We start from the raw sequence: 56,123 nt of genomic DNA, 5'->3' as shown, positions 1-56,123 counted from the left end.
CGCCCTCGCCCCCGAGCTGACCAGGCTCAACCAGGGCGCCGGGCAGCACGGCGTCCCGCAGACCCTGGAGCGCGCCGAGCGGGTCGCCCGGGAAGCCGATGCGATCCGCGCGCAGGCCGAGCGGCTGCCGGAGCGGGCCGCCGAGATCGACCACCGGCTGGTGTCCCTGCGCACCCGCGCCGAGGCTCTGACCACCCGGTCCGAGCAGGTCGAGCCGATCCTCAGCGAGCTGCGGCGGCGGTTCACGCTGGCCTGCTGGGAGGACCTCCAGCCGGTGCCGGAGCAGGCCGCCGAAAGCGTCCGGCAGGCCGAGGCCAAGCTGCACGAGGCCCGGGCCGCGCGCGACGCCCAGCGCTGGGCGGACGCCACCGCGCTGCTGTCGACGGCGCGGGCGCTGCTGAACGCCACCGACGAGGCCGTATCCGCCGTCGGCGACCGGCTGCGCCGGCTGAACGCCGTGCAGCAGGATCCGCAGGCGGAGATCGACCGCACCCGGTTCGCCGTCCGGGACGCCCAGCGGCTCGCCATGGCAGGCCGCAACACCCCCGACCCCCGCCACGCCCGCCCCCTGGACGACTCCGTGGCCCGCCTGGACCGCGCCATCGCCACCCTGGAGGGCCACCACCCGGACTACTGGCACTTCCTCACGGAGACGGAGGCGGTGCGGCGGACGGTGGCGCGGGTGGTCACGCTGATCCGCGAGGAGCGCGGGGCCGGACCCGGCCACTGAGCCTGTCGTGGTGGCGCGTGATCCCGGACAGGCGGATATTGGTGAACGAAAGGGACGAATGAGCCGCCCGCACGCCTGAGGGAGGCGGATATGGCCACACACGCGGCGCACAGGGGATCGCGGCGCCGGATCAGCTTCGACGACCACCTGCCCGTCGACCACCGGCTGAACAGGGTGTACCGGATCGGCGCGGGCCTGATGGGCCTGGTGCTGGTCGCGTTCGGCATCCTCGGCCTGATCGGCAAGGTGGGCTTCTTCGACACACGCGGGGACGAGGTCGCCGGCCTGAACACCAACGGCGCGCTGAGCGTTCTGTCGATCTGCGTGGGGCTGCTGCTCTTCGTCGGCATGGTGATCGGCGGCAACTTCGCCTCGACGCTCAACATGATCGTCGGCGTGGCCTTCGTCCTCAGCGGCTTCCTCAACCTGGGGCTGCTCGGCACCGAGTACAACTTCCTCGCGTTCCGCATCCAGAACGTGCTGTTCAGCTTCGTCTTCGGCGTGGTGCTGATGACCTTCGGGATGTACGGGCGGGTCGGCTCGGCCCTGCCCCAGGACAATCCGTACTTCCGCGCCCGCCATCCCGAGCTGGCCACGGACACCGACGAGGACCGCGTCCAGCGCGCCGAACTGCGCCCCAAGGCGCTGCGCCCGCCGGAGGCCGAACGTTAACCTGGGCGCATGCCACGCTACGAATACCGGTGCCGGACCTGCGGCGACACGTTCGAACTGAGCCGTCCGATGGCGGAGTCCGCCGATCCCGCGGCGTGCCCTGCGGGGCATGACGACACGGTGAAGCTGCTGTCGACCGTGGCGGTGGGGGGTTCTGCCTCCGCCCCCGCGGCGCCCCGAGCGGGGGGTGGAGGCGGGGGCGGCTGCTGTGGTGGAGGGTGCTGCGGCTAGGTCCGTTGCCGCCTGCGGGGCGTGGGGTCGGTCGCGCGGTTCCCCGCGCCCCTAACCAGGTGCCGCGCGGGTGGCCTTCAGCAGTTCTCGGAGGATCCGCTCCCCCGCCAGTACCCCTCGCTCCGGCAGGGCCGTGATCGTCGGGGCGGTCCAGTCGCTGTCCGCCAGTTCGCCGTGGCCGGGGCGCCAGCCTCGGTCCGCGGCGAGGAGGAGGTCGGCGTCGAGCAGGGAGTCGCCCGCGGCCAGGGTCAGGTCGGCGCCGGTGCGGCGGGCGACCTCGTACACGGCCGCGCTCTTGGTGAGCGGCTTGGGCACGGCGTAGAGCTTGCGGCCCTGGAGGGAGACCGTCCAGCCGCGGTTCTCCGCCCACACCGCCAGTTCCTTCACCCAGTCCTCGGGCAGCAGCTCCCGCTCGACGACCAGGTAGGCGAAGAGATCCTCGGCGATCCGGTGCTTGCGCACCCACACGGGATCGGCTGTGGCGAACAGATGGTCGCGGACCTCGTCGAGGGAGGCGCACTCGTCGGCCAGGCGGGCGGTCACCCGGGCGTGCCAGGCGGGGTCGGAGACGCCGTCCACCAGCAGATGCCCGCCGTTGGCGCAGATGGCGTAGGCGGGCGGCGGGCCCGGCAGGTTGATCCGCAGGTACTGCTTGCGGGTCCGGGTCGTGGTCGGGACGAACACCGCCGCGTCCCCGAGGTCGCCGAGCAGCCCGGCCGCGGTCTCGGTCAGGTACGACAGCGGCTTGCTCTCGTGCACCTCGACGCACAGCAGCCGGGGGGCCCGCGCGTCCGGCATGGTCAGCGCCAGCGCCGCCGCCGAGTAGATCAACGTACGGTCCAGGTCGCTCGCCACGAGCACCGGCATCAGACGGCCACCGCCTTTCCGTCGGCGCCGGTGGCGCCGCGCGTGTACTTCGGATGGATGAGCCCGACACAGGTGTAGGGCAGTTCGGCGACCTCCTCGACCGGTACGCCCCGCTGCTCGGCGAGCAGCCGCACGTGGTCGAGGTCCGCGCCGGCCCCGGCGCGCGCGAGGATCTTCCACGGCACGCGGCGCAGCAGCACGCGCGTGGTCTCGCCGACGCCGGGCTTGACCAGGTTCACGTCGTGGATGCCGTACTCCTCGCTGATCCGCTCGACGGCCGCCCAGCCCTCCCAGGTGGGGGTCCGGTCGGTGGCGAGCAGATCCTTGACCTGCGCGTCGACCGCGTCGCCGACCTCCGTGAAGCGGGCCGAGACCGCGTCGAGGAAGGGCACCGAGACATCGGCGCCGGCGAGTTCGCGGTAGAACTTCGCGCCGTGGTAGTCGTGCGGGCCGACCAGGTCCGCGCGCAGCACGGTGCGGGATATCAGCCCGGAGACCGTGGAGTTGAGGCAGGCGGAGGGGATCAGGAAGTCCTCGCGGGTGCCGTACGTGCGCACGCACGAGCCCGGGTCGGCGAGCACCGCGATCTCCGGGTCGAAGCCGGTGACGCCCTCGGTCTTCTCGAACTCCTCGACGGCCGCCGTGAGTTCCCGGGTGATCGCGCCCTTGCCGGTCCAGCCGTCGACGAACACGACATCGGCCGGGTCGTGGTGGGCGGCCAGCCAGCGCAGCGCGTTGGCGTCGATGCCGCGGCCCCGGACGATGGAGACGGCGTAATGCGGCAGGTCGATCCCGTGCCGGTGCTGCGCCCAGCGGCGCATCAGCACGCCGACCGGGGTGCCCGCGCGGGCCAGCGACACCAGCACCGGGCGGGGCACGGGGGTCCCCCCGCTCGAGCGAAGCCGAGAGTGGGGGGACTCGGCGAGCACGGTCTCCGTGACCACGCCGACGGCAGTGGCGATGCGGGCCGCCGAGGCGTCCAGCGCGGAGTGGAACAGCCGCTGGTAGTCCTCGCTGGGCTGGTACTCCACCGGCAGCGACTCGGCGTAGTGCGCGCCGCCGCTCTGGATGGCCTCCTCGCGCTCCTCGGTCGGCGCCTCCAGCGTGACGTCCGACAGGTCCTGGAGCAGCCAGCCCACCTCGTCGGGCGCGTACGAGGAGAAGACGGGGCCGCGAAGGGGCTCGGGCAGCATGGTGGCGGGCCTTTCGGGGGCCTGGGCGGCCCCGGGGACGTACGACGGGACGACCGTGAGCAGGACGTGCGGGACGTGCTCGGCGAGCCGGGCGAGCAGGCCGTCCGGGGCGTGCAGCGCGGGGGTGTCGGCGGCCGAGTCGACGACGGCGACGACGGCGTCGAAGCCGGCGCCCGCGATGTTGTAGGCGTAGCGGTCGCCGGGGCCGTCGGCCGGATCGTCGTGGGCGGGGAAGACCAGGCGGGTGCGGATGGCGTAGCCGGGGTCGTCGACCGCGAGGACGGGGGAGCGGGTGGTGGTGGAGAAGCGTATCTCCGCGTCGGGCCGCAGCCGCTCCAGTTCGTGGGCGAGGCGCAGCGGTGCGTACATCAGCTCCTCGAAGCCGAGGATGTGCACGCGGTGCGCTTCGGCGGGGAGTGCCTCCGCCAGGCGCGCCGCCATCTCGGGGAGGGCGGCCTCCAGGCGGGTGCGGTGCTTCGGGGTGAAGCCGTGGCGGGCGCCGTCGGGAAGACCGGGGGGCCAGTGGAGGTCGATGCGCGTGTGGGTGGGGTGCGGGCCGGCGGGGGTCGATCGCGCGGTTCCCCGCGCCCCTGACCGGGGGCCGTACTCGGCGACCAGGGCCTGGCCCTTCTCCAGCACCCCTTCCGGAAGCCTTACGGTGCCCGAAGCCGCTGTCACCAGGTCCACCCTGGCGCCCATCTGCTCGGCGAACGCCTCCAGCCGGGCCGCGTCGGCCGGGGAGCGCATGTCGACCAGAGCGACCACGACGTAGTGCTCGCGGGGGTAGCGGGCGTGCAGGTCGCGGATGGTGTTGAGGACCGTGTTGCCGGTGGAGAACTCGTCGTCGACCAGGACGAGCGGGCCGGAGCCGGCGAGCAGGGCCGGGTCCTCGGGCAGGAGCAGGTGGGAGGTGGCGTGCGAGTGGGACTCCTCGAAGCCGCCCGCCCGCGCGACCCCGGGCACCGGGCGGCGGGTGGAGTGCAGGTAGGGGGCGAGGGCCAGGCCGTCGGCGACCGAGTGGCCGAGGCCGGTGGCGGTCTCCGCGTAACCGAGGACGACCGCCGCGCGGGCCGCGTCGTCGCCCAGCAGTTCCCGTACCCGGCGGCCGAGGGCGAGCCCGTGACCGTACACCACGGACGGTGACTGCGGTACGTGCTTGCCGAGCACGTTCGACACCAGCAGATGGGCCCGCTTGGGGTTGCGGCGCAGGGCCAGCCCGAGCAGGCCGGTCAGCGTGTCGTCGCCGTCGAGCGCTACCCCGAGCCGCCGGGCGACCCAGCTGCCGGACCAGACCCCGTCGTTCACTGCCTTCTTCATGCGTCCCTTGAGTAGAGGTTCCGGTGCCTACGTTCCGTGAGCGGCCGGTTCAGATGGGGATCCCGGCGGCCAGCAGATCGACGAAGCCGACGTCCTCGTGCGCCACGCCGAACACCTCGGCGCGCAGCAGGGTCCGCTCGGCCCAGGCGCGGTGCGGCTTCACCTCGTTCATCTTGTTCGTGTACACCGACCTCAGCACACCGCCGCCGCCCCGCTCGGGCCGCAGGATGTCCTGCGCGTCGCTGAACTCCTCGTGACTGACCACGGACAGTGCGTGCACGGGCAGCACATGGGAGGGATGGATGCAGGTCTTGCCGAGCAGGCCGTTGGCCTGGTCCAGCGAGATCTCCCGCAGCAGCCCGTCCATGGCGTGCTCGATCAGTCTCTCGCGCAATTCCTCCGCCTGCCCCTCCAGGAAGGGACTGCGGCGCAACTGCGGCTTGAACATCCGCTCCTGCACCCGGAAGTACTCCCACACCGGCCCGGTCACCGTGAACCCGGTGCCGTCGGCGCGGCCCAGCATGTTCACCACGTCGGCGATCACGGAGGCGACGATCTGCACGTCGTACGCCGTCATGTCGGGGGCCCGGCGCAGGCCGTACGAGGAGCAGAAGTCGGTGACGCCGAGGCGCAGCGCCAGCACCCGCTCGCGGTACTTGCCGACAGCGCGGGAGATCCCTTCCAGGGTCTCCACCCGCGACTCCCGGTACAGCAGCTCCGGCGACTCCAGCACCGGCATGGCGAACAGCCGCCGCCCGCTCGACGCCTCGGCCGCCGCCACGGCCTCCAGGAACGGCATACCGCGTTCCCCGGTGAACTTCGGCAGCACGAAACCGGACAGCAGCCGCACCGCCGGGCCCAGACGGCGGGCCAGGTCGGGGATCTGCTCGGGGGTGCGGACGCGGATGAACAGCAGCGGCGGCTCGGCCGCGCCGGGGCGGCCGGCCAGTTCCGCGAACTGCCGGACGAGGTTCTCCTCGCCCGCGGCGACGTCCGCGTCGTCGATCGAGTCCTCCAGGCACAGCACCATCGAGACCACGCCGCGACCGGTCTGCTTGCGGATGTCGTCGGCGAGCCGCGGCCGGGTGGCCGGACTGTACAGCGTGGCGCCCAGGGCCGCGGCAAGCAGCCGGGCCGGGGAGTCCGCGGTGAACTCGCACGGCTCCTGGTGGAAGAGGCGCTGTCGCACCTCGGGGGCGATGTGCCCGAAATGACGCATAAGACTCCCCGTGGCGCGGGATGGGCCGATCGTGTGTCGGGAAAAACCTGCTGACAGGTGGCCGGTAATAGTACGTAGATCTCCATGTCGCGGGTTCCCACCAGGCATGAATTTCACGTAACGGGGCCTCCACGGGACGTGCTCCGCGACATCCCACCCCGCGTTGTCGTGACCAGGACGGAGAAGGCAGGATGACCGCATGACGCACGCCATGCTGAAGGGGTCGAACGTCCCGCTCGAAGCCACGACGGTGCGCGCCGTGCTGCGCTGGACGCCCGGGCAGGGGATCCCGGATGTCGACGCCTCGGCGCTGCTCCTCGGCCCCGACGGCCGTGTGCGCTCCGACGAGGACTTCGTCTTCTACAACCAGCCCCGGCACCCCTCCGGGAAGGTCTGGCGGCTCGGCAAGAAGCGGGTCGCCGAAGGCCTGACCGATACGATCCAGACAGATCTGGCCGGTGTCGAGCCCGCCGTCGGACAGATCCTCCTCGTCGCTTCGGCGGACGGCGTCGCCTTCGACCGCGTAGGGGACCTGCGCATCCTGCTGTACGACGCCGCCGCTCCGGACGGGGACCCGCTGGCGTACTTCGACGTCAAGCCGGAGACGGGCGAGGAGACCGCGCTGATCTGCGGCGAGCTGTACCGCCGCGGCGACACCTGGAAGTTCCGCGCCCTCGGCGAGGGCTACTCCAACGGCCTCAAGGGCCTGGCCACGGACTTCGGCATCTCGGTGGACGAGTCGGAGGCCGCGGAGGACCCGGCCCCGCCCACGGCCGAGGTTTCCCAGCCCCTCCCCCCGGAGCAGCCCACCCAGGCGATCCCCCCGCAGCCCGCCTACGGCTACCCGCAGCAGCCCCCGCCCACCGCCCCGGCCTACGGCTACCCCCAGCCCGGCCCCCCGTCCTACGGCACCCCGCAGCCCGCGGCCGAGTTCCGCATGCCGCCGCAAGGCCCGCAGTTCATCGGCCGGTAAGCGATCCCACCCGAAGGGGCGCGGGGAACTGCGCGAGCAGCCCAGGACGGCCCGCAGCCGCTCACGGACAGAAGACCCGGGCTCTCACGCGCCCCCGCCTCACCGCTCGGCGCCCAGCCTCACCGCTCCGCCTTGGTCTTGTGCCCCCGCCCCCACTGCAGCCCCCACCCGTACAACCGGTCCAGCTCCGCCTGGAACCCGTACACGAACTTCACCTCACGCCGGACGATCATCTCCCCCTTCACGTTCTCGATCATCACGACCGCGCAGGACCGCGCCTGCGGGTGCCGCTCGTCGAGGTGGATCTCCACCCGCGGCCCGTTGCTCGGGTACAGCGTCACCACGGCCTGCGTCCGGTCGAACGCCGGCGTCTGGTCGTAGATGTAGACGAACACCAGCAGCCGCTTGATCGCCTCCCGCTGGTCGAGATTGACGTAGATCGTCTCTCCGGACCCGGAGCCGAACCGGTCGTCCCCGGTGAGCTTCACGTACGGCGGTGCGTTCACGTCCCCGAAGTAGCCGCCGAGCGGCTGCACCACCCCCTTGGTGCCGTCCTGCAGCTCGTACAGGCACCCCAGGTCCAGGTCGACGTTGACCATGCTCTGGCTGTGCCCCAGCACCTCCGGCGGCCTCAGCGCCTTGAACGGGTGGCGCAGCAGGCTCTCCCGCTGCGGCCCGCCGATGTCGGAGCTGCGCATCCGCCAGGCCAGGTTGATCCGCAGATTCCCGGTGGCCGCGCCCTGCTTGGTCAGGGACACCTGACCGTGCCGCTTGGTCAGCTCGATCGCGTTGGTGGCGGCGTTGCCCGAGTCGAACTCGGCCGCCCGTCCACGCCGGAACCCGTCCAGCAAGCCCATTCCCGCCCCCTGAAAATCACCGGTCGCACACGACGGCGGGGCGGCCGTGAGGACGTCTGCCCTCGACGACCGCCCCGCTCAGAGCGTTCCTCGCCCGCGTGGGCGTCACACCCCGGACGACACCTCGGTCTTGCCGGAGGAACCGGCCTCGGCCGCCGCCAGCGCCTTGTTGCGGCGGACGGAGGACCAGAAGGAGGCGCCGATCAGGACGACGCCGATCAGACCGGTGATGAGCTCATGGATCTCGTACTGGATGGTGATCAGCAGGATGACCGCGAGGGCACCGATCGCGTAGTGCGCGCCGTGCTCCAGGTAGACGTAGTCGTCGAGGGTGCCCTGGCGGACCAGATACACGGTCAGCGACCGGACGTACATGGCGCCGATGCCGAGGCCGAGGGCCATCAGCACGATGTCGTTGGTGACGGCGAAGGCGCCGATGACACCGTCGAACGAGAACGACGCGTCCAGGACCTCCAGGTAGAGGAACATGAAGAACGCGGCCTTGCCGACCAGGACGACCGCCGAGCGGGGCTTGCCGGCCCGCACGGCCTCTTCCTCGGCTTCGTGCTCGCGCTCCTCCTCTTCCTCGAGCTTGTCCTCGAAGTAGCCGGAGAGACCGCCGACGATCAGATAGGTGATGAGACCGGCGACGCCGGAGAGCAGCACCGTCTCCGCCTTGTCCGCGGGCCCGGCGTGCAGATGCGCGTGGGTCGCGAAGGTCATCGCCGTGATCAGCAGGACGATCAGGGCGATGCAGACCGACAGCATGTCGACCTTGCCCAGCTTGGCCAGCGGGCGCTCAAGCCAGCCCAGCCACTTGATGTCCCGGTCCTCGAAGATGAAGTCGAGGAAGATCATCAGCAGGAACATGCCACCGAAGGCCGCGATGGCCGGGTGGGCGTCGGTGACCAGTTCCTCGTAGCGGTTCTGGTCGGTGAGCGCGAGGTCGACGGCCTCGATCGGCCCGAGCTGGGCGCTGATCGAGACGATCACGACCGGGAAGACCAGCCGCATGCCGAAGACGGCGATGAGGATGCCGATCGTCAAGAAGATCTTCTGCCAGAACGGGCTCATCTTCTTGAGGATTCCGGCGTTGACAACGGCGTTGTCGAAGGACAGCGAGATTTCCAGGATGGAGAGGATCGCCACGATGCCGAAGGCGGTCCACCCCCCGTAGAAGACCGCTGCGACGAGGCCGAGCGCGGTGACCGCGAACGACCAGCCGAACGTTTTCAGAACCACTGGCAACCAATCCCTTGTGTACGGGCTGTACGGGACCCTCCCCCGCGCCGCACCCGGCTTTACGAAACGTTGACTCCGAAGTCTAGAGCGATGCCCCGCAGTCCCGACGCGTACCCCTGACCGACCGCCCGGAACTTCCATTCTCCCTGGTGGCGGTAGAGCTCGCCAAAGATCATGGCGGTCTCGGTGGAGGCGTCCTCGCTGAGGTCGTAGCGGGCCAGCTCCACGCCGTCCGCCTGATTGACGACCCGGATGAAGGCGTTGCTGACCTGGCCGAAGGTCTGTCCGCGCTCGTCGGCCAGATGGATGGAGACCGGGAATACGATCTTGTCGCAGTGGGCGGGGACCTTCGACAGATCGACCAGGATCGACTCGTCGTCGCCGTCGCCCTCACCGGTGAGGTTGTCACCGGTGTGCTCGACCGAGCCGTCCGGGCTCTTGAGCTGGTTGTAGAAGACGAACCACTCGTCGCCCAGCACCCGGCCGCCGCCGCACACCAGAGCGCTGGCGTCGAGGTCGAAGGGGGCTCCGGTGGTGGAGCGCGCGTCCCAGCCGAGCCCGATCATCACCTGAGTGAGGTTCGGTGCGGCCTTGGACAGGGAGACATTGCCTCCCTTGGCGAGCGTGACGCCCATGATGCTGGTCCCTCCCCGTGGTGATGCCTCAGCATTGCTGCTTCTCCTGGCTGTCCTGCGCGTCCGGCGCCGCACGTAAACCGTGCGACGCCGGACGGAGACCTGCCGGAGACCTTCGGACGACTCAGACGTTCACGCCGAAGTCCTGCGCGATGCCGCGCAGGCCCGAGGCGTAGCCCTGGCCGATGGCGCGGAACTTCCACTCCGCGCCGTGCCGGTACATCTCACCGAAGACCATGGCGGTCTCCGTGGAGGCGTCCTCACTGAGGTCGTACCGGGCGATCTCCGCGCCGCCGGCCTGGTTCACGACGCGGATGAACGCGTTGCGGACCTGGCCGAAGGACTGCTGGCGGTTCTCGGCGTCGTAGATCGACACCGGGAAGACGATCTTGTCCACCTCGGCCGGGACGCCGGCCAGGTCGACCTTGATCTGCTCGTCGTCACCCTCGCCCTCACCGGTGAGGTTGTCACCGGTGTGTTCGACGGAGCCGTCCGGGCTCTTGAGGTTGTTGAAGAAGACGAAGTGCCCGTCGCTGATGACCTTGCCGGCGTTGTTCAGCAGCAGCGCGCTCGCGTCGAGGTCGAAGTCCGTGCCGGTCGTGGTGCGCACGTCCCACCCCAGACCGACGATGACCGCGGTCAGGCCCGGGGCCTCCTTGGTCAGCGAAACGTTGCCGCCCTTGCTGAGGCTGACTCCCACGAGTCCTCCATTGGTGTTTTGGGGCGGGGAGCCCCGTCGTGCGTTGGTAACGGATCAAACGAGTCGATCCTAGTGACGGGTTCCCGCACCCCGCAGGCCCTGGGGCGGAAGAATCAGAGGGTGTCGAGGGCCTTGACGTACTCGTTCAGGTCACGGGCGTCCGGCAGGCCGTTGACGACCGTCCAGCGGACCAGGCCCTCCTTGTCGATGACGAAGGTGCCGCGCACCGCGCAGCCCTTGCCCTCGTCGAAGACGCCGTAGGCCCGGCTGACCTCGCCGTGCGGCCAGAAGTCGCTCAGCAGCGGGTACTCCAGGCTCTCCTGCTCGGCGAAGACGCGCAGGGTGTGGATGGAGTCGTTGGAGACGGCGAGCACCTGGGTGTCGCGGTCGGAGAACTGCGGCAGGTTGTCACGCACCTCGCACAGCTCTCCGGTGCACACACCGGTGAAGGCGAAGGGGTAGAAGAGCAGCACCACGTTCTTGTCGCCGCGGAAGTCCGAGAGCTTCACGGTGCGGCCGTGGTTGTCCAGCAGTTCGAAGTCGGGCGCCTTGTCGCCGACCTGGATCGCCATCGTCGTGTCATCCCTTCGATGAGCCGTTCGGACGATGACACCTTACGCAGCGGCCCGGGAAAGCCGACGGACGGGTCGAGGTGGCTCGACCCGTCCGCACTCGGCTGTTCAGCGGAAAGTCACCGCTTGGACTTGGCGGCCTTGGGCGTCGCCAGACGGCTGCCGCTCCAGTCCTTGCCCACGCTGACGCTCTTGGACGCCGTCAGACCGGCGGTCGTCGCGGCTTCCGAGATGTCGCTGGGCTCCACGTATCCCGAACGGCCGGTCTTCGGCGTGAGAAGCAGGATCGCGCCGCCTTCCTCGATGTACGTGGTGGCATCCACCAGCGCATCCGTCAGGTCGCCGTCGTCGTCACGGAACCAGAGCACAACGGCGTCGGCCACGTCGTCGTATTCCTCGTCCATCAGGTCGCCCTCGATGGCTTCCTCGATGGCCTCGCGGAGCTCCTGGTCGACGTCGTCGTCGTAGCCGATCTCCTGGACCACCTGCCCGGGCTGGAACCCCAGCCTGGCGGCAGGGTTCGTCCGCTCCTCCGCGTGGTCCGCGGTCGCGCTCACGGGTTGCCTCCTGATCATGTCTTGGGAATATCTCAGCCACGCGCGTGCGCGAAGCATTGGCCGTAGTCCACACGGGCGGGGCGGATCGCGCAAGTACCCGGCGTTTCAGACCGCCGAAACGGTGACGATCCAGGCCGTGTCGCCGCAACTCCAGCCACGCGGACCACGACCAAGGTGACACACACCACACCTATCTGCCCTGTTTGTACGTTTGGGAACCATACACGGGTACGAGATCCGAACCTATTGCGGTTACCTCTCGGTAGAGGTGACGTTTGCCTCCGCGAGGTACACGATGGGGAGCGGCGCAAGCTTGCGGAAAAAGGCTTCAAACTGCTCTCAAACAGCCCTCTGACAGGTAAGGACCAGCGTGGCTTCCGGATCCGATCGCAATCCGATCATCATTGGCGGCCTTCCGAGTCAGGTTCCTGACTTCGACCCCGAGGAGACACGGGAGTGGCTCGACTCCCTCGACGCCGCCATCGACGAGCGGGGCCGTGAGCGCGCCCGCTATCTGATGCTCCGGCTGATCGAGCGGGCCCGCGAGAAGCGCGTGGCCGTGCCGGAGATGCGCAGCACGGACTACGTCAACACCATCGCCACCAAGGACGAGCCGTTCTTCCCGGGCAACGAGGAGATCGAGCGCAGGATCCTCAACGCCACCCGCTGGAACGCCGCCGTGATGGTCTCCCGCGCCCAGCGCCCGGGCATCGGCGTCGGCGGCCACATCGCCACCTTCGCCTCCTCCGCGTCCCTCTACGACGTGGGCTTCAACCACTTCTTCCGGGGCAAGGACGAGGGCGACGGCGGCGACCAGGTCTTCTTCCAGGGCCACGCCTCGCCGGGCATCTACGCGCGCGCGTACCTGCTGGACCGGCTCTCCGAGCAGCACCTCGACGGCTTCCGCCAGGAGAAGTCGAAGGCGCCGTACGGGCTGTCCTCGTACCCGCACCCGCGGCTGATGCCGGACTTCTGGGAGTTCCCGACCGTGTCCATGGGCCTCGGCCCGATCGGCGCGATCTACCAGGCCCGGATGAACCGGTACATGCACGCGCGCGGCATCGCGGACACCTCCAAGTCGCATGTCTGGGCATTCCTCGGTGACGGCGAGATGGACGAGCCGGAGTCGCTCGGCCAGCTGACCATCGCCGCCCGTGAGGGCCTGGACAACCTGACCTTCGTGGTCAACTGCAACCTCCAGCGGCTCGACGGCCCGGTACGCGGCAACGGCAAGGTCATCCAGGAGCTGGAGTCGGTCTTCCGGGGCGCCGGCTGGAACGTGATCAAGCTGATCTGGGACCGGTCGTGGGACCCGCTGCTCGCGCAGGACCGGGACGGCCTCCTCGTCAACAAGATGAACACCACGCCGGACGGCCAGTTCCAGACGTACGCCACCGAGTCCGGCGCGTACATCCGCGACCACTTCTTCGGCGACGACCAGCGGCTGCGCGCGATGGTCGCGAACATGACCGACGACCAGATCCTGCACCTGGGGCGCGGCGGCCACGACCACAGGAAGATCTTCGCGGCGTTCTCGGCGGCCAAGGCGCACAAGGGCCAGCCGACGGTGATCCTGGCCAAGACGATCAAGGGCTGGACGCTGGGCCCGAACTTCGAGGGGCGCAACGCCACCCACCAGATGAAGAAGCTGACGGTCGACGACCTCAAGCGCTTCCGGGACCGGCTGCACCTGCCGATCCCCGACAAGGAGCTGGAGAGCGGTCTCCCGCCGTACTACCACCCCGGGCGGGACTCCGAGGAGATCCAGTACATGCACGACCGGCGCAAGTCGCTGGGCGGGTACGTGCCCACGCGGGTCGTGCGCTCGAAGCCGCTGGCGCTGCCGGACGACCAGACGTACGCGACCGTGAAGAAGGGCTCGGGCCAGCAGTCCATCGCCACGACCATGGCCTTTGTCCGACTCCTCAAAGACCTCATGCGGGACAAGGAGATCGGCAAGCGGTTCGTGCTGATCGCGCCGGACGAGTACCGCACCTTCGGTATGGACTCGTTCTTCCCGAGTGCGAAGATCTACAATCCGCTGGGTCAGCAGTACGAGGCGGTGGACCGCGATCTGCTGCTCGCCTACAAGGAGTCGCCGACCGGCCAGATGCTGCACGACGGCATCTCGGAGGCCGGCTGCACGGCCTCGCTGATCGCGGCGGGCTCGGCGTACGCCACCCACGGCGAGCCGCTGATCCCGGTCTACGTCTTCTACTCGATGTTCGGTTTCCAGCGCACCGGCGACCAGTTCTGGCAGATGGCCGACCAGCTGGCGCGCGGTTTCGTCCTGGGCGCGACCGCCGGGCGCACCACCCTGACCGGTGAGGGGCTCCAGCACGCGGACGGCCACTCCCAGCTGCTCGCCTCCACCAACCCGGGCTGTGTGGCGTACGACCCCGCCTTCGGGTTCGAGATCGCGCACATCGTCAAGGACGGGCTGCGGCGGATGTACGGCGGCAGCCAGGAGCACCCGCACGGCGAGGACGTCTTCTACTACCTGACCGTCTACAACGAGCCGATCCAGCACCCGGCCGAGCCGGACGGCGTGGACGTCGAAGGCATCCTCAAGGGCGTCTACCGGTTCAGCGAGGGCACCGCCGGCGAGACCCCGGCGCAGATCATCGCCTCCGGCGTGGCCGTCCCCTGGGCGGTCGAGGCGCAGCGGATCCTCGCCGAGGAGTGGAACGTACGGGCCGACGTGTGGTCCGCGACCTCCTGGAACGAGCTGCGGCGGGACGCGGTGGCCTGCGAGGAGCACAACCTGCTGCATCCCGAGGAGGAACAGCGGGTGCCGTACGTGACCCGGAAGCTGACCGGCGCCCAGGGACCGTTCGTGGCCGTCTCCGACTGGATGCGAGCGGTTCCCGACCAGATCGCGCGGTGGGTGCCCGGGACGTACCAGTCGCTCGGCGCGGACGGGTTCGGCTTCGCCGACACCCGGGGCGCGGCCCGCCGCTTCTTCCACATCGACGCCCAGTCGATCGTGGTCGCGGTGCTCGCCGAACTGGCGAAGGAGGGGAAGGTGGACCGGTCGGTGCTGAAGCAGGCCGTGGACCGGTACCGGCTGCTCGACGTCGCGGCGGCGGACCCGGGGGTCGCGGGCGGCGACGCGTAGCCTCCCATCTCGCGGGGGCGGTGGACCTGCGGGTCCACCGCCCCCTTCGCGTTCCCTACGATGCCCGGCATGAAGGAAGAGTCCGCGCGGGTCCGGTGGGAGCAGCGCACGCAGAAACCCCTGATGGGGCTTGCCGTGGCCTTCGCGGTCGCCTACGCCGTACCGATCGTGCACAGCTCGGCGAGCGAGTCGGTGACGTTCGGGTGCGCGGTCGTCGAGTGGACGGTGTGGGGCGCCTTCGCGGTCGACTACCTGGTGCGGCTCGGGCTCGCCGAGCGGCGCGGAACGTTCGTCCGGCGGCACTGGCTGGACCTGTGCGCGGTGCTGCTGCCGATGATCCAGCCGCTGCGGCTGCTGCGGCTGGTGTCGACGCTGCTGCTGGTCGGGCAGCGGGCGCGGATGGCCTCGCAGATCCGGCTGACCACGTATGTCGCCGGGACCGTGGTGGGGCTGCTGATGTTCGGCTCGCTGGCCGTGCTGTCCGTGGAGCGGGAGGCTCCGGCCGGGAACATCCGGACACTGGGTGACGCGGTGTGGTGGTCCTTCACGACGATGACGACCGTCGGATACGGGGATCACGCGCCGACGACCGGGGTGGGGAGGCTGCTGGCGGTGGGGCTGATGCTGTCCGGGATCGCGCTGCTGGGTCTGGTGACCGCGAACATCGCCGCGTGGTTCATCTCCCGCTTCGAGAGCGACGACGCGGAGGAGCGGCGGCAGACGGAGGCGATCACCGCGCTGACGGAGGAGGTGCGGGCGTTGCGCGCGGAGGTCGCGGCGCTGCGGGAGCCGCGGTAGGCCCCGGGGACGGTAGGCGGGCGGGCGGCGCCCGGCGTCGCGGGGTGCCGCCCCCGAGCTCTTCGAGCAGGGGCCCCAGCGCCCACCGTGCCGCCCTCCGGCACGACTGCCCGCAGCTGCCTTGCGGCGTGGCCGCTCGCAGGTGCGCGGCCGCGGCGGGCGCAGGGGCTTCCCCCGCACTCCCCCCGGCTCAGAAGATGCCGGTGCCCGGGGTGGTCGCTCCTGACAGCCACATGAGGGCCAGGAGCGTGTCTATCGCGCCCAGGACCACGGCGATGAGGGCCGGGGCCGGGCGGGGGCCCGAGAAGGTGCGGTTCAGAGCGAGCCAGCCGCAGGCGATCGCCACCGGGCCGAGGATGATGCCCAGGACGAAGAAGCCTGCGACCGCGCAGATGGCTCCGACGATGCCGAGCGTCGCGCGATCCGGCCCGGTCCGCGACCCCATCCGGCCGCGTGAGCGGGGGTACCTGCGCGTTCCGTGTCCGAAGCCCGCCATCATCAACTCCCTGAACCGTTCGGTTCCTTCGGGTCCGATGAGTCGGGTACCCCCGCTGTGCGTCCCAATCCTGCCTGCCGGCGCGCCACCCCCCTCCAGCGGCGCGCCGCAGCGCAGGTCGCCCTCCTCGCCGTACGAACTTGCCAACGGAACATGCCGTACAGAGGACTTGACCCACTGTGACCCGCGGTGCGTCCGGGGCGGGAGGGATCTTTAGCGTTGTCACCCTGATAGGGGAAACACCGCCCGGGACGGGCGGAGCGCCGGACGGTGCGTCAGATGTGGGCCGCGCCCGCTCCCGCCTCCGCGTTCGCGCCGCGCTTGGTGAGGAACGCGACCAGCACCGCCACGGCCGCGACACCCGCGGCGACCAGCGACGCCAGCGACATCCCGGAGAGGAAGGTGTCGTGGGCGACCTCGGTGATCTTCCCGGCGACCTCCTGCGGAGTGCCGGGCGGCACCGGCGCCACGCCGACCTGGATGGCTTCGGAGGCCTGCGCCTGCTGCTCGGGGGTGAGCGGCGGCAGGCCCGCGTCGGCCCAGTTGCCGGCGAGGTCGCCGTCGACCTTGGAGACCATCACGGCGCCCAGCACGGCCGTGCCGAGGCTGCCGCCGATCTGCATCGCGGCCTGCTGGAGACCGCCGGCCACACCGGACAGCTCCATGGGCGCGTTGCCGACGATGACCTCGGTGGCGCCGACCATGACCGGCGCGAGACCGAGGCCGAGCAGCGCGAACCAGAGGGACATCACACCGCTGCCGGTGTCCGCCGCCAGCGTGGACATGCCCCACATGGCGAGCGCGGTGAGCGCCATACCGCCGGCCAGCGGCACCCGCGGGCCCAGCTTGGTGATCAGCGCGCCCGCGAGCGGGGAGCCGACGATCATCATGCCGGTGAGCGGCAGCAGGTGCAGGCCCGCGTCGATCGGGCCCATACCGTGCACGTTCTGGAGGTAGAACGTCACGAAGAACAGGCCGCCCATGAACGCGATGGCCATGAGCACCATCAGCACCACACCCGCGGAGAGCGGCACGGAGCGGAAGAGGCCCAGCGGGATCAGCGGCTCCGCCACCCGCGTCTCCCAGAAGGCGAACAGGGCGAAGCCGAGCACCGAGGCGCCGATGAAGGTCCAGGTCAGGCCGTCGCCCCAGCCCCACTCGGGGGCCTTGATGAGTGCCCACACCAGGCAGAACATCGCGGCCGACAGCAGCGCGATGCCCAGGATGTCGAAGGAGCGCGGGGCGTTCTCCGCGCGGTGGTCGAGCAGGATCATCACACCGAGGACGACGGCGAGGACGCCGACCGGCACGTTGATGAAGAAGACCGACTGCCAGCTGACGTGCTCGACGAGCACACCGCCGAGGATCGGGCCGCCCGCGGTGGAGGCACCGATGACCATGCCCCAGATACCGATGGCCATGTTCAGCTTCTCGGCCGGGAAGGTGGCCCGCAGCAGGCCGAGCGCGGCCGGCATCAGCAGCGCGCCGAACAGGCCCTGGAGGACGCGGAAGGCGACGACCAGCGCGATGCTGCTGGACATGCCGATGAGGCCGGAGGCGGCGGCGAAGCCGACGACGCCGATGAGGAAGGTCTGCCGGTGGCCGAAGCGGTCACCGAGCTTGCCCGCGGTGATCAGGGCGACCGCGAGGGCGAGGAAGTAGCCGTTGGTGATCCACTGGACGTCGGCGAAGCTCGCCTTCAGGTCTTCCTTGATCGCCGGGTTGGCGATGGCCACGATGGTGCCGTCGAGGGCCACCATCATGACCCCCACGGCGACGGTTATGAGGGTGAGCCACGGATGCCCGCGCAGGCCCTTGGCCGGCGTCGGTCCGGACGGGGCTGACGCCGCTTCGTCCCCCGGCCCCGTCTTGTCGATGGTGGTCTGACTAGTCATGCGTTCGAGGCTAGTGACAGCCACTGACAGTTGACAAACGTTTTCACGTGTCGGTAACTGTCACGTCGACTCGTTAGGGTCTGAACTGGGGGCACAGTTCAGAGGAGAGGCGCCATGGACACCGCGACAGCCCCCGGCCTGCGCGAGCGCAAGAAGCAGCGCACCCGGGACGCGCTGGTACGGGCCGCCCTCGAACTGTTCACCACCCAGGGGTACGAGCAGACCACCGTGGACGAGATCGCCGCCGCCGTCGACGTCTCGCAGCGCACCTTCTTCCGGTACTTCGCCGGCAAGGAGGACGCCGCCCTCGCCGCCCAGCGCCTCGCGGTGGACCACTTCGTGGCCGCCCTGCGCGCCCGCCCCGCCCACGAGCCGCCGCTGGAGGCGCTGCGCCGGGCGGTCCAGGACGGCTGGGACACGCTGCACGAGGTCGTCGAGTCCGTGGTGCCGATCGAGCTGTATCTGCGGATGTACCGGGTGATCGAGTCGACGCCGGTACTGCTCGCCGCCTATCTGCGCAGCGCCACGGAGACCGAGGAGCAGGTCGCGCGGCTGATCGCCGAGCGTGAGGGCCTGGACGTCGACGCCGATCCGCGGCCGCGGGTGGCGGTGGCCGTCTTCGGCGGGGTGATCCGGGTCACCGAGCGGCTGTGGAGCGCCGGGGACGACTTCAGCATGGAGACGCTGCGCGCGCTGACGTCGGCGTACCTCGATCAGGTGGGACCCGCGCTGGCCGCGGACTGGCGTACGGCCTAGATCCACGGGCCGGCGTGCGGTCTGGATCCCACAACCCATCAGCCTGACCTGACAACACGTCATTCAAACGTGATGACTGTCACAGCGTTCACGCGAGACCCTCCCGTTCTCCTAGTGTGTCCTCCCAGTGACTTCCTTCGACACCTCCCCGCACCTCAACCTCTGGCGCGCCCTGCTCGCGCTGGCAGTGGTGTTCGTCATGCTGGCGACCACCGGCTGGACCGCCCTGAAGGGCCAGCGGGAGAGCACCCCGATGCAGGCCTCCCGCACCGCCTGGGAGAAGGGGCGGATCGACGGACACCCGCTGCCGGACCCCGACTCCGACCCCGCCCGGCTGGCCCGCTTCTTCGCCTCCCTCACCGACGCCCAGCGCGCCCGGCTCGCCCGCCGCTATCCGCTCACCGTCGGCAACATGAACGGCGCCCCCGTCGACCTGCGCTACCGCGCCAACCGCATCGCCCTCGGCCAGGCCCGCGGAGTCGAGCTGAAGCGCATGCACGACACCCGGCTCACCCCGGCCGGGCAGCACGAGGCGGGCCGCCGGAAGAACCGCTTCGAGGCCCTGATGCGCGAGGACCGGCACATCCTGGCCTTCGACCCGGAGGGCTCCGGCCGGGTCGCCGAGGTCTTCGGCGACCTCGACCGGGCCGAGCGGGTCTCCGTCGTCGTCCCCGGCGTCGACACCCACCTGCTCACCTTCCAGCGCGCCTACCGCAAGTTCTCCGCCCCGGTCGGCATGGCGAAGTCCCTGTACGCCGCCGAGCGCGCCGCGAGTCCCACGACCCGCACGGCCGTGATCGCCTGGGCCGATTACACCGCCCCCAGCGGCATCGGCATGGACGCGGCCACCGCGCGCCGCGCGGAGGACGGCGCCGTCCGGCTCACCGCCCTGGTGCGGGCACTGCCCGGCGACGCGCCGGTCTCCCTGTTCTGCCACAGCTACGGCTCCGTGGTGTGCGGCGTCGCCGCGCACACGCTGCCGGACCGGGTCGCCGACATAGCGGTGGCCGGCAGCCCCGGCATGCGGGTCGCCAAGGCGGCCCACCTCGGCACCTCCGCCCGTGTGTGGGCGATGCGGGACGCCGACGACTGGATCCAGGACGTGCCGTACCTGGACCTGGGCGGCCTCGGCCACGGCGCGGACCCGATGTCCGCCGCGTTCGGCGCCCGGCTGCTGTCGGCGCGCGACGCCGAGGGGCACGCCGGATACTTCGAACCCGGCACGGACAGCCTCGCCAACCTCGCCGAGATCGGGGTTGGCGCGTACCGCGCGGTGGACTGCGCCGACGATCAGGGCATGTGCCGGGCGGGTTTGTCCGGCGCGATGACGGCCGGACGCGCGTAGAGGCGGAGAAACGACGGTTTGCGCAGGGAGGGGACGAAAGAGCGCGTGCCGCATACGATGAGCCGCATGGGTGACGTACTGGCCGGATTTCATGCCGCCTGGGAGTTCGAGTCCGACTCCGTGCTCATCCGCTACGAACGGGGGATTCGAACACCCAAGCTGTTCCAGACGCTCGGCGAGCGCCGGGTGCCGCTGACGGCGTTGCAGGGGGTGTCGCTCAGCCCTGGTCGGCGCGGGACCGTCGTCCTGCGGGCGGAGGTGCGGCCGGGGGCCGATCCGCTTCTGGAAGCGGCGGACGGGCAGCTCAGGGAGCACGGGGATCCGTACCGGCTGGTGCTGCCGGCCGAGAGGGAGACGCTCGCCGAGTACTACGCCGACGAGCTGCGGGCGCTGCTGACCGAGTCGGGGCCCGCCGACCGGTTCCTGGTCGCCGGGCCGACCGGGCCGCTGTCCTTCAAGGCGTACGACGGGAAGGCGTCCTTCGACGGGTCGACCGTGCGGTTCCGGTGGTTCTGGACCGGGGCCTCGTCGGCGAAGTGGAAGGCCGGCGACCAGAGTTTCGCCGTGTCCGAGCTGGGCGGCGTCGAGTGGCGGTCGCCGGAGTTGTTCGAGGGGTATCTGCGGCTGCTCCGGCGGGACGGCGCCGATCAGCCCGCGCAGGCCGATCAGGATCCCGCGGCCGTGGTGTTCGGGCTGGGATACGGGCCGGTGCACGAGTCGCTGCCGTTCGCGGCGGCGGTGCTGGAGGCGGTGCGGGTGCGGGGGCCGGTGGCCGCGGTGGCCGCGGCACATCGGCGCCGCGACCCCGCGGATATCGCCGAGCGGATTCGGCATCTCGGGGAGTTGCATCAGGCCGGGCTGGTCACTGATGAGGAGTTCTCCGTGAAGAAGGCCGAGTTGCTGGCTGAGCTCTAGCGTCTGCCGGATCGCCGTTCCCCGACCAGCTCTCTACTCCCGTCCTGCGGAAGTGAACGTCATGTCCGCGTAGCGGTCGCCCGCCACCTGGGAGGCGATGGGGTCCAGGGCGGACAGGTCCTCGTCCGTGAGGGCGATCCGGGCCGCCGCCGTGTTCTCGTCCACCCGTGCCGGCTTGCGGGTGCCCGGGATGGGGATGACCGGGAGGCCGTGGACCGTCTGCCGGTGGTGGGCCCAGGCCAGGGCGATCTGTCCCGATGAGGCGCCGTGGCGGTCGGCGACCTGGCGGACCTGGTCCAGGAGGGCCGCGTTGGCCGCCGCGTTCTCACCGGTGAAGCGGGGTTGCTGGCGGCGGAAGTCGCCGGTGGTGAGGTCCTCGGCGCGGGCGAAGGAGCCGGTGAGGAAGCCACGGCCCAGCGGGGAGTAGGCGACGAGGGCCACGCCGAGTTCGGCCGCCGCGGGGACCACCTGGCGCTCGATGTCGCGGCTGAACAGGGACCACTCCGACTGGACGGCGGCGATCGGGTGGACCGCGTGGGCCGCGCGCAGTTCGGCGGCCGTGACCTCGCTCAGGCCGAGGTGCTTGACCTTGCCCTCGCGGACCAGCTCGGCCATGACGCCGACGGTCTCCTCGATGGGGACCTCCGGGTCGCGGCGGTGCATGTAGTAGAGGTCGATGACCTCGATGTCGAGGCGCTTCAGGCTGTCCTCGACGGCCTGCCGGATGTAGGGCGGGTCGTTGCGGATGATCCGCCGGGTGGGGTCGTCCGGCGGGATCGCGAGGGCGAACTTGGTGGCGACGGTCACCTCGTCGCGGTGGGCCTTGAAGAAGGGGGAGAGGAAGCGCTCGTTGTCGCCGGCGCCGTACGCGTCCGCCGTGTCGTACAGGGTGACGCCGCGCTCCAGCGCCCGTTCCAGGGTGGCCCTGGACTCCTCGGCGTCGGAGGGGCCGTAGGCGAAGCTCATGCCCATGCAGCCGAGGCCCTGTATTCCCACCTCGGGGCCTTCGCCGCCCAGCCGGACGGTGGGGATGGTGCTGTCGGTCATCGGGTCCTCTCGGAGTAGATGTCGATCTTCCGGTCGAGTACGGCGAGTGTGTCCCGCAGTTCGGCGATCCTGGCGAGCACGTCCTGCCGGGTCGTCTCCAGCAGTTCGCGCCGTTCGTCGTAGGTGTGGTCGCCCGCGCGGACCAGTTCGGCGTACCGGACCATGTCGGCGACCGGCATGCCGGTCAGCCGCAGCTTGCCGACCAGGTCGAGCCAGTCCAGGTCGCGGTTGGTGTAGCGGCGCTGGCCGGTGTGCGAGCGGTCGATGTGGGGCATCAGGCCGATCCGCTCGTACCAGCGCAGCGTGTGGGCCGTCAGGCCGGTGAAGGCCGCGACCTCGCTGATCGTGTAGCGGTCCTGGCCGTCGGGGCGGGGGTGCCTGCGTGGCGCGGCGGAGCAGATGTCGGTTTCGGCGGGGGTGTCCTCGGTGGCCGCGGGCAGGGTCTGCATCACCGTCATGGCCTCCACGCTATGACCTTGGAGTGCACTCCAAGCAAGCGAAAAGGCCGAGAAATCACCGAGCCAGGTAAGTACCGTAGGCGGCATGGGACTAGTACATCGGGTACGGCGTGCGGGACCGCGGGACGCGGCGGAGGTGCTGCGGCTGCGGCAGGTGATGATCGACGCGGTGCGCTCCGAGCCCACCGCCGACTGGCACACGGAGTCGCTGCCCGGCCTGCGGGCACGGCTGGCAGAGCCGGACGGGGAGTTCGCGGCGTTCGTCGTGGACCATCCGCGGCGGCCGGGGGCGCTGGCCGCGCTGGTGGCCGGGACGCTGGACTACCGGATCGGGCGGGCCGGCGATCCGCACGGCACGGTGGGATACGTGTTCAGCGTCGCGACCGAGCCCGCGCTGCGGCGCCGGGGGTACGCCCGCGCGTGCGTGGAGGAGCTGCTGGCCTGGTTCCGGGAGCGCGGCGCCGGGCTCGTGCAGCTGACCACGTCCGCCGAGGCCGAGCCGCTGTACGTCTCGATGGGCTTCGCCCGCAAGCCGGACCCGTTGATGGAACTGCGGCTGTGAGCGCTTAGGCTCGACGGCATGTCGCTGAACAGCCTCGCGTTGATCGAGAACTGGCCGGTTCCCGCCGCCGCGGCGGGTGTCGTACGCGCCGACGGCACGGTCCTGGGGACCCACGGCCCGGCCGACCGCCGCTTCCCGCTGGCCTCGGTCACCAAGCCGCTGGCCGCGTACGCGGTGCTGGTCGCCTACGAGGAGGGCGCGATCGAGCTGGACGAACCGGCGGGCCCGGACGGCTCGACGGTGCGTCATCTGCTCGCGCACACCTCGGGGCTGGCCTTCGACGAGCATCGGGTGATGTCCGCGCCCGGCGAGCGGCGGCTGTACTCCAACGCCGGGTTCGAGCAGCTGGGCGACCATGTGACGAAGGCGACGGACATTCCGTTCGCCGAGTATCTGCGTCAGGCGGTGCTGGAGCCGCTGGGCATGGCGTCGACCTCGCTGGAGGGGTCGCCCGCGAAGGACGGGGTGTCGAGCGTCGGGGACCTGCTGCGGTTCGCGGCCGAGGTGCAGGCGCCGCGGCTGCTCGACCCGCGGACCGTGGCCGAGGCGATGACCGTGCAGTACCCGGGCACGAAGGGCGTGCTTCCGGGGTACGGGCACCAGAACCCCAACGACTGGGGGCTGGGCTTCGAGATCCGGGACGGGAAGTCGCCGCACTGGACGGGCGCCGCGTCCTCGCCCCGGACGTTCGGGCACTTCGGGCAGTCCGGGACGTTCCTGTGGATCGACCCGGAGGCGGGGGCGGCGTGCGTCGCGCTGACCGACCGCGCGTTCGGGCCGTGGGCGGTCGAGGCGTGGCCGCCGTTCACGGACGCGGTGCTGGCGGACGTGCGGGGCTGAGCCCCGCCGTGGCCGTGTGACGGTCACCGCGCCGTGTGACGGTTACCGCGCCATCTCCCAGATCAGCAGCTCCGACTCCGTCACGCACTCGGCCTCCAGGTCCTTCGCCCCCGTGATCCGCGCCGCGTCGCCCGGGCCCAGGGTCTCGCCGGCCAGGCGGAGTGCGCCGCGGGCCACGTGGACGTAGACGTACGCCCCGTCGGGGACCGCCGTGCGTTCGCCGGGGGTCAGGCGGCGGACGTGGAGCATCGCGCCCGCCTCCGGGACCGCGTACGGCGTGGAGTCGGCGATGCCGGGGACGATCTCGTAGGACGGGTCGCCGCCCGGGGTCAGCGGGGCCAGCCACATCTGCACGAAGGTCAGCGGTGCCGTGCCGTCGTTGCGCTCCACGTGCCGGACGCCGCCCGCCGAGCTGAGGCGCTGCACGTCTCCGGGGCGGACCCGGGTCTCGTGGCCGGTGGAGTCGCGGTGGGTCAGCTCGCCCTCGACGACCCAGGTGACGATCTCGGTGTGGCTGTGCGGGTGCTCGTCGAAGCCGGCGCCCGGGGCCAGGCGCTCCTCATTGCAGGCGATCAGCGCGCCGAAACGCAGGTTGCCGGGGTCGTAGTGCGGGCCGAAGGAGAAAGCGTGCCGGGATACGATCCCCGCCCGCGGGTCCCCTCCGGGATAGCGCTCGTCGGCGCGCCGTACGTCCATCACGCACCCACCGTAGACCTAGGGGCTCGCCCCGGGGGCTGCCCCTAGTCCGACCCGGCGGCGCAGGGTCCCGGCCCGATAAGGCAGTCTTGTCCCGTGCCCGAACCCGAAGCCAGCAAGTCCGAAGCCGCAGCGCACGCCGTCCACCCGCATCCCGCGACCCTGAAGCGGCTGGAGAAGTCCTCCGGCTCCCTCGCCGCGCAGGCCATCGCACGCATGGACGAGACCCTGCCGTGGTACCGGGCCATGCCCCCGGAGAACCGCTCCTGGATCGGGCTGGTCGCGCAAGCCGGTATCGCCGCCTTCACCGAGTGGTTCCGGCACCCGGACGCCCCGCAGGCGATCTCCACCGATGTCTTCGGGACCGCGCCGCGCGAGCTGACCCGGGCGATCACGCTGCGGCAGACCGTGGAGATGGTGCGCACCACCATCGAGGTCATGGAGAGCGCGATCGACGAGGTCGCGGCGCCCGGCGACGAGTCCGTGCTGCGCGAGGCGCTGCTCGTGTACGCCCGGGAGATCGCCTTCGCCACCGCCCAGGTCTACGCGCAGGCCGCCGAGGCACGCGGTGCCTGGGACGCCCGGCTGGAGTCGCTGGTGGTGAACGCGGTCCTCAGCGGGGAGGCCGACGAGGGTGCCGTGTCCAGGGCCGCCGCGCTCGGCTGGAACTCCCCGGAGCACGTCTGCGTGGTGCTGGGCACGGCACCCGACGGCGACTCGGAGCTGACCGTGGAGGCGATCCGGCGGGCGGCCCGGCACGCCAAGCTCCAGGTGCTGACCGGGGTGCTCGGGGACCGCCTTGTGGTGATCGCGGGCGGCAGCGACAATCCGCTCGCCGTGGCGAAGTCCCTGATCGGGCCGTTCGCCGCCGGGCCGGTCGTGGCGGGGCCGGTCGTGCCGGACCTGCTGGCCGCGACCCGGTCCGCGCAGGCCGCCGCGGCCGGGCTCAAGGCGTGCTCCGCCTGGCAGGACGCCCCGCGGCCGGTGCTGGCGGACGATCTGCTGCCGGAGCGCGCGATGGCCGGTGACCCCGGCGCCCGCGAGCAGTTGGTGGAGGAGATCTACAGACCGCTGGAGGAGGCCGGGTCCGCGCTCCTGGAGACCTTGAGTGTGTATCTGGAGCAGGCGAGCAGCCTGGAGGGCGCCGCGCGGATGCTCTTCGTTCACCCGAACACCGTGCGCTACCGGCTCCGACGTGTGACTGACGTCACCGGATGGTCGCCGTCCGATGTACGCTCCGCCTTCACCCTTCGTATCGCGCTCATCCTGGGGCGTCTGTCCGACGCAGATCTCCAGACCTAGTCTTTTGTCCGGGGTCCACAAAACCCCCTCCTGTTCTTCGTCCTTGTCCTCACGGGCGGCCGTGCCCGTCCCCAAGAGAGAGTGTGAGAGTGCTCGTACTCGTCGCTCCCGGCCAGGGCGCCCAGACGCCCGGCTTCCTGACCCCCTGGCTCGAACTGCCCGGGGCAGCCGACCGCGTCGCCGCCTGGTCGGACGCCATCGGACTGGACCTCGCCCACTACGGCACGAAGGCCGACGCGGACGAGATCCGCGACACCGCCGTCGCCCAGCCGCTGCTGGTCGCCGCCGGCATCCTGTCGGCCGCGGCACTGGGTGACGTCTCCCCCGGTGCCGTCGCCGGGCACAGCGTCGGCGAGATCACCGCGGCGCAGTTCGCCGGTGTCCTCGACGACACCGCCGCGCTGACCCTGGTCCGCAAGCGCGGCCTGGCCATGGCCGAGGCGGCCGCGATCACCGAAACCGGTATGTCGGCGCTGCTCGGCGGCGACCCCGAGGTGAGCGTCGCGCACCTGGAGAAGCTGGGCCTGACCCCGGCGAACGTGAACGGCGCGGGCCAGATCGTCGCCGCGGGCACGCTGGAGCAGCTGGCCGCGCTGAACGAGGACAAGCCCGAGGGCGTCCGCAAGATCGTTCCGCTGAAGGTGGCCGGCGCGTTCCACACGCACCACATGGCGCCCGCGGTCGACAAGCTGGCCGAGGCCGCGCGCGAGCTGACGCCGGCCGACCCGAAGGTGCCCTACGTCTCGAACAAGGACGGGCGGACCGTCGCCACCGGTGACGAGGTCGTCGCCCGGCTGGTCGGCCAGGTCGCCAACCCGGTCCGCTGGGACCTGTGCATGGAGACCTTCAAGGAGCTGGGCGTCACCGCCCTGCTGGAGGTCTGCCCCGGCGGCACCCTCACGGGTCTCGCCAAGCGCGCGCTGCCCGGTGTGAAGACGCTGGCCCTGAAGACCCCCGACGACCTCGACGCGGCCCGCGAGCTCGTCGCAGAGCAGGCCTGAGCCCTAAGGAGCCGACCGACACATGTCGAAGATCAAGCCCGCCAAGGGCGCCCCGTACGCCCGCATCCTGGGCGTGGGCGGCTACCGGCCCACCCGCGTGGTGCCCAACGAGGTGATCCTCGAGACGATCGACTCGTCGGACGAGTGGATCCGTTCGCGGTCCGGCATCCAGACGCGGCACTGGGCGAACGACGAGGAGACCGTCGCCGCGATGTCGATCGAGGCGTCCGGCAAGGCGATCGCGGACGCCGGGATCACCGCCGGGCAGGTCGGCGCGGTGATCGTCTCCACCGTCACGCACTTCAAGCAGACCCCGGCCGTCGCCACCGAGATCGCCGACAAGCTCGGCACGAACAAGGCCGCCGCCTTCGACATCTCGGCGGGCTGCGCCGGCTTCGGCTACGGCCTCACCCTCGCCAAGGGCATGATCGTCGAGGGCTCGGCCGAGTACGTCCTCGTCATCGGCGTGGAGCGGCTGAGCGACCTGACCGACCTGGAGGACCGCGCGACGGCCTTCCTGTTCGGCGACGGCGCCGGCGCGGTCGTCGTCGGCCCCTCGGACGAGCCCGCGATCGGCCCCACCATCTGGGGATCCGAGGGCGACAAGTCCGAGACCATCAAGCAGACCGTCCCGTGGACGGACTACCGCGAGGGCGAGGTCGAGCGGTTCCCCGCGATCACGCAGGAGGGCCAGGCGGTGTTCCGCTGGGCCGTCTTCGAGATGGCGAAGGTCGCCCAGCAGGCGCTGGACGCCGCCGGGGTCGCCGCCGCCGACCTCGATGTCTTCATCCCGCACCAGGCCAACGAGCGGATCATCGACTCGATGGTGAAGACCCTGAAGCTGCCGGAGTCGGTCACGGTCGCCCGTGACGTCCGCACCACCGGCAACACCTCGGCCGCCTCGATTCCGCTCGCGATGGAGCGGCTTCTGGCGACCGGCGAGGCGAAGAGCGGCGACACCGCGCTCGTCATCGGATTCGGGGCGGGTCTCGTCTACGCCGCGTCGGTCGTTACCCTCCCCTAGGCACTCCGTGCCGGATCATGCGATCCGCTGCGGATCCACCGCCACACCCTCTGGATACACAACGAAGGAGCGCCAACATGGCCGCCACTCAGGAAGAGATCGTCGCCGGTCTCGCCGAAATCGTGAACGAGATCGCCGGCATCCCGGTTGAGGACGTCCAGCTGGACAAGTCCTTCACCGACGACCTGGACGTCGACTCGCTGTCCATGGTCGAGGTCGTCGTCGCCGCCGAGGAGCGCTTCGACGTCAAGATCCCCGACGAGGACGTCAAGAACCTCAAGACGGTCGGCGACGCGACCGAGTACATCCTCAAGCACCAGGCCTGATCCTCAAGGCCCGCTGCCTGCCCCGCCACCCGGCGGTGGCGCCGCTGAATCCATCGATCTGGAGAAAGAATTCCCGTGAGCCCGACCAATCGCACCGTGGTCGTCACCGGTATCGGCGCAACCACACCGCTGGGTGGCGACGCAGCCTCCACCTGGGAGGGCCTGGTCGCCGGGCGCTCCGGCGTCAAGCCTCTCGAACAGGACTGGGCCGCCGAGCAGGCGGTCCGGATCGCCGCGCCGGTGGCCGTGGAGCCCACCGAGGTCATCCCGCGGCCGCAGGCCCGCAAGCTGGACCGGTCGGCGCAGTTCGCGCTGATCGCCGCCCAGGAGGCGTGGGCCGACGCGGGCTTCACCGGCAAGGCCGGTGAGGAGGATTCGTCCGTCGACCCCGACCGGCTCGGCGCCGTCATCGCCTCGGGTATCGGCGGTGTGACGACCCTGCTGGACCAGTACGACGTGCTGAAGGAGAAGGGCGTCCGCCGCGTCTCCCCGCACACCGTCCCCATGCTCATGCCGAACGGCCCGTCGGCCAACGTCGGTCTGGCCGTGAACGCCCGTGCGGGCGTGCACACGCCGGTCTCCGCGTGCGCGTCCGGCGCCGAGGCCATCGGCTACGCCATCGAGATGATCCGCACCGGCCGTGCCGACGTGGTGATCGCCGGTGGCACCGAGGCCGCCATCCACCCGCTGCCGATCGCCGCGTTCGGCAACATGATGGCGATGTCCAAGAACAATGACGACCCGCAGGGCGCGTCCCGGCCGTACGACGTCGCCCGGGACGGCTTCGTCCTCGGCGAGGGCGCCGGTGTGATCGTCCTGGAGTCCGCCGAGCACGCCGCCCGGCGCGGGGCCCGCGTGTACGCCGAGGCGGTCGGGCAGGGCGTCTCCGCCGACAGCCACGACATCGTGCAGCCGGAGCCCGAGGGCCGCGGTATCGCGCACGCGCTGCAGAACCTGCTGGAGCGGACGGATCTCGACCCGGCGGAGATCATGCACGTCAACGCGCACGCGACGTCGACGCCGGCCGGTGACGTGGCCGAGCTGAAGGCGCTGCGGAAGGTGTTCGGCGACGAGGCCGACCACTTCGCGGTGTCCGCCACCAAGTCGATGACCGGTCACCTGCTCGGTGGCGCCGGTGGTGTGGAGTCCGTCGCGGCCATCCTCGCGCTGTACCACCGGGTGGCGCCGCCGACCATCAACGTCGAGAACCTCGACCCCGAGGCCGAGGCCAACGCGGACATCGTGCGCGGTGAGGCCCGCAAGCTGCCCGCGGAGGGCCGTATCGCGGCCCTCAACGATTCCTTCGGGTTCGGTGGGCACAACGTGGTGCTGGCGTTCCGGACGGTGTGACCCCGTCGGTGGTGAAGAGTGGCCCGTCCCTTCGGTGGGGCGGGCCGTTCGCCGTTGGGGCGGGTGCGCGGTGCCGGGTGCGGGCCGTGGGGGAATCCCGCGCAGTTCACGAGCCCCCGGGAAAGTGATCCTGGGTCTATACGACCTGGTGGAGCCAGCGGACCGGGGCGCCCTCGCCGGCGTAGCGGAAGGGTTCCAGCTCGTCGTCCCACGGCTTGCCGAGGAGCTTGGCGATCTCTGCTTCCAGGTCGGTCTCGCCCCGCTGGCTGCGCAGCAGGGCCGCGCGCAGGCGGTCCTCGGGGATGAGGATGTCGCCGTGGATGCCGGTGACGGCGTGGAAGATGCCCAGGTCGGGGGTGCAGCTGTAGCGCTCGCCCTCGGCGGTGGGGCAGGGTTCCGCGGTGACCTCGAAGCGCAGCAGGTGCCAGCCGCGCAGAGCGGAGGCCAGCTTGGAGGCGGTGCCCGGCTCGCCCTGCCAGGAGAACTCCGAGCGCCAGGTGCCGGGGGCGGCGGGCTGCCGGATCCAGTCGAGGTTGACGCGCGTGCCGAGCACCCCGGCGACGGCCCACTCGACGTGCGGGCACAGCGCGCGCGGCGCGGAGTGCACGTACAGAACTCCACGTGTCGTCACCGGGACCTCCGGGCTGAGCGGGACAGGGTGCGGGTGGGCGGGCGGTGGTGGCCGGGCAGGCCACGTTGATGGCGAGGCTACCGTGCGGCAGGGCAAGGAGTGTGACGTACCGTCGGTCCCGGCGGCGGGAAACCTCCGCCATTCACCCGGCAGGACGCCTGTACGGGTGTGACCCGTCGCATGGGGCGCGCCGGGAACCCTGGGACGCTGTCATGGGTTGGGGAACATGACACGACATCACCGGCAAGGGATGGACCAGGGCATGCGGAACCTGTGGAACCGACGCCACCGTTCGCGCGCCGTCCTCGCGGGCCTGACCGCGGCCGCCGTTCTGGGTGCCGCCGGCTGTGACGCCGTGGGCGGCGACGCGCCGGGCCCGTCAGGCGGCCAGGCGCGCCGGGCGGCGCCCTCGCCGGCCCCGGCCTGGGACACCAGCCCGCGGTCGGTCGCGGCGGTCGGCGACTCCATCACCCGCGGCTTCGACGCCTGTGAGGTTCTGTCCGACTGCCCGGAGGCGTCGTGGGCGACGGGCAGCAGCCCGGAGGTCGACAGTCTCGCGGTGCGGCTGCTGGGGCGCGGCCGGGCGGCCTCGCACAGCTGGAACTACGCGGCCACCGGGGCGCGGATGGCCGATCTGCCCGGGCAGATGGCGCGGGCGGCGGCCCGCGGTCCTGAGCTGGTGGCGGTGATGGTGGGCGCGAACGACGCGTGCCGGGCGTCGGCGGACGCGATGACCCCGGTGGCCGACTTCCGCGCCGATTTCACCCAGGCCCTGCGCACCTTGCGCCGGGCCGCGCCCAAGGCGCAGGTGTACGTGGCGAGCGTGCCCGATCTGAAGCGGCTGTGGTCCGAGGGCCGGACCAGTCCGCTGGGCAAGCGGGTGTGGGAGCTGGGCATCTGCCCGTCGATGCTGGACGACGCCGATGCCCTGGACGCGGCGGCGCAGCTGCGGCGCTCGACGGTGCAGAAGCGGGTGGAGGCGTACAACGGGGTGCTGCGCGAGGTGTGCGCGGAGGACCGGTACTGCCGCTTCGACGGGGGCGCGGTGTACGAGTACCGGTTCGGGCCGGCGCAGTTGAGCCCGTGGGACTGGTTCCATCCGAGCGTGGACGGCCAGGCGCGGCTCGCGGAGATCGCCTATCGCGCGGTGACGGCCCGCGAGGCGCCCTCCTAGCGGTGTGACCTGGGGTTCCGCTCATGGGCGAACATTCGGCACGCTTCCCGACGGCACGCCGGCGCGCCGCTGGTCCCTGGAGCGGGGCGGCGTGCGGGTGCGGATCCTCTCGTACGGCGGGATCGTGCAGTCGGTGGAGGTGCCCGGCAGGGACGGCCGGACGGCGAACGTGGCGCTGGGCTTCCACAAGCTGGACGGCTCTGTGGAGAACCCGGGTCCGTATCTGGGCGCGCTCATCGGCCGCTACCGGGTACGACCACGACTTCGTGCGAGCCCCGGCCCGGGGTCAGGTCCCGGACCGGGGCTGCTCGGCAGGACGAGTCGTCCCGCTTCAGACGGTAACCGTCGCGGACACCCCGCGGTCGGCGATCGACCGCACCGCCACCACTTCGTACGAACCTTTCACAAACGACCACGAGTTGGTCATCTCGTCCCAGATCTCGAACGCCCGGCGTGGGATGTCGATCGAAGGGCGACCGTGCCGGGTCCGAGCGGGAGCGCGCCCTCGTTGCGGGCCAGGACGAAGGAGCGGCCGGCGATCTCGCGGGCCGGGGCCTCGCCGTCCACCTCGCGGGCGGGCCGGTGAGGCGGGCTCGGCGCCGTCCAGGGTGCCGGCGCGGGCGGTGAGCCCGCAGCACGTCGCGGACGGCGTCGTCGACCGCGGACTCCTGGACCCGGCCGTCCCGGACGGCCTCGGCCAGGGCGGGTCCCGTAGACGGTCCCGGGCCGGGCACGGCGATGTCCAGTGGGTCCTGGCGCCTCCCCTCGCGCATCGGCTGCCGTGGCCGCCGGATGCGGAGTGACCGCGTGGACCCCGCGTGTCACGGGGAGACTTCCGCCGTCCCGCACCACGCTCCGCACGGCGACGGAAGGACCTGAACGGCCTTGATATCCCTGTCTCTACGCCTGCGCACCTCCGCTCTGCTCGGCCTGGCCCTCGCGACCGGCCTCGCCTCGCCGGCCACCGCCTCCCCCACTGCCACCACCGCCGTCACGGTCGAGGAACAGCGGTTGGACCACGCCGTCCCGCGGGAGATCCTGCGCCGCTCGGGATTCGGTGACGCCGCGCCGCGGCTCGCCGAGGCGCTCGGCGCGGCCCGCTCCTACGCGCGGGCCCGCGCCGTCGTCGTCCGGGAGGGAACGGCGCTGTGGCGGCGGGCGGTCGACCGGGCACAGGGCCGGGGTCCGGCGGCCGGGGATCTCAGCCGGGACGACGACCGGCCGCTGTACTGGGCGCGGCTGGGGATGACCCGGGAGGTACGGGAGTGGCAGCCCGCGTTCGGACTCCCGGACGCGCGGCGGGCAGCGCTGCTGGACGCCCTGGAGCGGACCTCGCGCGGGCAGACCGACATCCGGTTCCCGCCCGGCGGCGAGGACGTCAAGGGCGTCAAGGGCGTCAAGGGCGTCAAGGGCGTCAAGCGGGTCCTCGTCACCGGGTTCGACCCGTTCACCCTCGACCGGGACATCCGTATCTCCAACCCGTCCGGGGCCACCGCGCTCGCCCTCGACGGCACGGTGATCGAGACGGCCGACGGACCGGCGCGGGTGGAGACCGCGGTGTTCCCGGTGCGCTGGGGGGACTTCACGCAAGGGACGGTCGAGCGGACGCTCCGGCCGTGGCTGCCGAAGGCCGACCTGTTCGCGACGGTGAGCCAGGGCCGGGTCGGCCGGTTCGACATCGAGCGCACCAACGGGGCCTGGCGGGGCGGCTTCCCCGACAACGAGAACATCGGCCGCACCGGGACCGTCCCGGTCGAAGACCCGGCCGCGCAGCCGCAGTGGACGTCGACGACCCTGCCGTACCGGGACATCGTGGCGGCGGACACCGGCCGCTTCCCCGTCTACGACAACACGTCGGTGACCAAGATCCCGGCGGGAGGCACCGAGCCCGTCGTACGGCCGGACGGGCCGACCCCCGGCTCGGCGGCGCGGGCCGGGGGCGGCGGGAACTACCTGTCCAACGAGATCGCCTACCGGGCCACCCTGCTGCGGGACCGGCTGGGGCTGCACGGCACCCTGCCGGGCGGCCATGTGCACACGCCCGTGCTCCAGTTCGGTGCCGGGAACACCACCGAGGTGACGGACCCGGAGTTCGTCCGCAACCGGCTGGACATCGTCGCGCAGGTGCGGGCGATCGTGACGGCGGCCGTCAGTGCGACGGAGCGAACGCGAGGCTGACGCCGAGGCCGGCCAGCACCGAGCCGATCACCTTGTTGAGGACCTTCTGGGCGCGCAGCATCAGGGTGCGCATCCGGTCCTGCGAGAAGAACACGGCGACGACGGCGAACCACAGCAGGTGGGCGAGGGACATGAACAGGCCGTAGCCCACCTGCTGGTGGACCGGCGTACCGGGGCTGACGACCTGGGCGAAGGTCGAGACGACGAACAGGGTCGTCTTGGGGTTGAGGACGTTGGTGAGGAAGCCGGTGCGCAGTGCGGCGAACGCGGTCAGCCCGCTCCTGTGGTCCAGGTCGACGTGGACGTCGGCGCGGGCGCGGAAGGTGCGGACCCCGATGTACACGAGGTAGGCGGCGCCGGCCAGTTTGATGACCGTGAACAGGACGGTGGACGAGGCGATCAGCAGGCCCACGCCGAGCATGGTGTAGGTGACGTGCACCAGGACGCCCGCGGCGACGCCCAGGGCGCCCAGCAGACCGGTGCGGCGGCCGTACAGATAGCTGTTGCGGACGATCATGGCGAAGTCGGCGCCGGGGGCGATCACCGCGAGGACGGTGATGGTGGCGACGGCGAGTGTCTCGGTCACGAGGCGGCGTCCTCCCGCTGCCGGTCGGTGGCGTCCCCGACGGTCTCCTCCCCGCGCAGGTCGCGGGCGAGCAGGGTGGCGCCCGCGACCGCTCCCGGCATCAGGAAGACCGCCACGAAGGGCACCAGGAAGGCCACGGCGAGGGGGGTGCCGAAGCCCCAGATGAGGGTTTTGCGGGAGCGGAGCAGGGCGAGGCGGTCGCGCAGGGCGACATCGCGCCGCTGGAGGGCGACGGCGGTCAGCTCCTCGGTGAGGAAGAAGCCGGTGACGAAGAAGCCGAGCACGGGCACGGCCGTCTGCCCGGCGACCGGAACGAACCCGAGCGCGAACAACAGCACGCCCCACACGGCGGCCCGGGCGACGATCCGCAGGCTGTCCCGCCCCGAGATCCACAGCTCCCGCCACAGCGGCAGGTCCGACTCGGGCGCGGTGCCGTCCGGGGAGACGTCCCGGTCCACCGACTCCGACAGGCTCTCGTAGAAGGGCTGCCCGATCAGCAGGGTGACGGCGGTGAAGGTGATGACGGCCAGCAGCAGCGACAGCGCGAAGAGCACGGCGGTCAGCAGGCCGCGGAACAGGCCGGGCCAGGGGCTGGACCAGTCGTCCGCGAACGGGGTCGCCCAGGCGACGAAGTCCTCGCCCCACAGCGCGAGCGCGGTGAGCGCGGCGGCGTACAGCACCAGGGTGATCAGGCCGGGCAGCAGCCCGAAGCCGAACTGCCCGCCGTGCCGGGCCACCCATCGCTGGCCCTTGATCAGATAGCGGAAGCCAACCCCGAGATCGCGCATGGCCGAACTCTATCGGGTGGTGGGTGTGGCCCCGGGTGACGCCAAATCCCTCTTGTGACGTCTGAGTCGAACAGGTAGACCTCGCCGTACCCATCCCAGGAAGCCCGGAGGAGGTACGCGTGCGCACCACGAGAACCACCCCTGCGAGACCCGTCCTGACCACCGCCGTCGCCCTCGCCCTCACCCTCACCACGGCCGGTTCCCTGCTGCTGGCCCGTCCCGGCACCGCCGGCGCGGAGACCGGCCCTGCGACCCGGGACTCCCCGGCCGTCGACGATCGCCGGGCCGCCGAGTCCCCGCAGAGCGCGGCCCGCCGGGCGCTCGCGGCCACGCCCGTCCTCGCGGCGGGCGACACGCGCGGCTACCCCCGCGAGCAGGCCCTCGCCCCCGACCCCGTGAACCCGGCCGACAAGTCCTCGAAGCTCGGCCTCGTCCCGTACCACGCGATCGCCGGCCGGCTGAACGCCCTCCAGCGCCTCGGCGACCGGGTGAGCGTGGAGGTCGCGGGCCGTTCGGCGGGCGGCCACCGGCTGTACCTGGTCACCGTGACCGCGCCCGAGTCACGGGCCGAGGCGCGCGCCCAGCACCGGATGCGCGACCTCATCGAGCGGGCACCGGCGCTCGCCGCGCGGGACCCCCGGCTCAAGTCCGCCTACAAGACGCCGGTCTTCTTCAACGGCAACATCCACGGCAACGAGTGGGAGGGCACCGACGCCTCGCTGCGGCTCGTCGAACGGCTGGCGACCGCGAACGACGCGAGGACGCGGGACCTGCTCGCGCACAGCCGTCTCTACTTCAACATCACCGCCAACCCCGACGGCCGGATCGCGGGCACCCGCGCCAACGCCAACGGCTTCGATCTGAACCGGGACTTCGTCACCGCCTCGCAGCCGGAGACACGGGCGATGCGGCAGATCATGCTCGCCAAGCAGCCGGCCGTCATGGTCGATCTGCACGGCTATGTCAACGGCACGCTGATCGAGCCGACCACCCCGCCGCACGGCGAGAACTACGAGTACGACCTGTTCCTGAAGAACACCTACGCCAACGCCCTCGGCATGGAGGCCGCCGTGAACGGCCTCGGCTACACGCCCGGGGAGGACGGCGTGGAGCCCGCCCAGATACCCTTCCGCGACCAGCGGGAGGGCTGGGACGACTGGCCGCCCATCTTCACCCCGCAGTACGCCGCCTTCCACGGGGCGGTCGCCGCGCACACGGTGGAGATACCGCTGCGGGTCAACAACGCCTCGTACGACACCCTGCCGGAGGCGGAGCTGCGCCGCCGGGCGGCGATCAACACGGATGTCGCGGACGCCGCCATGACCGCCACCCTCGACCATGTGCGGCGTCACCGCGCCACCCTGGTCGCCGACCAGATCGAGGTGTTCCGGCGCGGGGCGGCGGGCGCGGCGCAGGTCCCGGTCTCGGCCGGGACCGTGCCGGGCGTCCCCGGGATCGGCCCGGAGGACGTCTACACCACCGACTTCCCGCGCGCCTACGTCCTCCCGCCGGGCGGCCCCGCCACCGCCCGTCTCGTCGACCACCTGCTCGCCAACGAGATCCGCGTCACCCGCGTCGCGCACGCGGTGCCCGGCTATCCGAAGGGCGCGTACGTCGTCGACATGCGCCAGCCCCGCCGCGGGCTGGCGAACGCGCTGCTCGCGGACGGGCGGGACATCAGCGGCGACGTGTCGGTGATGTACGACATCTCCGGCTGGAGCCTGGGGCGGCTGTGGGGGGCCGCGGTGCGGCCGGTGACCGACGGGCGGCTGCCGTACGGTGTCCTGCGCCCGGTGCGCGCCGCCGCACCCGTCGCCGCCGTCGCGCCGCGCGGCGACCTGCGCCTGCGCCTCGACGACCCGCGCGAGCTGGCCGCCCTGAACTCCCTGCTGCGGCAGGGCGTGGAGGTGCGGCGGACCGCCGACGGCAGCGCCGTCGTGCCGGGTTCCGCGCGCCGCCGGGCGGCCGAGGCGGCCCGGACGTACGACGTGGCCTTCGACCGTACGACGGACCGGGGCACCGCCCCGCTGGAGCGGGTCCGGGTCGCCGCCGCCGTCACGCCGGGTGAGCTGTTCGCGCTGCGGGAGATGGGCTTCGACGTCGCTCCCGTCTCGGCGGCCGTGCTGAACGCGGGCTTCGACTGGTCGGCGGTGGACGTGCTGTTCGTGTCGGCGGGGCTCGACCGGGACGCCCTGAACGAAGAGGCGCGCCGGGCCCTGGACGCCTTTCTCGACGGGCACGGCCTGGTCGGGCGCGGTGCCGTGGGGGCGGAGCTGAACGCGGACGCCGGACTGCTGCCCGTGACGGCGGTGCGGGGCAACGAGGACGCCAACGGGGTGGTGCGGGTGGTGAATTCCGGCCCGCTGACCGCCCGCGCGCCCGCGTACGGCTTCGTCTACGCGCCGGTGTGGTTCACCGGTCTCGGCGCCGGGGTCCGCGTCGAGCAGTCGTACGCGTCCGGAGACCCGCTGCTGTCCGGGCACTGGCGCCCGGCGGCGGACGGCACCGGCGGTCCGGCGGACGCGGCCGGGCGGGCCTCGGTGGTCAGCGGACCCGATGCGGTGCTTTTCGGGACGGAACCCCTCTTCCGCGATCACCCCAAGGGAGAATTCTCCCAAGTCGGTCGGGCATTGTTGACCATGGGAAGCACGCAGGTCGAGGAGAGCGGATGACACAGGAGATCCACGGCACGGTCGCCGACGGCTTCGAGGGCGTACGGGAGGAGTTCGCCGCGTTCGCCGCCCGGGAACGGCGGGAACGGCCGGACTACGAGGGACAGTTGTGCGCCTATGTGCACGGCCGCCGGGTCGTCGACCTGTGGACGGGACCGGAGGTCACCGCCGAGTCGCTGTACGGCGTGTTCTCCTGCACCAAGGGCGCCGCGCACCTGGTCGCCGCCCTCCTGGTGCAGGACGGCACACTGGAGCCGGACCGGAAGGTGACCTACTACTGGCCGGAGTTCAGCGCGGAGGGCAAGGGTGAGGTGACCCTGCGCGACCTGCTGGCGCACCGGGCGGGACTGGTCGGGCTGGACGCCGGGTTCACCGACGAGGAACTGGCCGACGACCGCGTGATCGCGGAACGGCTGGCGGACCAGCGGCCGTTCTGGCGGCCGGGCACCGCCTTCGGCTATCACGCGCTGGTGATCGGCGCGCTCACCGGCGAGGTCGTGCGCCGGGCCACCGGCCGCACCCTCCAGGAGCTGTACGAGGACCGGGTGCGCGCCCCGTACGGGCTGGACTTCTTCCTGGGGCTGCCGGAGTCCGAGGAGCCCCGCTTCCGCAGCGTGCAGCCGATGGCGCCGACGCCCGAGCAGCGGGCGGTGCTGGACGGCCTGCCGACGGGGCCGCACACGCTCACCTCGATCGCCTTCAACACGCATGTGCCGGACGCCGGTGAGCTGGTGGACCACGCCAACTCGCGGCTGGTGCGGGCCAAGGGCCCGGCGTCCGCGGGCGGGGTCGCCTCGGCGCGCGGCCTGGCCGGGATGTACGCGGCGGCGATCAGCTCCGTGGACGGGCGTCCGCCGCTGCTGAAGCCGGACACGCTCGCCGAGGTGGGGCAGATCCACTCGGTGGGCTACGACCTGGTGATCCGCGCGCACCGGGCGTTCGGGATGGGCTTCCAGGCGACCGCCGAGAACTGGTACCCGTTCCTGGGCGCCGGGGCCTTCGGGCACAGCGGCGCGGGCGGGGCGCAGGCCTTCGCCGACCCGCGCAGCGGGCTGGCGTACGGCTACACGCGGCGCCGGAGCGCGTTCCCGGGCGGGGCGGCGCCGGAGAACGCGGGGTTCGTGCGGGCGGTGCACACCGCGGCGCTGGCGCTGTAGGGGGGGTGTCTCCTCGGCGAGACGCCCCCCGGGTCGTGTCCGTCCCAGGGCATGACGAAGGCCGCACCCCACGTCCAAGGGTGCGGCCTTCGCCGTGCGCGACGAGCGCCGTCAGACGAGCGTCACGGTGATGTCGCCGCGGGTCGCCTTCGAGTACGGGCAGACCTCGTGGGCCTTCTTGAGCAGGCTCGCGGCCGTCTCGGCGTCGACGTTCGGGATGGTCGCGGAGATCTCCACGATCAGGCCGAAGCCGTCGTCGTTCTTGCCGATGCCGACCTTCGCGGTGACGGTCGAACCGGAGATGTCGGCGTTCTCCCGGCGCGCCACGACGCCCAGGGCGCCCTGGAAGCAGGCGCTGTAACCGGCGGCGAACAGCTGCTCCGGGTTGGTGCCGGCGCCGCTGCCGCCCATCTCGACGGGCGGGTTGACGACGACGTCGAGCTTGCCGTCGTCGGTGGCGACCCGGCCGTCGCGGCCGTTCTCGGCGGTGGCGACGGCGGTGTACAGGACGTCCGACTGCTGAATGGACATGCGGTGGTCTTCCTCCTCGGTCCGCCGCGACTCGCGCCCACGATCGCCGACGGTTTCCGGAAAGAAGTTACCGCATACCGGAAAGCGACAGAAGAGCCACCGGGTGTCAGAGCTTGACGATCATCTTCCCGGTGTTGTCGCCGCGCAGGACGCCGAGGAACGCCTCCAGGTTGTTCTCGATGCCCTCGACGACGGTCTCGCGGTACTTCAGCGCGCCCGAGGCGACCCAGGGGCCGACCTCCTGGACGAACTGCGGCTGGAGGTCGTAGTGGTCACCGACCAGGAAGCCCTCGATCCGGCCGCGGGTCTGGATCAGCCGGGCCAGGTTCTTCGGGCCCGGGGCGGGCTCGGTGTTGTTGTAGACGGAGATCATTCCGCAGATCGCGATCCGGCCACCCTCGTTGAGGGACCCGATCGCGGCCTCCAGGTGGTCACCGCCCACGTTGTCGAAGTAGACGTCGATGCCGTCCGGGGCGGCCGCGCGCAGCTGCTCGCCCACCGGGCCGTCCTTGTAGTTGAAGGCGGCGTCGAAGCCGTACTCCTCGACCAGCAGCTTCACCTTCTCCTCGGACCCGGCGGAGCCGATCACCCGGGAGGCGCCCTTGAGCTTGGCGATCTGGCCCACCTGGCTGCCCACGGCACCGGCCGCGCCGGACACGAAGACGACGTCGCCCTCCTTGAAGGAGGCGGTGCGCAGCAGGCCGGCGTAGGCGGTCAGGCCGGTCATGCCGAGGACGCCGAGGTACGTCGACAGGGGCGCCGCGTCCGGGTCCACCTTGACGGCGTGCTGGGCGCCCACGGCCGCGTACTCGCGCCAGCCGAGGAAGTGCAGCACGTGGTCGCCGACCTCGAAGCCCTCGGCGTTGGAGGCGACGACCTCGCCCACGGCGCCGCCCTGCATGACCTTGCCCAGCTCGAAGGGAGCGACGTACGACTTGGCGGCGCTCATCCGGCCGCGCATGTACGGGTCCACGGAGAGGTACCGGTTCCGGACCAGCACCTGGCCCTCGCGCGGGGTCGGCATCTCCGTCTCGACCAGGGCGAAGTCCTCGGGCTTGGGCCAGCCGACCGGGCGGCTCAGCAGGTGCCATTCACGGTTGACGGTGGGGAGCGTGGGGGCGTCGGTCATGGAACCTGAACCTTTCGGAAAGCTTCAGCACTAATGCTTCAGTACCTGAAACAACCATGCTCCTACATATTTCAGGATGTCAAGCAATGCCGGTACCCTGGAGGCCATGGCCGCTCCCTCCCGCCCGACCAGCCGACCCGACGACCTCACCCTGGAGGTCGTCGACCTGATCGGCGCGGTCGTGGCCCGCTACCACGAGGAGTTCGACGAGGCCGCCGCCGGGCACGCCCTCACCGGCGCCCAGGCCAAGCTCCTCGCCCTGCTCTCCCTCGGCCCGCTGCCCATGCGCAAGCTCGCCCGGAAACTGCGGTGCGAGCCGTCCAACGTCACCGGCATCGTCGACCGCCTGGAGTCCCGCGGCCTGGTCGAGCGCCGCCCCGACCCCGCCGACCGCCGCGTCAAGGTCGCCGCGGCGACGGACGAGGGGCGCCGGGTCGCCCGCGGTCTGCGCGACTCGCTCCGCTTCGCCCGCGAGCCGCTGGCGGCGCTCAGCGAGGAGGAACGGCTGGCGCTGCGGGATCTGCTGCGGCGGATGGTGGGGCCGGAGCCGGAGTCCGAGCCGGGGCCGGAGCCCCCACCCGCGTGACGCATTGGGGCGTCAGGTGCACCACCACAGGAACCGGTCGCACGCCTCCGACGGCGAGGGGTCCGGGTCCGGGGCCGGGGCCGACGTCGTCGGGTCCGGGCTGGGGGCGGGCGCCGGCTCCTCGGCCGGCGGGGCCTCCGCGGTGGCGGGGGCCGTGCCGTCCTGCGGGGCGTCGGCGGACGCCGACCGGGGCGCCTTGGTGAGGCTCGCCTCGTCCGTCGGCTCGGCCGATTCCTTGCTCGCCGAGGGGGACGGGGAGGCCGAGCCGGACGGGGACGCCGACGTCGCGCCGGTTTCCGTGCCGCCGGGCACCGCCGGGTCGGCGAGCGGGTCGGCCGCCGCCTCCGCCCCCTCCGCCTCCTCCGACGCGCCGCCGTCCGCCGAGGCGTCACCCGCCGCGGCGGGGGCCGGGGCCGAGCCGGGGGCGTCCATCCCGAGTTCCGCGAGACTGAGGCCGCCCGCGGCCAGCACGAAACCCGCGCCGATCAGCAGCGCCCGACGGCGCCGCCGCCGGTGGGCGGCGGCCTTCCGGTCACGGCGGCTCTCCTCCGCCCTGCGGTCGCGACGCCCCGGGGCCTCGTCCTGGTCGTCCGGAGCCGCGCCGCCACGCCGACCGGCGACGCGACCGACGCGCTCGCCGGACTCGGGCTCGCCGCCGGGTTCCCGTGCACTGCCGGGCTCGCCTTCGCGGCCGGGCTCGCGTTCGCCTTCTGGTTCGTGTTCGCCGCCAGGTCCCGGTTCACCGCCGGGCTCGGGTGCGTCGCCGGGGGCCGATGCGCCGCGGGACACGGGGGTGGGGCCGGGCGCGGCGTGCCCGCCGGGCGCCGCGTCGCCGACGGAAGCCGCGTACCCGCCGGACTCCGGATGCGAGCCGGAGGCGGCGTAGCCGCCGGATGCGGCATGGCCACCGGCCATCGCATGGCCACCGGCCGCCGCATGGCCACCGCGCGCCGGATCGAAGCCGGACGCCGCGTAACCGGCAGGCGCCGCATGGCCGTCAAGGCCCGGTTCACCGCCGTGTGCCGCGTAGCCGTCCGCCGCCCCGTAACCGCCAGGCGCCGTCCCGTAACCGCCAGGCGCCGCGTACCCGCCGAGGGCCGCCGCACCGCCGTGCGCCGCACGGTCGCCGCCCGCCGCGTAGGCGCCGGGCGTGAGACCGGCAGCTTGTGCCCCGGGGGCGTGGGTGCCGTCCGGCAGGTAGGCCGCTCCCGGGTGCGCGCCCTCGTGGGCGCGCGTCGCGTCCGCGTACGCGGGGAGGTGTTCGGCCGGCGTGCCGCAGCCCGGACAGGCGAGGGCGCCGTTCAGGTGCCGTCGGCACGGGTGGCAGTAGTCCATGACGCGGGAAGATTAAGTTCCGCGTCGGTAACCTGCCTAGTCACCCCTGTGAATGTTCTGTGCGGAACGCGCCTTTCCGGCGTGGCGGGTCGAGGACACCTCAGGCATCCCTTCCCCATCACCCGAAAGCGACGTCAGGTGCCCGCTTTCGAAAGTGCTGAAACCGTTATCGGTCCGCCCCATTGACACCCCCGCCGCCCCCTCCTTACTGTCACGCCAGCATTTCGAACGTGTGACGAAATTTCGAACAGAGCCGAACGTACACGAGGGGCAACTGCCGTGCGCATCACCGGAATCAGCACACACGTGGTCGGAACGCCTTGGCGCAATCTGACGTACGTCCAGGTGCACACCGACGAGGGCATCACCGGAGTCGGCGAGACCCGGATGCTGGGACACACCGACGCCCTCCTCGGGTATCTGAAGGAAGCCGAGGTCAACCACATTCTCGGCTCGGACCCGTTCGCCGTCGAGGACCTCGTGAAGAGGATGAAGTACGGCGACTACGGCCGGGCCGGCGAGATCGTCATGTCCGGTATCGCCGTCATCGAGATGGCCTGCTGGGACATCAAGGGCAAGGCGCTGGGCGTGCCGGTGTGGCAGCTGCTCGGCGGCAAGGTGACCGACAAGGTCAAGGCGTACGCCAACGGCTGGTACACGACCGAGCGGACGCCCGAGGCGTACCACAAGGCCGCGCAGGGGGTCATGGAGCGCGGCTACCGGGCGCTGAAGATCGACCCCTTCGGCACCGGCCACTTCGAGCTGGACCACCAGGAGACCCTGTACGCCGTCTCCCTGATCGAGGCCGTCCGGGACGCCATCGGCCCGGACGCCGAGCTGATGCTGGAGATGCACGGCCGGTTCTCGCCCGCCACCGCCGTGCGGCTGGCCAAGGAGCTGGCGCCGTTCAAGCCGGCCTGGCTGGAGGAGCCGTGCCCGCCGGAGAACCTGAAGGCGCTGGAGAAGGTGGCCGCCAAGGTCGACATCCCGGTCGCCACGGGTGAGCGGATCCACGACCGGATCGAGTTCCGCGAGCTGTTCGACAGCCAGGCCGTGGACATCATCCAGCCGGACGTCGGCCACATCGGCGGCATCTGGGAGACCCGCAAGCTGGCGGCGACCGCGGAGACCCACTACATGCTGGTGGCGCCGCACAACGTGGGCGGGTCCGTCCTGACCGCCGCCTCCCTCCAGGTCGGATTCACCTCCCCGAACTTCAAGATCCTGGAGCACTTCAACGACTTCGCCGACGCGGAGATCAAGAAGGTGGTCAAGGGCGCCCCGCAGGTGAACCCGGAGGACGGCTGCTTCCACCTGTCCGACGCCCCCGGCCTCGGTGTCGAGCTGGACGTGGACGCCGCCGCCGAGTTCCCGCAGCAGCAGGCCCGCTTCGACCTGTGGGCCGAGGGCTGGGAGCAGCGCAAGCCGAAGGGCACCAGGTGAGCACGGCCGTCGTCGTCGACTCCCCCGGCCGGCACCGGCTGGTGGAGCACACGCCGCGCCGCCCCGAGGCCGGGGAGGCGCTGGTGCGGGTGCACGCCGTGGGGATCTGCGGCAGCGACCGGGAGGTGTACCAGGGCAACCGGCCCGAGGGGTACGTCCGTTATCCGCTGACCCCGGGCCACGAGTGGTCGGGGACGGTGGAGGCGGTCGGCGCCGGGGTCCCGGAGTCCCTGGTGGGCCGCAAGGTCGTGGGTGAGGGCTTCCGCAACTGCCAGGTGTGCCACCGCTGCCACGCGGGCGAGACCACGCTGTGCACGGACGGGTACGAGGAGACCGGCTTCACCCAGCCCGGCGCGATGGCGGCCACCCTCACCCTCCCCGCCCGGCTGCTGCACGTCCTGCCCGAGGACGCGGATCTGACGGCCGCCGCCCTGCTGGAGCCGGCCGCCTGCGTCGCCGCCGCCGCGCTGAAGGCGAACGCGCGGCCGGGCGAGCGGGTCGCGGTGGTCGGCACGGGCACGCTCGGCATGTTCGCCGTGCAGTTCCTGCGTGCCGCCTCGCCGGCCGAGCTGCTGGTGGTGGGCACCCGGCGGGACCGTGAGGAGCTGTCCCGGCGGTTCGGGGCGACCGACTTCCGCACCAAGGACCAGGAACTGCCGGACGACGTCGACGTCGTGATCGAGACCGCCGGGTCGGCGGACGCGGCGCGGCTCTCGGCGGGCCTGCTGCGGCGCGGTGGCCGGCTGGTGCTGACGGGCATCCCGGCGCCGGGCGCGGACGGTCTGGACCCGACCGATCTGGTGGTGCGGCAGCTGGAGGTGCACACCGTCTTCGGGGCGCCGCCGGACGCCTGGTCGCATGCGGTGCGGGTGTTCGGGGCGGGGCTCCTGGACCCGGTGCCGCTGGTCACGCACGAGCTGCCGCTCGCCGAGTTCTCGCAGGCCATCGAGTTGGTGGGGGCCGGCGACCCGAAGGTGGGCAAGGTGCTGCTGCGCCCCTAGCCCCTCCGGCACCCTCCCAGTCGTACGCCGGTACGGGGGTCCACCTGACGGCCCCCGTACCGGCGTACCTCCCACTTGAGCCGCGAACTTCGTCCGACATACCGAACACAAAGGACAGCTTGTGACCGACGCTTCCGCCCCGGCAGCCCGTCGACCCGGCGAGCAGGCGCTCGCCTCGCTCGGCCTGGGCGCGCCCGCCCTCGATCCCGCCGACGCCTCGCCGCACACCTTCCCCGGCGGCGGCCGCTGGCGCACCGAGATCCCCTCGTGCGAGGGTCCCGAAGCGCTGGCCGTGGTGCTCAAGGAGGCCTCGCGCCTCGATGTGCCGATCCACCGGATCAGCCAGGGCAGCGGCGTGTGGATGCTGAGCGACGCCGAGATCACCGAGATGGTCGAGGCGACCGCCGAGCGCGACATCGAACTGTGCCTGTTCACCGGCCCGCGCGGCACCTGGGACATCGGCGGCTCCACCCGCACCGACTCGCGCGGGGCCGGCCTGCGCGCCCGTGGCCACGACGCGGTCGCCGGCTGTGTCGAGGACGCCGTGCGCGCCACCGAGCTGGGGGTCAAGTGCCTGCTCGTGGCCGACGAGGGCGTGCTGTGGACGCTGCACCGGGCGCGCGAGGCGGGGATCATCCCCGCCGACACCACCCTGAAAGTTTCGGCGCTGATCGGCCCCGTCAACCCGGCCTCGTACGCGGTGTACGAGCGGCTGGGCGCCGACTCGGTCAACGTGCCCAGCGACCTGACGCTGGATCATCTCACCGAGATCCGGCGGGTGTCCGGCGCGCCGATGGACATGTACATCGAGGCGCCCGACGATCTCGGTGGTTATGTCCGGATGTATGAGGTCGCCGAGCTGATCCGGCGCGGTGCGCCGCTCTATCTGAAGTTCGGCCTGTCGAAGACCCCCGGCATCTACCCGTACGGCCACCACCTGCGGGATCTCACCCTGGCCACCGCCAAGGAGCGGGTGCGGCGCGGGCGGCTGGCGCTCGATCTGCTGGCGCGGCACGGGGCCGACGGGGACATGGCTCCGCTGGGCTCGCGGCTGCCCGGGCAGCTCCAGCGCTTCGAAACACATTCATAAATTTTCGGACTCCCTCTTCACAGAAGGCGACGGAGCCCAACAGAATCCGACACATCCGCCACCCCGCTGTGCACCGACATCAAGGAAGATGACATGCGCAACCGCAGAGCCGCACTCGCCGCAACAGCCACCGCCGCCTCCCTGGCCCTCGCCCTGACCGCCTGCGGCCAGAACAGCGAGGGCGGCAGCGAGGAGAGCAAGGGCAGCGGCGGCGACGCCACCGTCGGCATCTCCATGCCGACGAAGTCCTCCGAGCGCTGGATCGCCGACGGCAACAACGTTGTCCAGCACCTGGAGGACAAGGGCTACAAGACCAAGCTGGTCTACGGCGAGGACGACCCCGACCAGCAGGTCTCCCAGATCGAGAACATGATCACGCAGGGTGTGGACGCCCTGATCGTCGCCGCCATCGACAACAAGTCGATGAACAACGTCCTCCAGCAGGCCAAGGACGCCGACATCCCGGTGATCTCCTACGACCGTCTCATCCTCGGCTCGCCGGACGTCGACTACTACGCCTCCTTCGACAACGAGAAGGTCGGCGAGCTGCAGGGCACCTACATCGTCGAGAAGCTCGGCCTGAAGGACGGCAGCGAGAAGGGCCCCTTCAACATCGAGCTGTTCGCGGGCTCCAACGACGACAACAACACCCGCTACTTCTTCCAGGGCGCGATGAACGTCCTGCGGCCCTACATCGACAAGAAGCAGCTGGTCGTGAGGTCCGGCCAGACGGAGCTGACCCAGGTCACCACGCTCCGCTGGGACGGCGCCACCGCGCAGCGCCGCATGGACGACATCCTCACCAAGTCGTACAAGAGCGACAAGGTCGACGCGGTGCTCTCGCCGTACGACGGCATCTCCATCGGCATCCTGTCGGCGCTCAAGTCGGACGGCTACGGCTCCAAGAACAAGCCGCTGCCCGTCGTCACCGGGCAGGACGCCGAGGTCGCCTCGGTGAAGTCGATCATCGCCGACGAGCAGTCGATGACCGTCTACAAGGACACCCGCGAGCTGGCCAAGGTCGCCTCGAACATGGTCGACGCGCTCCTGCACGACAAGAAGCCCGAGGTCAACGACACCAAGACCTACGACAACGGGGCCAAGGTCGTGCCCGCCTACCTGCTCGACCCGGTCGCCGTGGACAAGGCCAACTACCAGAAGGCCGTCGTCGACTCCGGCTACATCAAGGAAAGCGACCTCAAGTAGCCCGCCGGAACCTAGTGATTGGAAGGCACGACCATGGCGGGACCCGTCCTGGAAATGCGCTCGATCGTCAAGACCTTTCCCGGCGTCAAGGCGCTGTCGGACGTCACGCTGACCGTCCGGCAGGGCGAGGTCCACGCCATCTGCGGGGAGAACGGCGCCGGCAAGTCGACCCTGATGAAGGTGCTCTCCGGCGTCCATCCGCACGGCAGTTACGAGGGCGAGGTCCTCTTCGAGGGGGAGCTCTGCCGGTTCAAGGACATCCGGGCGAGCGAGCAGCACGGCATCGTGATCATCCACCAGGAGCTGGCGCTGGTGCCGTTCCTGTCCATCGCGGAGAACATCTTCCTCGGCAACGAGCACGCCACCCGCGGGCTGATCAACTGGAACGAGACCCTGCGGCACGCCACCGAGCTGCTGCGCCGGGTCGGGCTGACCGACCACCCGGAGACCCGCGTCACCGACATCGGCGTGGGCAAGCAGCAGCTGGTGGAGATCGCCAAGGCGCTGTCCAAGAAGGTGAAGCTGCTCATCCTCGACGAGCCGACGGCGGCCCTGAACGACGAGGACAGCGACAAACTCCTCGATCTGATCCTGGAGCTGAAGAACCAGGGCATCACCTCGATCATCATCTCCCACAAGCTGAACGAGATCCGCAAGGTCGCCGACTCGGTGACGATCATCCGGGACGGCCGGTCGATCGAGACGCTCGACGTGAAGGACCCGGGCACCACCGAGGACCGGATCATCAGCGGCATGGTCGGCCGCGACCTGGACCACCGTTTCCCCGAGCGCACCCCGCACCGGCCGGAGGAGGGCACGGCCCCCGCCCTGGAGATCCGGGGCTGGACCGTGCACCACCCGATCGACCAGCAGCGCAAGGTGGTCGACGATGTGTCGATCAACGTGCGGCGCGGGGAGATCGTCGGCATCGCGGGCCTGATGGGCGCCGGCCGCACCGAGCTGGCGATGAGCGTCTTCGGCCGCACCTACGGCCGCTACGCGGGCGGCACCGTCCTCAAGGACGGCCGGGAGATCCGGACGAAGACGGTGGCGGAGGCGGTCCGCAACGGCATCGCGTACGTCACGGAGGACCGCAAGCACTACGGCCTCAACCTGATCGACACCATCAACCGGAACATCTCGCTGACGGCGCTGAGCAAGGTCGCCAAGCGCGGCGTCGTCGACGAGCACGAGGAGCGCCAGGTCGCCGAGCGGTTCCGGAAGTCGATGAACATCAAGGCACCCACGGTGTTCGAGCCGGTGGGCAAGCTGTCCGGCGGCAACCAGCAGAAGGTCGTCCTCAGCAAGTGGATCTTCGCCGGTCCGGACGTGCTGATCCTGGACGAGCCGACACGCGGCATCGACGTCGGCGCCAAGTACGAGATCTACACGGTCATCGACAAGCTGGCCGCCGAGGGCAAGGCGGTCGTCTTCATCTCCTCCGAGCTGCCCGAACTGCTCGGCATGTGCGACCGCATCTACACGATGGCCGCCGGGCGGCTGACGGGTGAGTTCTCGCGGGCCGAGGCCTCGCAGGAAGCGCTGATGCGCCAGATGACGAAGGACAAAGAGGTAACCCGATGAGCACGGATGTGACCGCCAAGAGCCCGGCCCCGGCGCCGCCGGGCGGCACCGGATCGGCGTCGGGCGGGGGCCTGCTCCACCTGGTGCTGGACGGACTGCGACGCAACATGCGCCAGTACGGCATGCTGCTCGCCCTCGGCCTGATCGTGGCGCTGTTCGCGGTGTGGACCGACGGCGACCTGCTGCTGCCGCGCAACGTCTCCAACCTGGTGCTCCAGAACAGCTACATCCTGATCCTCGCGATCGGCATGATGCTCGTCATCATCGCGGGCCACATCGACCTGTCGGTCGGCTCGCTGACGGCGTTCGTGGGCGCGTTCGCGGCCGTACTGACCGTGCAGCACGACATAGCCTGGCCGGTCGCCGTCGTGCTCTGCCTGCTGGCCGGCGCGGTCGCGGGCGCGGCGCAGGGCTTCTTCATCGCGTATCTCGGCATACCCTCGTTCATCGTCACCCTCGCCGGCATGCTGGTCTTCCGCGGCATCACGGAGATCCTGCTGGAGGGGCAGACCCTCGGCCCGTTCCCGGACGGCCTGCAGAAGATGGGCAACGGTTTCCTGCCGGAGGTCGGCCCCGAGACCAACTACCACAACATCACGCTGCTGCTGGGCTTCGTCCTGATCGCCTTCGTGGTCCTCCAGGAGCTGCGTGACCGCAAGCGTCAGCAGGAATTCGCGCTGGACGTGGTGCCGCTGAACCTCTTCCTGCTGAAGCTGGTCGCGATCGCCGCCGCGCTGCTCACGGTCACCCTGCTGCTCGCCAGCTACAAGGGCGCGCCGATCGTCCTGCTGATCCTGGGCGCGCTGGTGGTCGGCTACGGCTACCTCATGCGCAACTCGATCTTCGGCCGGCACATCTACGCGATCGGCGGCAACCTGCCGGCGGCGAAGCTGTCCGGGGTGAAGGACAAGAAGGTCACCTTCCTGGTCTTCCTGAACATGGGCGTGCTCGCGGCCCTGGCCGGTCTGGCGATCGCCGCCCGGCTGAACGCGGCGTCCCCGAAGGCGGGCCTGAACTACGAACTCGAGGCGATCGCCTCGGCGTTCATCGGCGGCGCGTCCATGAGCGGCGGTGTCGGCACCGTGCTCGGCGCGATCATCGGCGGGCTCGTCCTCGGCGTGCTCAACAACGGCATGAACCTCCTCAGCGTCGGCACCGACTGGCAGCAGGTCATCAAGGGCCTCGCCCTGCTGGCCGCGGTCGGGTTCGACGTGTGGAACAAGCGCAAGTCCGGTTCGTGAGTCAGCCGGGGCCCCGCCGGACGGCGGGGCCCCCTCCTTATGCGGGAGCCGCACTATGCACATGGACATGAGCAGACGTACCGTCATCGCCGGGGCGGCCGCCGCCGGTGTCACCGCCGCGCTGAGCGGCACCGCCCACGCCACGGGAGGCGGAAAGCCGGTGAAGGAACTCTTCGGCGAGCTCGCCGACGGCACCAAGGTGTACCGCTGGTCGCTGGAGAACGGCGGCACGCGGCTGAAGGTCCTCTCCTACGGCGGCATCGTCCAGTCCCTGGAGCTGCCGGACCGCCGCGGCCGGTACGCGAACGTGTCGCTGGGCTTCGACAACGTCGAGGACTACGTCGCGAAGAGCCCCTACTTCGGCGCGCTGATCGGCCGCTACGGCAACCGCGTCGCGGGGGGCCGCTTCACCCTCGATGGCAAGGCGTACCAGCTCTCCGTCAACGACGGCGAGAACAGCCTGCACGGCGGCGCGCAGGGCTTCGACAAGCGGGTGTGGGACATCGAGCCCTTCACCCGCGGCTCCGACGTCGGCCTGCGCCTGTACTACACCAGCGCCGACGGGGAGATGGGCTACCCCGGCACCCTGAAGACCAAGGTGACGTACACCCTCACCCGCGCCGGCGACTGGCGGATCGACTACGAGGCCACCACCGACAAGCCGACCGTCTGCAACCTCACCAGCCACGTCTACTTCAACCTGGCCGGCGAGGGCAGCGGCACCGTCTACGACCACGAGCTGTCCATCGCCGCCTCCCGCTACACGCCGGTCGACGCGGGCCTGATCCCCACGGGCGAGCTGGCGAAGGTGGCGGGCACACCCTTCGACTTCCGCCGCGCCAAGACCGTCGGCGAGGACATCCGGGACGCCCATCAGCAGCTGCTGTACGGCAAGGGCATCGACCACAACTGGGTACTGGACAAGGGCGTCACCGCGCGCCCGGAGCACATCGCCACCCTGCGCGACCCGCGCTCCGGCCGCACCATGAGGATCGCGACGACCGAGCCGGGCCTGCAGTTCTACTCCGGCAACTTCCTCGACGGCACCCTCGTCGGCGGCGGCGGCCGGATCTACCGCCAGGGCGACGCGCTCTGCCTGGAGACCCAGCACTTCCCGGACTCGCCCAACCAGCCGTCGTTCCCGTCGACGGTGCTGCGCCCGGGGCAGACATACCGCTCGACGACGGTGCACTCGTTCAGCGCGTGAACGCACCGTTTCCTCACAGGGGTTGAACGACCCCCGCCAGGCCTCCGTATGTAAGGGCGGCCCGTGCTCCCCCGCGCGGGCCACCCTGAGCCGGAGGTTCCCTTGCCTGACAACGTCACCTCGCTGTTCCGCGGCGGTGCCGCGCACAGCCCGTCGATGGCGGCGCTGACGCGGCAGGGCGGCGATGACGGGGCCGGGCCGGTGGACTTCTGCATCCCCTGCAACCCCTACTTCCCCACCCCGGCGATGTTCGACGACATGGCGGCCAGGCTCCGGGACATCCTCACGTACTACCCGAGCGGCGCCGACGCCATCACCGCCGAACTGTGCGACCTGCTCCAGCTCCCGCCGCAGTGCGTGGCCATGGGCAACGGCTCCACGGAGCTGATCACCTGGATCGACCACCTGCTCGTCCGGGAGTCCCTGGCCGTCCCCGTCCCCACCTTCGGCCGCTGGACCGACCAGCCCATGGAGACCGGCAAGCGGGTCGACATGTTCCCGCTCCAGGAATCCGCCGGCTTCGCCCTCGACCTCGCGCGGTACGCGGACTTCGTCCGCACGCGCGGCACGCGGGCCGTCGTCCTGTGCAACCCGAACAACCCGGACGGCGGCTACCTGCACCGGCACGCGGTCACGCAGTTCCTGGACGCGATGGCCGACCGGGACCTGGTCGTCGTCGACGAGTCCTTCCTGGAGTTCTGCGACGCCGAGAGCGAGCCCAGCGTGGTCCAGGAGGCGATGCTGCGCCCCAACGTGATCGTGCTGCGCAGCCTCGGCAAGAACTTCGGCCTGCACGGCATACGGTTCGGCTATCTGGTCGCCAACCCGGCGCTCGCCGGCAAGGTCCGCGCCATGCTGCCGAAGTGGAACATCAACTCGTTCGCGGAGCACGTGGTGTTCATGCTGCGCGAGCACGGCGCGGAGTACGCGCGCAGCCTCCAGCAGGTTCGCCGCGACCGCCTGGAGATGTCCAGCCGGCTGTCGGCCCTCCCCGGGCTGACGGTGTACCCCTCCCAGGGCAACTTCCTCTTCGTGCGCCTCCCCGTCGGCGCGGAGGGGACGGTGGTCCGGGACCGGCTGCTCACCGAGCACCGGATCCTGGTCCGCGAGTGCGGCAACAAGATCGGTTCGTCCAGCCGCTTCCTGCGGCTCGTGGTGCGCCCCCAGGTCGACGTGCGTCGCCTGGTGTCCGGCCTGGAACAGGTGCTCTACGGGACCAGGAGGGAAGCCGCCGTGCCCGAGCTGGGCAACGGGACCAGCTACAGCTCGGGCACGGCGGCGGTGGACCGGCTGGTCGGCGCGACCAACGGGGCGGGGATGCAGGGCCTGACCGCGGGGCTGAACGCCGGGCCGGGCGTACCGCTGCCACCGGCCCAGATCCCGCCCCAGCCCCAGCCCCAGCCGCAGCCGCAGCCGCAGCCGCCCGCGGTCCCCCAGCCGGTGCCCATGCCCGCCCCGCCCCCGGTCCCCGCGCCGCCCCCGGTTCCGGCGCCGCCCCCGGTTCCGGCGCCGCCGCCGATCCCGGTCCCGGCGCCCGCCCCGGCGGCGGCCGTCGCCGCCGGCCCCACTCCGCCCGGCGTCCCCGCCCGTGGCGGCCTCACCGCCGCCCAGGTTCGCGGCACCGACGGTCTGACCCCGGCCCCGGCCACGGGCTGGCCCGCCCCAGGCTGGTCGAACGCGGTCTGACGACCGGCGGCGCCCCTACACGGGGTTCAGCCTCCACTGCTGGCAGGCGTTGTTCAGCCAGGTCCACTGGCGTACGTCCGCCCCGTCCGCGGTGGAGCAGTTCGCGACGTCGGCGACCTTGCCGGTGGCCTGGCCCGTGATCCGGACGTGTCCGCCGTCGGTGGCCAGGAAGCGGAAACGCTGGCAGGTGTTGTCCAGCCAGGACCACTGGCGCAGATCGGCCCCGTCGGCGGTGGAGCAGTCCTGGGTGTCGAGCACCTTGCCGGTGGCGACGTTGACGAGCCGGTGGGTGTCGTCGCCCAGGTCCTCCAGCCGCCAGCGCTGGTTGCTGCCGCCGTTGCAGGTGTACTGCCGCACGTCGGCCCCGTCGGCGGTGGAGCCTCCGGCGACCTCCAGGCACTTGCCGCTGTTGCGGTTGGTGAGGGTGTAGGCGGTGGAGGCGGTGGACGGCTCGCCCGAGGGCCCGGCGAGGGACGCGCCCAGCCGCACCGGCGTTCCGAGGTTCGGCGTGCCGTCGGCGTTCCAGGTGAACTTCTGCGCCCGGGTCGTCCGCCCGTTGTCGCAGCCCTCGGTCGCGCTGTCGTTGGCGTGGTAGACGATCCAGTTCTCGCGCCCGTCCGGCGAGGTGAAGAAACCGTTGTGCCCGGGCCCGTACACCCCGTTCGCGTCGCTGCGCTGGAAGACGGGGGTGGATTTCTTCGTCCAGGAGGACGCCGACAGCGGATCGGAGCCGGTCAGCTCCAGCTGGCCGAGCTTGTAGTCGGGGGTCCAGCAGCCGCTGGCGGAGTAGATCAGGAAGGTCCGCCCGCCGCGTTGCAGCACCTCCGGGCCCTCGTTGACGGTGCCGCCCTGCCGCTCCCAGTCGTACGTCGCCCTGGAGATGGTCGAGAACGGGCCGCTGACGGTGTACGGGTCGGACATCGGCGCGATGACGAGGTTCTGGGTGCCGCCGGTGATCGCGCTGCCCAGCATGTACAGCCGGCCGCCCACGTTCAGCAGGCTCGCGTCCAGCATCCACGCGCTGTTGAGCTGCCCCTTGTAGGTGTACGGGCCCATCGGGTCGGGCCCGGCGCTCTCCAGGACGTGGCTGCGCTGGGTCGGGTTGTAGTCGGTGACGTTCTGCCCGGCGGTGTAGTACAGGTACCAGCGCCCGTTGACGTAGTGCAGCTCCGGCGCCCAGATGTTGCAGCACCGGGAGGCCGCGTCGCCCTTCCACACCTGCACGCCGGGCGCGGTGGCGAGCCCGGCGAGGGTGGCGGACTTGCGGATCGTGATGACGTCCGTCCAGCTGGTGGTGATCAGGTAGTAGTTGCCGTCGTGGTACGAGATCCAGGGGTCGGCGCCCTTCACCGACTTCACGGGGTTGGCGAACGAGGCGGCACCGGCGGGGGTCTGTCCCAGGGCGAGGACGCAGACCAGCGCGGCCAGCAGGGTCAGTAGGCGACGGGCCATCCGCTGCTCCAGTTCAGAAGGTTGACGCCGAGCTTGGGGGTGCCGTTCGCGTTGCCGTCGTAGTAGTGGTAGACGATCAGGTCGCCGTCGGCGTCTTTCATGATCGACTGGCCGCCGGGGCCGATGACGCTGCCGTGCGATTCGAGGACCGGCGTCCCGCCGTTGTTCATCATCGAGACGCCGTTCTTGTCGAGGTAGGGACCGGTGACGGAGGACGCCCGGCCGACCTTGACCTTGTAGGTGGAGCTGGTTCCGGCGCAGCAGGTGTCGTACGAGGCGAAGAGGTAGTAGTAGCCGTTCCGCTTGACGATGAACGGCGCCTCGACCGCCTTGGTGCCGGTGGGCCGGGAGGCGAGCGAGTAGCGGGTGGTGTTGGTGGAGAGCTGCTTTCCGGTGCTGGGGTTGAGCTGGATCATCTTGATCCCGGTCCACCAGCTGCCGAAGGAAAGCCACCACTTGCCGTCGCTGTCGACGAAGAGGTTGGGGTCGATGGCGTTGTAGTCGCTGGCGGAGCCGGAGGTGTAGACGATGCCCTGATCCGCCCAGCTGCCCGGCTGCCCGGTGCTGGAGGTGGCGAGGCCGATGGCGGAGGTGTTGGAGCCGAACTTCGAGACGGAGTAGTACATCAGGTACTTGCCGCCCTGGTACGAGATGTCGGGCGCCCAGGCCTCCGGCACGGAGGAGTACGTCGACCACCAGCCGGGCTTGGCGGAGAAGGCGTCGGCGCCGGCGCTGAAGGCGATGCGGTTGGCGGACGTCTTGTTGGCGAGGCCACCGCCGGTGGCGTAGAGCAGGTACTGGCCGGACGAGGTGCGGATCATCGTCGGGTCGTGGACGACGGTGGAGCCGGTGACGGTCCCCGGGTTGGGATACGCCGACGCCGTGGTGGGGACCAAGGCGAGGAGGGCGGCTGCGGGGAGGGCGAGGAGGGTGGCGCGGGTGCGGCTCATGTGGGGGTGCTCCCGTTCTGCTTTTCGCGTACGTTCGGAGTTTCGAACATCGATCGCCACTGCGAACGGGAACGTAGAATCGAACTGTTTCCGCGTCAACGGTTCACACAGAAATCCAACCCGGGAGATCGACCTCCGCCCGCACGGTCTTGCCCGGCACGCGGTCCAGCACCTCCCACCGGTCGGCCAGCGCGTCGACGAGCGGCAGCCCCCGCCCGGTCTCGGCGAGGGGGCGCGGCGGCCGTACGTCACCGGGTCCGGGCGGGCGGGACGCGGAGCGTGTGTCGGTGACCTCGATCCGGACAGTGCCGGGCACGAGCGAGAGCCGCAGTTCGAAGTCCCGGCCCGGCACCCGGCCGTGGGTGACGGCGTTCGCGGCCAGCTCGGCGACGACGGCCGCGACGGTGTCCGACGCGTCGGTGTCGTACGGGACGCCCCAGGCGGCGAGCTGGCCCACGGCGAGGTGGCGCGCCAGGCGGGCGCCTCGCGGAGTGGCGCTCAGGCGCTGAGTGAACATACGTACGGTAATCGGCCGACGGGGGGTGGAGGGTGCGGTCATGGGGCCAATGTGACCTCCGCGGAGCCCTGTTCACCAGGCATGCACCGCGTACGCCGGAGCAGCGTACGCGGTCACGTGCTGGACAGTACCGGTGACTGCCCGTGACCATGGGCGCGGGAGGTGTGGCCGATGGTGGTCGAGGTCGCGGTGGGGACGGGCGGCGAGCCCGAGTCGTCGGACAGCATGCGGACGTTCGGGGCGATGGTCCAGGCCCTGCGGGAGCACGCGGGGTTGAGCAGGGAG

The 56,123-nt window shown here is 71.2% G+C and carries 52 protein-coding genes and 3 pseudogenes (1 of these 55 running past the window's edge); 31 read left to right on the top strand and 24 right to left on the bottom strand.

Annotation, left to right across the window (positions count from 1 at the left end; translation table 11 throughout):
• From VE614_RS09925 to VE614_RS09915, 3 genes are all read left to right on the top strand, one after another.
• Positions 1-730, top strand: the 3' portion of a protein-coding gene (locus VE614_RS09925; RefSeq protein WP_324934820.1) for a hypothetical protein. Its footprint begins 686 nt before the window's first position; 730 of the gene's 1,416 nt are visible here — the last part of the coding sequence; its start codon lies off the left edge, out of view; its stop codon occupies positions 728-730.
• A 90-nt stretch (positions 731-820) separates the two neighbouring features.
• Positions 821-1,402, top strand: coding sequence for a DUF4383 domain-containing protein (locus VE614_RS09920; RefSeq protein WP_324934818.1), 582 nt, complete (start codon positions 821-823; stop codon positions 1,400-1,402).
• A gap of 9 nt (positions 1,403-1,411) precedes the next feature.
• Positions 1,412-1,633, top strand: a complete 222-nt coding sequence (locus tag VE614_RS09915; RefSeq protein WP_324934816.1) for a zinc ribbon domain-containing protein — start codon at positions 1,412-1,414, stop codon at positions 1,631-1,633.
• A gap of 51 nt (positions 1,634-1,684) precedes the next feature.
• Here the strand turns inward: VE614_RS09915 and VE614_RS09910 are convergent, their stop codons facing one another.
• The 3 genes from VE614_RS09910 to VE614_RS09900 are packed head-to-tail and all read right to left on the bottom strand — an operon-like array spanning position 1,685 to position 6,229.
• On the bottom strand, positions 1,685-2,500 hold the full coding sequence (locus tag VE614_RS09910; protein ID WP_324934814.1) for an HAD family hydrolase: 816 nt from the start codon (positions 2,498-2,500) through the stop codon (positions 1,685-1,687).
• The gene (locus tag VE614_RS09905) at positions 2,500-5,010 is read right to left on the bottom strand and encodes a phosphoribosyltransferase (protein ID WP_324934812.1); all 2,511 of its coding nucleotides are present in this window, start codon (positions 5,008-5,010) and stop codon (positions 2,500-2,502) included. Before VE614_RS09905 ends, VE614_RS09910 begins: the two co-directional genes overlap by 1 nt.
• A gap of 49 nt (positions 5,011-5,059) precedes the next feature.
• On the bottom strand, positions 5,060-6,229 hold the full coding sequence (locus VE614_RS09900) for an HpcH/HpaI aldolase/citrate lyase family protein (RefSeq protein WP_324934810.1): 1,170 nt from the start codon (positions 6,227-6,229) through the stop codon (positions 5,060-5,062).
• A 199-nt stretch (positions 6,230-6,428) separates the two neighbouring features.
• Here VE614_RS09900 and VE614_RS09895 point away from each other — a divergent pair, with 199 nt between their 5' ends.
• Complete coding sequence (locus VE614_RS09895) at positions 6,429-7,202, top strand: TerD family protein (RefSeq protein WP_324934808.1); 774 nt, start codon at positions 6,429-6,431, stop codon at positions 7,200-7,202.
• Positions 7,203-7,321: 119 nt separating this feature from the next.
• Here VE614_RS09895 and VE614_RS09890 read toward each other — a convergent pair whose 3' ends face one another.
• The 6 genes from VE614_RS09890 to VE614_RS09865 all read right to left on the bottom strand — a co-directional run bounded on the left by VE614_RS09890 (position 7,322) and on the right by VE614_RS09865 (position 11,765).
• A complete protein-coding gene (locus VE614_RS09890; protein WP_324934806.1) occupies positions 7,322-8,059 on the bottom strand; it encodes a Tellurium resistance in 738 nt (245 codons plus the stop codon).
• 105 nt (positions 8,060-8,164) lie between these two features.
• Positions 8,165-9,301, bottom strand: a complete 1,137-nt coding sequence (locus VE614_RS09885; protein WP_324934804.1) for a DUF475 domain-containing protein — start codon at positions 9,299-9,301, stop codon at positions 8,165-8,167.
• Between the two features lie 59 nt (positions 9,302-9,360).
• Positions 9,361-9,936, bottom strand: coding sequence for a TerD family protein (locus VE614_RS09880; RefSeq protein ID WP_324934802.1), 576 nt, complete (start codon positions 9,934-9,936; stop codon positions 9,361-9,363).
• A 124-nt stretch (positions 9,937-10,060) separates the two neighbouring features.
• The gene (locus VE614_RS09875; RefSeq protein WP_324934800.1) at positions 10,061-10,636 is read right to left on the bottom strand and encodes a TerD family protein; all 576 of its coding nucleotides are present in this window, start codon (positions 10,634-10,636) and stop codon (positions 10,061-10,063) included.
• Positions 10,637-10,749: 113 nt separating this feature from the next.
• Positions 10,750-11,208, bottom strand: coding sequence for a peroxiredoxin (locus tag VE614_RS09870; RefSeq protein WP_324934798.1), 459 nt, complete (start codon positions 11,206-11,208; stop codon positions 10,750-10,752).
• Between the two features lie 119 nt (positions 11,209-11,327).
• Entirely contained in the window at positions 11,328-11,765 is a 438-nt protein-coding gene (locus tag VE614_RS09865) for a DUF3052 domain-containing protein (protein WP_324934796.1), read from the bottom strand.
• Positions 11,766-12,135: 370 nt separating this feature from the next.
• On the opposite strand from VE614_RS09865, the gene aceE reads away from it, so the two are divergent.
• Positions 12,136-14,883 carry a pyruvate dehydrogenase (acetyl-transferring), homodimeric type gene (gene aceE, locus VE614_RS09860; protein ID WP_324934794.1) on the top strand — a complete coding sequence of 916 codons (2,748 nt, stop codon included), beginning with the start codon at positions 12,136-12,138 and terminating at the stop codon, positions 14,881-14,883.
• Between the two features lie 69 nt (positions 14,884-14,952).
• Complete coding sequence (locus VE614_RS09855; protein WP_324934792.1) at positions 14,953-15,681, top strand: potassium channel family protein; 729 nt, start codon at positions 14,953-14,955, stop codon at positions 15,679-15,681.
• A gap of 190 nt (positions 15,682-15,871) precedes the next feature.
• Here VE614_RS09855 and VE614_RS09850 read toward each other — a convergent pair whose 3' ends face one another.
• Together VE614_RS09850 and VE614_RS09845 are read right to left on the bottom strand one after the other, a co-directional pair.
• A complete protein-coding gene (locus VE614_RS09850; RefSeq protein ID WP_324934791.1) occupies positions 15,872-16,180 on the bottom strand; it encodes a small hydrophobic protein in 309 nt (102 codons plus the stop codon).
• A 272-nt stretch (positions 16,181-16,452) separates the two neighbouring features.
• Positions 16,453-18,072 carry an MFS transporter gene (locus VE614_RS09845; protein WP_324934789.1) on the bottom strand — a complete coding sequence of 540 codons (1,620 nt, stop codon included), beginning with the start codon at positions 18,070-18,072 and terminating at the stop codon, positions 16,453-16,455.
• A gap of 114 nt (positions 18,073-18,186) precedes the next feature.
• Here VE614_RS09845 and VE614_RS09840 point away from each other — a divergent pair, with 114 nt between their 5' ends.
• The 3 genes from VE614_RS09840 to VE614_RS09830 all read left to right on the top strand — a co-directional run bounded on the left by VE614_RS09840 (position 18,187) and on the right by VE614_RS09830 (position 21,088).
• Entirely contained in the window at positions 18,187-18,828 is a 642-nt protein-coding gene (locus VE614_RS09840) for a TetR family transcriptional regulator (RefSeq protein WP_324934787.1), read from the top strand.
• Between the two features lie 127 nt (positions 18,829-18,955).
• Positions 18,956-20,173 (top strand): alpha/beta hydrolase, encoded by a 1,218-nt coding sequence (locus VE614_RS09835; RefSeq protein ID WP_324934785.1) that lies wholly within the window; start codon positions 18,956-18,958, stop codon positions 20,171-20,173.
• Positions 20,174-20,230: 57 nt separating this feature from the next.
• The gene (locus VE614_RS09830) at positions 20,231-21,088 is read left to right on the top strand and encodes a DUF4429 domain-containing protein (protein ID WP_324935094.1); all 858 of its coding nucleotides are present in this window, start codon (positions 20,231-20,233) and stop codon (positions 21,086-21,088) included.
• Between the two features lie 33 nt (positions 21,089-21,121).
• Here VE614_RS09830 and VE614_RS09825 read toward each other — a convergent pair whose 3' ends face one another.
• Together VE614_RS09825 and VE614_RS09820 are read right to left on the bottom strand one after the other, a co-directional pair.
• Positions 21,122-22,135, bottom strand: a complete 1,014-nt coding sequence (locus VE614_RS09825; protein ID WP_324934783.1) for an aldo/keto reductase — start codon at positions 22,133-22,135, stop codon at positions 21,122-21,124.
• Positions 22,132-22,593, bottom strand: coding sequence for a MerR family transcriptional regulator (locus VE614_RS09820; RefSeq protein WP_324934781.1), 462 nt, complete (start codon positions 22,591-22,593; stop codon positions 22,132-22,134). The genes VE614_RS09825 and VE614_RS09820 overlap by 4 nt, the downstream gene beginning before the upstream one ends.
• 85 nt (positions 22,594-22,678) lie before the next feature.
• Here VE614_RS09820 and VE614_RS09815 point away from each other — a divergent pair, with 85 nt between their 5' ends.
• The gene (locus tag VE614_RS09815; protein ID WP_324934779.1) at positions 22,679-23,155 is read left to right on the top strand and encodes a GNAT family N-acetyltransferase; all 477 of its coding nucleotides are present in this window, start codon (positions 22,679-22,681) and stop codon (positions 23,153-23,155) included.
• Between the two features lie 18 nt (positions 23,156-23,173).
• The gene (locus tag VE614_RS09810; protein ID WP_324934777.1) at positions 23,174-23,995 is read left to right on the top strand and encodes a serine hydrolase domain-containing protein; all 822 of its coding nucleotides are present in this window, start codon (positions 23,174-23,176) and stop codon (positions 23,993-23,995) included.
• Between the two features lie 42 nt (positions 23,996-24,037).
• Here VE614_RS09810 and VE614_RS09805 read toward each other — a convergent pair whose 3' ends face one another.
• Positions 24,038-24,691 carry a pirin family protein gene (locus VE614_RS09805; RefSeq protein ID WP_324935093.1) on the bottom strand — a complete coding sequence of 218 codons (654 nt, stop codon included), beginning with the start codon at positions 24,689-24,691 and terminating at the stop codon, positions 24,038-24,040.
• A 96-nt stretch (positions 24,692-24,787) separates the two neighbouring features.
• Between VE614_RS09805 and fasR the strand changes: the two genes are divergently transcribed.
• From fasR to VE614_RS09780, 5 genes are all read left to right on the top strand, one after another.
• Entirely contained in the window at positions 24,788-25,993 is a 1,206-nt protein-coding gene (gene fasR / locus VE614_RS09800; RefSeq protein WP_324934775.1) for a fatty acid biosynthesis transcriptional regulator FasR, read from the top strand.
• Between the two features lie 89 nt (positions 25,994-26,082).
• Positions 26,083-26,994, top strand: a complete 912-nt coding sequence (locus VE614_RS09795; protein WP_324934774.1) for an ACP S-malonyltransferase — start codon at positions 26,083-26,085, stop codon at positions 26,992-26,994.
• 22 nt (positions 26,995-27,016) lie between these two features.
• Entirely contained in the window at positions 27,017-28,018 is a 1,002-nt protein-coding gene (locus VE614_RS09790) for a ketoacyl-ACP synthase III (protein ID WP_324934771.1), read from the top strand.
• A gap of 77 nt (positions 28,019-28,095) precedes the next feature.
• A complete protein-coding gene (locus tag VE614_RS09785; protein ID WP_029384719.1) occupies positions 28,096-28,344 on the top strand; it encodes an acyl carrier protein in 249 nt (82 codons plus the stop codon).
• 75 nt (positions 28,345-28,419) lie between these two features.
• The gene (locus tag VE614_RS09780) at positions 28,420-29,694 is read left to right on the top strand and encodes a beta-ketoacyl-[acyl-carrier-protein] synthase family protein (RefSeq protein WP_324934769.1); all 1,275 of its coding nucleotides are present in this window, start codon (positions 28,420-28,422) and stop codon (positions 29,692-29,694) included.
• 136 nt (positions 29,695-29,830) lie between these two features.
• Here the strand turns inward: VE614_RS09780 and VE614_RS09775 are convergent, their stop codons facing one another.
• On the bottom strand, positions 29,831-30,325 hold the full coding sequence (locus tag VE614_RS09775; RefSeq protein ID WP_324934767.1) for a DUF3145 domain-containing protein: 495 nt from the start codon (positions 30,323-30,325) through the stop codon (positions 29,831-29,833).
• Between the two features lie 226 nt (positions 30,326-30,551).
• On the opposite strand from VE614_RS09775, the gene VE614_RS09770 reads away from it, so the two are divergent.
• Both VE614_RS09770 and VE614_RS09765 read left to right on the top strand, forming a co-directional pair.
• Positions 30,552-31,499, top strand: a complete 948-nt coding sequence (locus tag VE614_RS09770; RefSeq protein WP_324934765.1) for an SGNH/GDSL hydrolase family protein — start codon at positions 30,552-30,554, stop codon at positions 31,497-31,499.
• Positions 31,500-31,503: 4 nt separating this feature from the next.
• Positions 31,504-31,755, top strand: a pseudogene (locus tag VE614_RS09765) (hypothetical protein); the annotation flags it as partial.
• Between the two features lie 212 nt (positions 31,756-31,967).
• On the opposite strand, the pseudogene VE614_RS09760 reads toward VE614_RS09765, so the two are convergent.
• Positions 31,968-32,245: pseudogene (locus tag VE614_RS09760) on the bottom strand (glycosyl hydrolase); the annotation flags it as partial.
• Between the two features lie 142 nt (positions 32,246-32,387).
• Here VE614_RS09760 and VE614_RS09755 point away from each other — a divergent pair.
• Positions 32,388-33,677 (top strand): pyroglutamyl peptidase, encoded by a 1,290-nt coding sequence (locus VE614_RS09755; RefSeq protein ID WP_324935092.1) that lies wholly within the window; start codon positions 32,388-32,390, stop codon positions 33,675-33,677.
• On the opposite strand, the gene VE614_RS09750 is transcribed toward VE614_RS09755, so the two are convergent.
• Positions 33,649-34,263, bottom strand: a complete 615-nt coding sequence (locus VE614_RS09750) for a LysE family translocator (protein WP_324934763.1) — start codon at positions 34,261-34,263, stop codon at positions 33,649-33,651. The genes VE614_RS09755 and VE614_RS09750 overlap by 29 nt on opposite strands.
• Positions 34,260-35,051, bottom strand: coding sequence for an EI24 domain-containing protein (locus VE614_RS09745; protein WP_324934761.1), 792 nt, complete (start codon positions 35,049-35,051; stop codon positions 34,260-34,262). The genes VE614_RS09750 and VE614_RS09745 overlap by 4 nt, the downstream gene beginning before the upstream one ends.
• Before the next feature lie 119 nt (positions 35,052-35,170).
• Here VE614_RS09745 and VE614_RS09740 point away from each other — a divergent pair, with 119 nt between their 5' ends.
• Both VE614_RS09740 and VE614_RS09735 read left to right on the top strand, forming a co-directional pair.
• Positions 35,171-37,723, top strand: a complete 2,553-nt coding sequence (locus VE614_RS09740; protein ID WP_324934759.1) for a M14 family zinc carboxypeptidase — start codon at positions 35,171-35,173, stop codon at positions 37,721-37,723.
• Complete coding sequence (locus VE614_RS09735) at positions 37,720-38,880, top strand: serine hydrolase domain-containing protein (protein WP_324934757.1); 1,161 nt, start codon at positions 37,720-37,722, stop codon at positions 38,878-38,880. Before VE614_RS09740 ends, VE614_RS09735 begins: the two co-directional genes overlap by 4 nt.
• Before the next feature lie 111 nt (positions 38,881-38,991).
• Here VE614_RS09735 and VE614_RS09730 read toward each other — a convergent pair whose 3' ends face one another.
• Both VE614_RS09730 and VE614_RS09725 read right to left on the bottom strand, forming a co-directional pair.
• On the bottom strand, positions 38,992-39,411 hold the full coding sequence (locus tag VE614_RS09730) for an organic hydroperoxide resistance protein (protein ID WP_324934755.1): 420 nt from the start codon (positions 39,409-39,411) through the stop codon (positions 38,992-38,994).
• A gap of 106 nt (positions 39,412-39,517) precedes the next feature.
• Complete coding sequence (locus tag VE614_RS09725) at positions 39,518-40,540, bottom strand: NADP-dependent oxidoreductase (protein ID WP_324934753.1); 1,023 nt, start codon at positions 40,538-40,540, stop codon at positions 39,518-39,520.
• A 106-nt stretch (positions 40,541-40,646) separates the two neighbouring features.
• Between VE614_RS09725 and VE614_RS09720 the strand changes: the two genes are divergently transcribed.
• The gene (locus VE614_RS09720) at positions 40,647-41,126 is read left to right on the top strand and encodes a MarR family winged helix-turn-helix transcriptional regulator (RefSeq protein ID WP_324934751.1); all 480 of its coding nucleotides are present in this window, start codon (positions 40,647-40,649) and stop codon (positions 41,124-41,126) included.
• Positions 41,127-41,138: 12 nt separating this feature from the next.
• Here VE614_RS09720 and VE614_RS09715 read toward each other — a convergent pair whose 3' ends face one another.
• The gene (locus VE614_RS09715; protein WP_324934749.1) at positions 41,139-42,461 is read right to left on the bottom strand and encodes an SCO2400 family protein; all 1,323 of its coding nucleotides are present in this window, start codon (positions 42,459-42,461) and stop codon (positions 41,139-41,141) included.
• A gap of 279 nt (positions 42,462-42,740) precedes the next feature.
• Between VE614_RS09715 and VE614_RS09710 the strand changes: the two genes are divergently transcribed.
• The 8 genes from VE614_RS09710 (at position 42,741) to VE614_RS09675 (ending at position 52,919) form a co-directional block, all read left to right on the top strand.
• Positions 42,741-43,904 carry a mandelate racemase/muconate lactonizing enzyme family protein gene (locus VE614_RS09710; RefSeq protein ID WP_324934747.1) on the top strand — a complete coding sequence of 388 codons (1,164 nt, stop codon included), beginning with the start codon at positions 42,741-42,743 and terminating at the stop codon, positions 43,902-43,904.
• Entirely contained in the window at positions 43,901-44,905 is a 1,005-nt protein-coding gene (locus VE614_RS09705) for a zinc-dependent alcohol dehydrogenase (RefSeq protein ID WP_324934746.1), read from the top strand. Before VE614_RS09710 ends, VE614_RS09705 begins: the two co-directional genes overlap by 4 nt.
• Before the next feature lie 121 nt (positions 44,906-45,026).
• On the top strand, positions 45,027-45,995 hold the full coding sequence (locus VE614_RS09700; RefSeq protein WP_324934744.1) for a hypothetical protein: 969 nt from the start codon (positions 45,027-45,029) through the stop codon (positions 45,993-45,995).
• 93 nt (positions 45,996-46,088) lie between these two features.
• Positions 46,089-47,201 (top strand): multiple monosaccharide ABC transporter substrate-binding protein, encoded by a 1,113-nt coding sequence (chvE, locus tag VE614_RS09695; RefSeq protein WP_324934742.1) that lies wholly within the window; start codon positions 46,089-46,091, stop codon positions 47,199-47,201.
• A gap of 33 nt (positions 47,202-47,234) precedes the next feature.
• A complete protein-coding gene (gene mmsA / locus VE614_RS09690) occupies positions 47,235-48,785 on the top strand; it encodes a multiple monosaccharide ABC transporter ATP-binding protein (protein WP_324934740.1) in 1,551 nt (516 codons plus the stop codon).
• Positions 48,782-50,026, top strand: coding sequence for a multiple monosaccharide ABC transporter permease (gene mmsB, locus VE614_RS09685; RefSeq protein WP_324934738.1), 1,245 nt, complete (start codon positions 48,782-48,784; stop codon positions 50,024-50,026). The genes mmsA and mmsB overlap by 4 nt, the downstream gene beginning before the upstream one ends.
• Before the next feature lie 61 nt (positions 50,027-50,087).
• The gene (locus tag VE614_RS09680) at positions 50,088-51,233 is read left to right on the top strand and encodes an aldose epimerase family protein (protein WP_324934737.1); all 1,146 of its coding nucleotides are present in this window, start codon (positions 50,088-50,090) and stop codon (positions 51,231-51,233) included.
• Positions 51,234-51,335: 102 nt separating this feature from the next.
• Complete coding sequence (locus tag VE614_RS09675; RefSeq protein ID WP_324934735.1) at positions 51,336-52,919, top strand: histidinol-phosphate transaminase; 1,584 nt, start codon at positions 51,336-51,338, stop codon at positions 52,917-52,919.
• Between the two features lie 15 nt (positions 52,920-52,934).
• Here VE614_RS09675 and VE614_RS09670 read toward each other — a convergent pair whose 3' ends face one another.
• The 3 genes from VE614_RS09670 to VE614_RS09660 form a co-directional block, all read right to left on the bottom strand.
• Entirely contained in the window at positions 52,935-54,371 is a 1,437-nt protein-coding gene (locus VE614_RS09670; protein WP_324934733.1) for a family 43 glycosylhydrolase, read from the bottom strand.
• A complete protein-coding gene (locus tag VE614_RS09665; RefSeq protein ID WP_324934732.1) occupies positions 54,353-55,321 on the bottom strand; it encodes an arabinan endo-1,5-alpha-L-arabinosidase in 969 nt (322 codons plus the stop codon). Before VE614_RS09665 ends, VE614_RS09670 begins: the two co-directional genes overlap by 19 nt.
• A 103-nt stretch (positions 55,322-55,424) precedes the next feature.
• Positions 55,425-55,880: an ATP-binding protein gene (locus VE614_RS09660; RefSeq protein ID WP_324934730.1), complete on the bottom strand. Its 456-nt coding sequence runs from the start codon at positions 55,878-55,880 to the stop codon at positions 55,425-55,427.
• Between the two features lie 129 nt (positions 55,881-56,009).
• Here VE614_RS09660 and VE614_RS09655 point away from each other — a divergent pair.
• A pseudogene (locus tag VE614_RS09655) lies at positions 56,010-56,123 on the top strand (transcriptional regulator); the annotation flags it as partial.

This window comes from Streptomyces sp., assembly GCF_035645055.1.
GTDB lineage: Bacteria > Actinomycetota > Actinomycetes > Streptomycetales > Streptomycetaceae > Streptomyces.
This window is presented reverse-complemented; position numbering and strand designations above follow the sequence as displayed.

What these genes read in the sequence shown, in the direction of transcription:
- VE614_RS09805 (WP_324935093.1), bottom strand. Translation starts at nt 24,691, where the DNA reads ATGGACGTACGGCGCGCCGACGAGCGCTATCCCGGAGGGGACCCGCGG.
- chvE (WP_324934742.1), top strand. Translation starts at nt 46,089, where the DNA reads ATGCGCAACCGCAGAGCCGCACTCGCCGCAACAGCCACCGCCGCCTCC.
- VE614_RS09665 (WP_324934732.1), bottom strand. Translation starts at nt 55,321, where the DNA reads ATGAGCCGCACCCGCGCCACCCTCCTCGCCCTCCCCGCAGCCGCCCTC.
- VE614_RS09720 (WP_324934751.1), top strand. Translation starts at nt 40,647, where the DNA reads ATGGCCGCTCCCTCCCGCCCGACCAGCCGACCCGACGACCTCACCCTG.
- VE614_RS09810 (WP_324934777.1), top strand. Translation starts at nt 23,174, where the DNA reads ATGTCGCTGAACAGCCTCGCGTTGATCGAGAACTGGCCGGTTCCCGCC.
- mmsA (WP_324934740.1), top strand. Translation starts at nt 47,235, where the DNA reads ATGGCGGGACCCGTCCTGGAAATGCGCTCGATCGTCAAGACCTTTCCC.
- VE614_RS09855 (WP_324934792.1), top strand. Translation starts at nt 14,953, where the DNA reads ATGAAGGAAGAGTCCGCGCGGGTCCGGTGGGAGCAGCGCACGCAGAAA.
- VE614_RS09870 (WP_324934798.1), bottom strand. Translation starts at nt 11,208, where the DNA reads ATGGCGATCCAGGTCGGCGACAAGGCGCCCGACTTCGAACTGCTGGAC.
- VE614_RS09890 (WP_324934806.1), bottom strand. Translation starts at nt 8,059, where the DNA reads ATGGGCTTGCTGGACGGGTTCCGGCGTGGACGGGCGGCCGAGTTCGAC.
- VE614_RS09850 (WP_324934791.1), bottom strand. Translation starts at nt 16,180, where the DNA reads ATGATGGCGGGCTTCGGACACGGAACGCGCAGGTACCCCCGCTCACGC.
- VE614_RS09815 (WP_324934779.1), top strand. Translation starts at nt 22,679, where the DNA reads ATGGGACTAGTACATCGGGTACGGCGTGCGGGACCGCGGGACGCGGCG.
- VE614_RS09880 (WP_324934802.1), bottom strand. Translation starts at nt 9,936, where the DNA reads ATGGGCGTCACGCTCGCCAAGGGAGGCAATGTCTCCCTGTCCAAGGCC.
- VE614_RS09790 (WP_324934771.1), top strand. Translation starts at nt 27,017, where the DNA reads ATGTCGAAGATCAAGCCCGCCAAGGGCGCCCCGTACGCCCGCATCCTG.
- mmsB (WP_324934738.1), top strand. Translation starts at nt 48,782, where the DNA reads ATGAGCACGGATGTGACCGCCAAGAGCCCGGCCCCGGCGCCGCCGGGC.
- VE614_RS09770 (WP_324934765.1), top strand. Translation starts at nt 30,552, where the DNA reads ATGACACGACATCACCGGCAAGGGATGGACCAGGGCATGCGGAACCTG.
- VE614_RS09820 (WP_324934781.1), bottom strand. Translation starts at nt 22,593, where the DNA reads ATGACGGTGATGCAGACCCTGCCCGCGGCCACCGAGGACACCCCCGCC.
- VE614_RS09910 (WP_324934814.1), bottom strand. Translation starts at nt 2,500, where the DNA reads ATGCCGGTGCTCGTGGCGAGCGACCTGGACCGTACGTTGATCTACTCG.
- VE614_RS09845 (WP_324934789.1), bottom strand. Translation starts at nt 18,072, where the DNA reads ATGACTAGTCAGACCACCATCGACAAGACGGGGCCGGGGGACGAAGCG.
- VE614_RS09840 (WP_324934787.1), top strand. Translation starts at nt 18,187, where the DNA reads ATGGACACCGCGACAGCCCCCGGCCTGCGCGAGCGCAAGAAGCAGCGC.
- VE614_RS09905 (WP_324934812.1), bottom strand. Translation starts at nt 5,010, where the DNA reads ATGAAGAAGGCAGTGAACGACGGGGTCTGGTCCGGCAGCTGGGTCGCC.
- VE614_RS09745 (WP_324934761.1), bottom strand. Translation starts at nt 35,051, where the DNA reads ATGCGCGATCTCGGGGTTGGCTTCCGCTATCTGATCAAGGGCCAGCGA.
- VE614_RS09915 (WP_324934816.1), top strand. Translation starts at nt 1,412, where the DNA reads ATGCCACGCTACGAATACCGGTGCCGGACCTGCGGCGACACGTTCGAA.
- VE614_RS09895 (WP_324934808.1), top strand. Translation starts at nt 6,429, where the DNA reads ATGACGCACGCCATGCTGAAGGGGTCGAACGTCCCGCTCGAAGCCACG.
- VE614_RS09730 (WP_324934755.1), bottom strand. Translation starts at nt 39,411, where the DNA reads ATGTCCATTCAGCAGTCGGACGTCCTGTACACCGCCGTCGCCACCGCC.
- VE614_RS09920 (WP_324934818.1), top strand. Translation starts at nt 821, where the DNA reads ATGGCCACACACGCGGCGCACAGGGGATCGCGGCGCCGGATCAGCTTC.
- VE614_RS09900 (WP_324934810.1), bottom strand. Translation starts at nt 6,229, where the DNA reads ATGCGTCATTTCGGGCACATCGCCCCCGAGGTGCGACAGCGCCTCTTC.
- VE614_RS09830 (WP_324935094.1), top strand. Translation starts at nt 20,231, where the DNA reads ATGAGCCGCATGGGTGACGTACTGGCCGGATTTCATGCCGCCTGGGAG.
- VE614_RS09660 (WP_324934730.1), bottom strand. Translation starts at nt 55,880, where the DNA reads ATGACCGCACCCTCCACCCCCCGTCGGCCGATTACCGTACGTATGTTC.
- VE614_RS09725 (WP_324934753.1), bottom strand. Translation starts at nt 40,540, where the DNA reads ATGACCGACGCCCCCACGCTCCCCACCGTCAACCGTGAATGGCACCTG.
- VE614_RS09825 (WP_324934783.1), bottom strand. Translation starts at nt 22,135, where the DNA reads ATGACCGACAGCACCATCCCCACCGTCCGGCTGGGCGGCGAAGGCCCC.
- VE614_RS09680 (WP_324934737.1), top strand. Translation starts at nt 50,088, where the DNA reads ATGGACATGAGCAGACGTACCGTCATCGCCGGGGCGGCCGCCGCCGGT.
- VE614_RS09670 (WP_324934733.1), bottom strand. Translation starts at nt 54,371, where the DNA reads ATGGCCCGTCGCCTACTGACCCTGCTGGCCGCGCTGGTCTGCGTCCTC.
- VE614_RS09715 (WP_324934749.1), bottom strand. Translation starts at nt 42,461, where the DNA reads ATGGACTACTGCCACCCGTGCCGACGGCACCTGAACGGCGCCCTCGCC.
- VE614_RS09785 (WP_029384719.1), top strand. Translation starts at nt 28,096, where the DNA reads ATGGCCGCCACTCAGGAAGAGATCGTCGCCGGTCTCGCCGAAATCGTG.
- VE614_RS09735 (WP_324934757.1), top strand. Translation starts at nt 37,720, where the DNA reads ATGACACAGGAGATCCACGGCACGGTCGCCGACGGCTTCGAGGGCGTA.